This window comes from Microbispora catharanthi (assembly GCF_006334915.2).
GTDB classification, from domain to species: domain Bacteria; phylum Actinomycetota; class Actinomycetes; order Streptosporangiales; family Streptosporangiaceae; genus Microbispora; species Microbispora catharanthi.
The window spans coordinates 228,189-276,004 of the sequence record NZ_VDMA02000011.1; the positions used below are offsets into that span (position 1 = coordinate 228,189).

General features: G+C 72.0%; 45 protein-coding genes and 1 tRNA gene. 24 read left to right on the forward strand and 22 right to left on the reverse strand.

Annotated features, from left to right (window positions below; translation table 11 throughout):
- Window positions 1-104: 104 nt before the first annotated feature.
- Complete coding sequence (locus FH610_RS21935; protein ID WP_139576389.1) at window positions 105-2,633, reverse strand: DNA gyrase/topoisomerase IV subunit A; 2,529 nt, start codon at window positions 2,631-2,633, stop codon at window positions 105-107.
- Between the two features lie 237 nt (window positions 2,634-2,870).
- Entirely contained in the window at window positions 2,871-3,446 is a 576-nt protein-coding gene (locus FH610_RS21940) for a GNAT family N-acetyltransferase (RefSeq protein WP_139576390.1), read from the reverse strand.
- Between the two features lie 114 nt (window positions 3,447-3,560).
- Between FH610_RS21940 and FH610_RS21945 the strand changes: the two genes are divergently transcribed.
- On the forward strand, window positions 3,561-5,654 hold the full coding sequence (locus FH610_RS21945) for a RecQ family ATP-dependent DNA helicase (RefSeq protein WP_139576450.1): 2,094 nt from the start codon (window positions 3,561-3,563) through the stop codon (window positions 5,652-5,654).
- A gap of 217 nt (window positions 5,655-5,871) precedes the next feature.
- Window positions 5,872-6,450, forward strand: coding sequence for a hypothetical protein (locus tag FH610_RS21950; RefSeq protein WP_139576391.1), 579 nt, complete (start codon window positions 5,872-5,874; stop codon window positions 6,448-6,450).
- A gap of 55 nt (window positions 6,451-6,505) precedes the next feature.
- On the opposite strand, the gene FH610_RS21955 is transcribed toward FH610_RS21950, so the two are convergent.
- Complete coding sequence (locus FH610_RS21955) at window positions 6,506-7,399, reverse strand: carbohydrate kinase family protein (protein WP_139576392.1); 894 nt, start codon at window positions 7,397-7,399, stop codon at window positions 6,506-6,508.
- Between the two features lie 277 nt (window positions 7,400-7,676).
- Here FH610_RS21955 and FH610_RS21960 point away from each other — a divergent pair, with 277 nt between their 5' ends.
- From FH610_RS21960 to FH610_RS21990, 7 genes are all read left to right on the forward strand, one after another.
- The gene (locus tag FH610_RS21960) at window positions 7,677-10,328 is read left to right on the forward strand and encodes a bifunctional acetate--CoA ligase family protein/GNAT family N-acetyltransferase (RefSeq protein WP_139576393.1); all 2,652 of its coding nucleotides are present in this window, start codon (window positions 7,677-7,679) and stop codon (window positions 10,326-10,328) included.
- Window positions 10,329-10,429: 101 nt separating this feature from the next.
- On the forward strand, window positions 10,430-11,023 hold the full coding sequence (locus FH610_RS21965; RefSeq protein ID WP_139576394.1) for a DUF5998 family protein: 594 nt from the start codon (window positions 10,430-10,432) through the stop codon (window positions 11,021-11,023).
- Window positions 11,024-11,098: 75 nt separating this feature from the next.
- Complete coding sequence (locus FH610_RS21970) at window positions 11,099-12,241, forward strand: alkaline phosphatase family protein (RefSeq protein WP_240809116.1); 1,143 nt, start codon at window positions 11,099-11,101, stop codon at window positions 12,239-12,241.
- A 160-nt stretch (window positions 12,242-12,401) separates the two neighbouring features.
- Window positions 12,402-12,842 carry a MarR family winged helix-turn-helix transcriptional regulator gene (locus FH610_RS21975; protein WP_139576395.1) on the forward strand — a complete coding sequence of 147 codons (441 nt, stop codon included), beginning with the start codon at window positions 12,402-12,404 and terminating at the stop codon, window positions 12,840-12,842.
- 13 nt (window positions 12,843-12,855) lie between these two features.
- Window positions 12,856-14,256 carry an MFS transporter gene (locus FH610_RS21980; protein ID WP_205825957.1) on the forward strand — a complete coding sequence of 467 codons (1,401 nt, stop codon included), beginning with the start codon at window positions 12,856-12,858 and terminating at the stop codon, window positions 14,254-14,256.
- Between the two features lie 36 nt (window positions 14,257-14,292).
- Window positions 14,293-14,877 (forward strand): hydrolase, encoded by a 585-nt coding sequence (locus FH610_RS21985; protein ID WP_139576396.1) that lies wholly within the window; start codon window positions 14,293-14,295, stop codon window positions 14,875-14,877.
- Window positions 14,878-14,952: 75 nt separating this feature from the next.
- Window positions 14,953-15,765 carry a sulfurtransferase gene (locus tag FH610_RS21990; RefSeq protein WP_139576397.1) on the forward strand — a complete coding sequence of 271 codons (813 nt, stop codon included), beginning with the start codon at window positions 14,953-14,955 and terminating at the stop codon, window positions 15,763-15,765.
- Window positions 15,766-15,846: 81 nt separating this feature from the next.
- Here FH610_RS21990 and FH610_RS21995 read toward each other — a convergent pair whose 3' ends face one another.
- The 4 genes from FH610_RS21995 to FH610_RS22010 are packed head-to-tail and all read right to left on the reverse strand — an operon-like array spanning window position 15,847 to window position 20,449.
- Complete coding sequence (locus FH610_RS21995) at window positions 15,847-18,408, reverse strand: CHAT domain-containing protein (RefSeq protein ID WP_139576398.1); 2,562 nt, start codon at window positions 18,406-18,408, stop codon at window positions 15,847-15,849.
- Window positions 18,405-18,863, reverse strand: coding sequence for a hypothetical protein (locus FH610_RS22000; RefSeq protein ID WP_139576399.1), 459 nt, complete (start codon window positions 18,861-18,863; stop codon window positions 18,405-18,407). The genes FH610_RS21995 and FH610_RS22000 overlap by 4 nt, the downstream gene beginning before the upstream one ends.
- The gene (locus FH610_RS22005; RefSeq protein WP_139576400.1) at window positions 18,860-19,384 is read right to left on the reverse strand and encodes an RNA polymerase sigma factor; all 525 of its coding nucleotides are present in this window, start codon (window positions 19,382-19,384) and stop codon (window positions 18,860-18,862) included. Before FH610_RS22005 ends, FH610_RS22000 begins: the two co-directional genes overlap by 4 nt.
- A 45-nt stretch (window positions 19,385-19,429) precedes the next feature.
- Window positions 19,430-20,449, reverse strand: a complete 1,020-nt coding sequence (locus FH610_RS22010; RefSeq protein WP_139576401.1) for a S8 family peptidase — start codon at window positions 20,447-20,449, stop codon at window positions 19,430-19,432.
- Between the two features lie 192 nt (window positions 20,450-20,641).
- On the opposite strand from FH610_RS22010, the gene FH610_RS22015 reads away from it, so the two are divergent.
- A complete protein-coding gene (locus FH610_RS22015; protein WP_179155579.1) occupies window positions 20,642-21,139 on the forward strand; it encodes a DUF3145 domain-containing protein in 498 nt (165 codons plus the stop codon).
- 133 nt (window positions 21,140-21,272) lie between these two features.
- Entirely contained in the window at window positions 21,273-22,028 is a 756-nt protein-coding gene (locus tag FH610_RS22020; RefSeq protein ID WP_139576402.1) for a hypothetical protein, read from the forward strand.
- A gap of 52 nt (window positions 22,029-22,080) precedes the next feature.
- Here FH610_RS22020 and FH610_RS22025 read toward each other — a convergent pair whose 3' ends face one another.
- The 12 genes from FH610_RS22025 to FH610_RS22080 form a co-directional block, all read right to left on the reverse strand.
- Window positions 22,081-22,998 (reverse strand): aldo/keto reductase, encoded by a 918-nt coding sequence (locus FH610_RS22025; protein WP_139576403.1) that lies wholly within the window; start codon window positions 22,996-22,998, stop codon window positions 22,081-22,083.
- On the reverse strand, window positions 22,995-23,492 hold the full coding sequence (locus FH610_RS22030; protein WP_139576404.1) for a hypothetical protein: 498 nt from the start codon (window positions 23,490-23,492) through the stop codon (window positions 22,995-22,997). The genes FH610_RS22025 and FH610_RS22030 overlap by 4 nt, the downstream gene beginning before the upstream one ends.
- A 131-nt stretch (window positions 23,493-23,623) precedes the next feature.
- Window positions 23,624-25,045, reverse strand: coding sequence for an acyl-CoA carboxylase subunit beta (locus FH610_RS22035; protein WP_139576405.1), 1,422 nt, complete (start codon window positions 25,043-25,045; stop codon window positions 23,624-23,626).
- Window positions 25,046-25,059: 14 nt separating this feature from the next.
- Complete coding sequence (fabF, locus tag FH610_RS22040) at window positions 25,060-26,292, reverse strand: beta-ketoacyl-ACP synthase II (RefSeq protein ID WP_139576406.1); 1,233 nt, start codon at window positions 26,290-26,292, stop codon at window positions 25,060-25,062.
- A 109-nt stretch (window positions 26,293-26,401) separates the two neighbouring features.
- Window positions 26,402-26,641, reverse strand: a complete 240-nt coding sequence (locus FH610_RS22045) for an acyl carrier protein (RefSeq protein WP_139576407.1) — start codon at window positions 26,639-26,641, stop codon at window positions 26,402-26,404.
- Window positions 26,642-26,721: 80 nt separating this feature from the next.
- On the reverse strand, window positions 26,722-27,678 hold the full coding sequence (locus FH610_RS22050) for a beta-ketoacyl-ACP synthase III (protein WP_139576408.1): 957 nt from the start codon (window positions 27,676-27,678) through the stop codon (window positions 26,722-26,724).
- Window positions 27,675-28,571 carry an ACP S-malonyltransferase gene (locus FH610_RS22055; RefSeq protein WP_139576409.1) on the reverse strand — a complete coding sequence of 299 codons (897 nt, stop codon included), beginning with the start codon at window positions 28,569-28,571 and terminating at the stop codon, window positions 27,675-27,677. The genes FH610_RS22050 and FH610_RS22055 overlap by 4 nt, the downstream gene beginning before the upstream one ends.
- A 117-nt stretch (window positions 28,572-28,688) precedes the next feature.
- The gene (locus tag FH610_RS22060) at window positions 28,689-29,858 is read right to left on the reverse strand and encodes a PucR family transcriptional regulator (protein WP_139576453.1); all 1,170 of its coding nucleotides are present in this window, start codon (window positions 29,856-29,858) and stop codon (window positions 28,689-28,691) included.
- Window positions 29,859-30,015: 157 nt separating this feature from the next.
- Window positions 30,016-31,662, reverse strand: a complete 1,647-nt coding sequence (locus FH610_RS22065; protein ID WP_161628051.1) for a DUF2079 domain-containing protein — start codon at window positions 31,660-31,662, stop codon at window positions 30,016-30,018.
- A gap of 157 nt (window positions 31,663-31,819) precedes the next feature.
- A complete protein-coding gene (locus FH610_RS22070; protein ID WP_139576411.1) occupies window positions 31,820-32,263 on the reverse strand; it encodes a DUF350 domain-containing protein in 444 nt (147 codons plus the stop codon).
- A gap of 14 nt (window positions 32,264-32,277) precedes the next feature.
- The gene (locus FH610_RS22075; protein ID WP_139576412.1) at window positions 32,278-33,441 is read right to left on the reverse strand and encodes a glutathionylspermidine synthase family protein; all 1,164 of its coding nucleotides are present in this window, start codon (window positions 33,439-33,441) and stop codon (window positions 32,278-32,280) included.
- A 13-nt stretch (window positions 33,442-33,454) separates the two neighbouring features.
- Window positions 33,455-33,880: a hypothetical protein gene (locus FH610_RS22080; protein ID WP_240809117.1), complete on the reverse strand. Its 426-nt coding sequence runs from the start codon at window positions 33,878-33,880 to the stop codon at window positions 33,455-33,457.
- Between the two features lie 189 nt (window positions 33,881-34,069).
- On the opposite strand from FH610_RS22080, the gene FH610_RS22085 reads away from it, so the two are divergent.
- The 4 genes from FH610_RS22085 to FH610_RS22100 all read left to right on the forward strand — a co-directional run bounded on the left by FH610_RS22085 (window position 34,070) and on the right by FH610_RS22100 (window position 37,140).
- Window positions 34,070-35,086, forward strand: a complete 1,017-nt coding sequence (locus tag FH610_RS22085; RefSeq protein ID WP_205825958.1) for a PHP domain-containing protein — start codon at window positions 34,070-34,072, stop codon at window positions 35,084-35,086.
- Between the two features lie 69 nt (window positions 35,087-35,155).
- Window positions 35,156-35,614: a helix-turn-helix transcriptional regulator gene (locus FH610_RS22090; protein WP_139576414.1), complete on the forward strand. Its 459-nt coding sequence runs from the start codon at window positions 35,156-35,158 to the stop codon at window positions 35,612-35,614.
- 220 nt (window positions 35,615-35,834) lie between these two features.
- Window positions 35,835-36,548, forward strand: coding sequence for a helix-turn-helix transcriptional regulator (locus FH610_RS22095; protein WP_139576415.1), 714 nt, complete (start codon window positions 35,835-35,837; stop codon window positions 36,546-36,548).
- A 196-nt stretch (window positions 36,549-36,744) separates the two neighbouring features.
- A complete protein-coding gene (locus FH610_RS22100; RefSeq protein WP_139576416.1) occupies window positions 36,745-37,140 on the forward strand; it encodes a VOC family protein in 396 nt (131 codons plus the stop codon).
- 331 nt (window positions 37,141-37,471) lie between these two features.
- On the opposite strand, the gene FH610_RS22105 is transcribed toward FH610_RS22100, so the two are convergent.
- Entirely contained in the window at window positions 37,472-39,331 is a 1,860-nt protein-coding gene (locus FH610_RS22105) for a trypsin-like peptidase domain-containing protein (RefSeq protein ID WP_240809118.1), read from the reverse strand.
- Between the two features lie 161 nt (window positions 39,332-39,492).
- Window positions 39,493-42,246: a pyruvate dehydrogenase (acetyl-transferring), homodimeric type gene (aceE, locus tag FH610_RS22110; RefSeq protein ID WP_139576417.1), complete on the reverse strand. Its 2,754-nt coding sequence runs from the start codon at window positions 42,244-42,246 to the stop codon at window positions 39,493-39,495.
- Window positions 42,247-42,810: 564 nt separating this feature from the next.
- Between aceE and FH610_RS22115 the strand changes: the two genes are divergently transcribed.
- The 9 genes from FH610_RS22115 to FH610_RS22160 all read left to right on the forward strand — a co-directional run bounded on the left by FH610_RS22115 (window position 42,811) and on the right by FH610_RS22160 (window position 47,368).
- Complete coding sequence (locus FH610_RS22115; protein WP_139576418.1) at window positions 42,811-43,005, forward strand: DUF1918 domain-containing protein; 195 nt, start codon at window positions 42,811-42,813, stop codon at window positions 43,003-43,005.
- 10 nt (window positions 43,006-43,015) lie between these two features.
- On the forward strand, window positions 43,016-43,423 hold the full coding sequence (locus FH610_RS22120) for a secondary thiamine-phosphate synthase enzyme YjbQ (protein ID WP_139576419.1): 408 nt from the start codon (window positions 43,016-43,018) through the stop codon (window positions 43,421-43,423).
- Window positions 43,424-43,565: 142 nt separating this feature from the next.
- Window positions 43,566-43,994, forward strand: coding sequence for a DUF3052 domain-containing protein (locus FH610_RS22125; protein ID WP_030505660.1), 429 nt, complete (start codon window positions 43,566-43,568; stop codon window positions 43,992-43,994).
- 73 nt (window positions 43,995-44,067) lie between these two features.
- Window positions 44,068-44,523 carry a peroxiredoxin gene (locus FH610_RS22130; RefSeq protein WP_205825959.1) on the forward strand — a complete coding sequence of 152 codons (456 nt, stop codon included), beginning with the start codon at window positions 44,068-44,070 and terminating at the stop codon, window positions 44,521-44,523.
- Between the two features lie 71 nt (window positions 44,524-44,594).
- Window positions 44,595-44,921, forward strand: a complete 327-nt coding sequence (locus FH610_RS22135) for a hypothetical protein (RefSeq protein WP_139576421.1) — start codon at window positions 44,595-44,597, stop codon at window positions 44,919-44,921.
- Window positions 44,918-45,874 carry an ROK family protein gene (locus FH610_RS22140; protein WP_139576422.1) on the forward strand — a complete coding sequence of 319 codons (957 nt, stop codon included), beginning with the start codon at window positions 44,918-44,920 and terminating at the stop codon, window positions 45,872-45,874. Before FH610_RS22135 ends, FH610_RS22140 begins: the two co-directional genes overlap by 4 nt.
- Window positions 45,875-45,889: 15 nt before the next feature.
- A tRNA-Val gene (locus FH610_RS22145) sits at window positions 45,890-45,964 on the forward strand.
- A 454-nt stretch (window positions 45,965-46,418) separates the two neighbouring features.
- On the forward strand, window positions 46,419-46,805 hold the full coding sequence (locus FH610_RS22155) for an AQJ64_40280 family protein (protein ID WP_139576424.1): 387 nt from the start codon (window positions 46,419-46,421) through the stop codon (window positions 46,803-46,805).
- A gap of 380 nt (window positions 46,806-47,185) precedes the next feature.
- A complete protein-coding gene (locus FH610_RS22160; RefSeq protein ID WP_139576425.1) occupies window positions 47,186-47,368 on the forward strand; it encodes a hypothetical protein in 183 nt (60 codons plus the stop codon).
- Between the two features lie 60 nt (window positions 47,369-47,428).
- Here FH610_RS22160 and FH610_RS22165 read toward each other — a convergent pair.
- Window positions 47,429-47,816 (reverse strand): hypothetical protein (locus FH610_RS22165; RefSeq protein WP_205825961.1); only part of this gene is annotated, 388 nt, incomplete at its 5' end.

Below are 47,816 nucleotides of genomic sequence, written 5' to 3' on the forward strand. Positions count from 1 at the left end.
GTGGCTCTTCGCCCCCCCTGTTTCAACGGGGTGGCTCTTCGCCCCCCCTGTTTCAACGGGGTGGCTTCGCCCCCTGTGCCACATGGGCGGCTCTTCGCCGCGTGTCACATGGGAGGCTCTTCGCCTCCCGTGTCGCCCGTGGTGGCCATGCCGCCATCCGTCGCGGCGGTGTCCTCGTCGCCGTCCGCGCCGAGCGCGCCGCCGATCGCGGCGATGGCGTGCACGAGGCGCACACCCGAGCCGTCGCGGCGGCCGAGCTCCTCGGGCAGCGGCACCGGCTTGCCGGTCGAGGAGACCGCCTTGACCGGCGCCGGGCCGGCGTAGGCGTGCAGCAGGACGTCCTCGCCCTTCAGGAAGCGCTGGGCGCGCACGCCACCGGTCGCGCGTCCCTTCGACGGGAAGTCGGCGTAGTCGGAGATCTTGCCCGCGCCCATCTGCGTGCCGGGCAGGGCGGTGGAGGACCCGGCGATCGTCACCACACGCGCCTCCCGGGTGGGATCGACCACGCCGAAGAAGACCACCTTCGCGTCGCCGTCGAGGCGCACACCGGCCATGCCGCCCGCCGGACGTCCCTGGGGCCGTACGACGGAGGCGGGGAAGCGCAGGAGCTGCGCGTCGCTGGTGATGAACACGAGGTCGTGGTCGACGGAGGTCAGCTCGACGGCGCCGACCACCACGTCGCCGTCCCGCAGTCCGATCACCTCGAACTCGTCGCGGTTGACGGGATATTCGGGCACGACCCGCTTGACCACGCCCTGGCTGGTGCCGATCGCGAGCCCCGGCCCGTCCGGGTCGAGCGAGCCCAGCCCGACGACCCTCTCGTCCGGTTCGAGGGCGACGTACTCCGACACCGGATGCCCGCCCGCGAGCGAGGGCGGGTTGGCCGAGGGCGGCAGCGCGGGCAGGTCGAGCACCGAGACACGGATCATCCGGCCACTGGAAGTCACCACGCCCACCTCGCCGCGCACGGTCGAGCGGACCACCGAGACCAGCACGTCGTGTGCCGCCCGGTCGCCCTCGCCGGAGATCGGCGAGGCGTCGGTCGTACGGGCGAGCAGGCCGGTGGACGACAGCAGCACCAGGCAGGGATCGTCGGCCACCTCCAGTGGCACGACGGCGGCCCTGGCGGCCTCCGACGACTCGAGCAGGACCGTGCGGCGCGGCGTGCCGTACGTCTTGGCCACCTCGGCCAGCTCGGACGACACGACCCTGCGCAGCCGGTCCTCCGAGCCGAGGATCTCGTTCAGCTCGGCGATGTCGGCCTGGAGCTGCTCCTTCTCCCGGTCGAGCTCCAGCTTGTCGTAGCGGGTGAGGCGGCGCAGCGGGGTGTCGAGGATGTAGTTCGCCTGGATCTCGCTCAGCTCGAAGGTCTCCCTGAGCCGCGCGCGGGCCTGCGCCGAGTCGTCCGAGCCCCGGATCACCTGGATGACCTGGTCGATGTTGAGCAGCGCGATGATGAGGCCGTCGACGAGGTGGAGCCGTTCCTCGCGCTTGCGCAGCCGGAAGCGCGACCGCCTGCGCACGACGTCGAGCCGGTGGTCCACGTAGACCGACAGCAGTTCGCGCAGGCCGAGCGTGCGCGGCTGGCCGTCGACGAGGGCGACGTTGTTGATGCCGAAGGTCTCCTCCATCGGCGTCAGCCGGTAGAGCTCCTCCAGCACGGCCTCCGGGTTGAAGCCGTTCTTGACCTCGATGACCAGGCGCAGGCCCTTGTGCCGGTCGGTCAGGTCCTTGAGGTCGGCGATGCCGGTGAGCTTCTTCGCGTTCACCAGCTCTTTGATCTTCGTGACCACCCGCTCCGGGCCCACGTTGAACGGCAGCTCGGTGACGACGATGCCCTTGCGGCGCGGCGTGACCTGCTCGATCGTCGCCTTGGCCCGCATCTTGAAGGTGCCGCGGCCGGTCTCGTACGCGTCCCTGACGCCGTTCAGGCCGATGATCGTGCCGCCGGTCGGCAGGTCGGGGCCGGGGACGAAGCGCATGAGCTCGTCGAGCGTCGCGTCCGGCTTCCTGATCAGGTAGCGGGCCGCCGCGACGACCTCGCCGAGGTTGTGCGGTGCCATGTTGGTGGCCATGCCGACCGCGATGCCGGAGGCGCCGTTGACCAGCAGGTTGGGGAACGCCGACGGCACGACCGACGGCTCGGTCTCCTGGCCGTCGTAGTTGGGCTTGAAGTCGACGGTGTCCTCGTCGATCGACTGCACCATGAGCATGGCGGCCGGGGCGAGGCGGGCCTCGGTGTACCGCATCGCGGCGGGCAGGTCGTCGGGAGAGCCGAAGTTGCCGTGCCCGTCCACCAGCGGCAGGCGCATCGAGAACGGCTGCGCGAGCCGTACGAGCGCGTCGTAGATGGCCGAGTCGCCGTGCGGGTGGAGCTTGCCCATCACCTCGCCGACGACGCGGGAGGACTTGACGTGCCCGCGGTCGGGCCGCAGGCCCATCTCGCTCATGGAGTAGAGGATGCGGCGCTGGACGGGCTTGAGTCCGTCGCGCGCGTCGGGCAGCGCGCGCTGGTAGATCACCGAATAGGCGTACTCAAGGAAGCTCGTCCGCATCTCCGCGGAGACGTCGATGTCGACGATCCGCTCCTCGAAGTCCTCGTCCGGCGGGGGTGTCGTCGTGCGTCGGGCCATGTCGTGGTTTCCTGCGTGTCGAGGAGCCGGACCCCGGCCGTCGGGACCGGGGAGGGCGAACGTTGATGGTGAACGTCAGTGGTGAGCGTCGTGGTGGACATCAGTGGTGGACATCAGTGGTGGACATCGAACATTCTGCCGAGAGTTCACCCTGTTCGCGACTCACCACCATACTGCCGGGCCCGCGCCCGCGGTCCCGGCTTCCCCGGCAGGACAGCCCTTGCGGCCCCGAAACGGTCAGTCGCGGGGGCCGGCGCCGGGCCAGGGACCGGGCGTCTCGCCCTCGTCCTCGTCGCCCGGCATGTTCAGCTTCTCGTCGTAGATCCGGAAACCCCGGGCCTTGTAGTTGGCGAGCGCGGCCGGTCCGTCGAGGGAGCAGGTGTGCACCCAGACCCGGCGGGTGGTCTCCCGTCCCGGCCAGCGCTCGGCGAGGTCCCAGGCGCGGGCCGCGGCCTCGCCCAGCAGCCACCCGCCGAGGCCCTGCCCGATCGCGTACGGCAGCAGCCCGAAGTTGACGATCTCGACCGTGCCGCTGTCCTGGGCCACCAGTTCGGCGTACCCGGCGGGGGTGCCGCGCACCCAGGCCACCCAGGTCTCGACGCCCGGCCGGTCGAGCCAGTCCTTCCACTGCTTCCAGGTCCACGGCAGCCGGTTGGTCCACTGCCAGTCGCCGCCCACGGCCGTGTAGAGGAAGCGGCTGAACTCCGGGCTGGGGACCTCGGCGCGGACGACCTGCGCGGGGAGCGCGGGCGGCCGTCCCGGCCGCAGGTCGGCGGGGCTGGTCTGTTCGAGATACCAGGTGGTCACGTCCATAGCGGGATTCATCCAACCACGACGCCCGTCCGGGTCGGTCCGGCCGCTTCGCGGTCGCGGCGGAAACGGTCGGCCGGACCTGGTACCAATGGGCGGGTGAGCGAAGAAGAGGTGATGCTGCGGGAAGAGGCGGAGGCCCGGCTGCGGGCGCTCGCCGGCGAGCAGGCGCGGCTGCGCGACGACCAGTGGGCCGCCATCAAGGCCCTGGTCATGGACCGCAGGCGGGCGCTGGTCGTGCAGCGCACCGGCTGGGGGAAGTCGGCCGTCTACTTCATCGCGACCGCGCTGCTGCGCGAGCTCGGCGAGGGGCCCACGGTCATCGTCTCCCCGCTCCTGGCGCTGATGCGCAACCAGATCGCCGCGGCCGAGCGGGCGGGCATCCACGCCGAGACGATCAACTCGGCCAACCCCGAGGAGTGGGAGAAGGTCTACGGCCAGGTCGCCGAGGGCGCGGTCGACGTGCTGCTGGTCAGTCCCGAGCGGCTGAACAACCCCGACTTCCGCGACAACGTGCTGCCCGAGCTGGCCGGCAGCGCGGGTCTCCTGGTGATCGACGAGGCCCACTGCATCTCCGACTGGGGCCACGACTTCCGGCCCGACTACCGCAGGCTCCGCACCCTGCTGGCCGAGCTGCCGCCGGGCATCCCCGTGCTGGCCACGACGGCCACGGCGAACGCCCGGGTCACCCGCGACGTCGCCGAGCAACTCGCCGTCACGCAGGAGTGGGACGAACTGCCCGGCGGCGAGGTGTTCGTCCTGCGCGGCCCCCTGGAGCGCGAGAGTCTCCACCTGAGCGTCGTACGGCTGGGCGGCGCGGACCAGCGGCTCGCCTGGCTGGCCAGGACGCTGCACGAGCTGCCGGGCTCCGGCATCGTCTACACGCTGACCGTGGCCGCGGCCCAGGAGATCGCCGCGTACCTGCGCGAGCAGGGCCACACCGTCGCCGCGTACACCGGGCAGACCGAGCCTGCCGACCGGCTGGCGGCCGAGGAGGACCTGCTCGGCAACCGGGTCAAGGCGCTGGTGGCGACCTCGGCGCTCGGGATGGGCTTCGACAAGCCCGACCTGGGCTTCGTCGTCCACGTGGGCGCGCCCGCCTCGCCCGTGGCGTACTACCAGCAGGTGGGCCGGGCCGGGCGCGGCGTGGAGCGGGCCGAGGTCATCCTGCTGCCCGGCCCCGAGGACCGGGAGATCTGGGCCTACTTCGCCTCGCTCGCCTTCCCGCCGGAGGGCGTGGTCAGGGCGACGCTGGAGGCGCTGTCCGAGGGGGGAGTGCTGTCCACCGCCGCACTGGAGACGAGGGTCGACCTCAGCCGGAGCCGGCTGGAGATGATGCTCAAGGTGCTCGACGTGGACGGCGCCGTACGCCGGGTCAAAGGCGGCTGGGAGGCCACCGGCGAGCCGTGGAGCTACGACACCGAGCGGTACGCCCGGGTGGCCGCCGAGCGCCGGGCGGAGCAGGAGGCCATGCTCGGGTACCTCGCGACCACCGAATGCCGGGAGCAATACCTGCGCCGCCACCTCGACGACGATTCGGCGACGCCGTGTGGCAGGTGTGACAACTGCACCGGCGCCCACCGTTCCGCCGAGGTGCCGGACGAGGCCGTCCGGGCCGCGCAGCAGCGGCTCGCGCGTCCCGGTGTCGAGATCGAGCCGCGCCGCCAGTGGCCCACCGGCCTGCCGGACCTGAAGGGGCGGATCAAGCCGGAGCTGTCCGCCGAGCCGGGCCGCGCGCTCGGCCGCCTGACCGACATCGGCTGGGGCACCCGGCTGCGCGAACTGTTCGCGGCGGGGGACGGGCCGGTGCCCGACGACGTGTTCGCGGCCGTGGTCGAGGTGCTGAAGTCGTGGGGGTGGGAGCGGCGGCCGGTCGCGGTGGTCGCGGTGCCGTCGGGCACGCGGCCGGCGCTGGTCGGGTCGCTCGCCGAGCGGCTCGCCCAGGTCGGCCGGCTGGAGTATCTCGGGGCGCTCGGTTATCGCGACGGGCCGCCCGCCGCCAGGCACAACAGCGCCCAGCGGGTGACGGCCATCCGGGGGACGCTCGCGATGCCGCGTGACGTCGCCGCGAGGATCGCGGCGGCGGGCGGGCCGGTGCTGCTGGTGGACGACCGCGTGGACAGCGGGTGGACGATGGCGCTGGCCGCCGCCCAGGTCCGTCACGCCGGGGCGCCCGCCGTGCTGCCCTTGGCCCTGGCCGTCACCAGCTGACCACCTCCCGAGCCCAGCCCCGGGGCGGACCGGCGCGCCCCTGACGCACGGGCCCCGACACACGGGCCCTGACGCACGGGCCCCGACACACGGGCCCTCACACACTGGCCCTGACAAACGGGGGCGGCGAGCCGAGGCCGGGCTCCGGGACGGGTCAGGGTGAGGTCAGGGTGTTCACCCCATCCCGGGGCTGCGTGTGATCGCCAAACTTGTCGCCATGAGATCACTTGTTGCGGCTCCGGCCCTGGTCGGCGCATACGGCGTCGCCCGGATCGTCGACGGATTCGACGGCAGCCGGGGGCCCGGCCTGGCCTGGACCCTGGGGCACCTGTTCTTCCTGGCCGCGTTGATCCTCTTCGTGCGGATTTTCGGGCGGCTCCGAACGATGGCCGGCGGCGGCGTGACGGCCACGGCGGGGTACGCCGCCGGCCTCGCCGGGGCGCTGGCGCTGGCCGCGCAGTTCACGATCGACATCGTGGTCGGCCTCCTGTCCGCCGACCACGACGCGATGGGGCCCCGCTTCGACGCCGTCAAGGCGATCCCGGGGGTCGAGCCGGTCGTGTACACCGTCGTGCCGTTGCTGTTCTACGCCGGCATGGTCGCGCTGGTGGCCCGGCTCGCCGCGGGGCGGCGGGTGCCGTGGTGGAGCCCGGCGCTGGTGCTCGTGCAGGCCGCGCTTCCGCTCGCGAGCAAGGACCTGATCCCGCTGGCAGCGGCGCTGCTCCTGCTGGCCTTCGTGCCGCTGCTGCGCCTGCGGCCCGCGCAGCCGGTCGTGCTCGCGCGAAGCTCGTTCTGAACCGGGCCGTCCTGAACCCGGGCCGTCCTGAACCCGGGCCGTCCTGAAATGCGGGTCAGAGACGAGGGCGGGCGCCGAGATTGGAGATGCACTTGGCGGCGAGGGCGTTGCCCGCCGCCAGCGCCTCGGCGGCCGGCTTGCCGTCCAGCCAGACGGGCAGGAATCCGGCGGCGAAGGCGTCACCGGCGCCGGTGCCGTCGACCACCCGATCGACGACCTCGGCGGGCGCCCGGACCGGTTCGGGACGGCTGTTGGAGTACCAGAGCGAGCCCTCGGCGTTGAGCTTGATCACGACCTGCGGGAACCAGGCGGTCAGCACCTTGGCCGCCGCGGCGGCGTCGTCCCTGCCGGTGAGCACCTTGGCCTGATCGGCGTTGGCGAACAGCAGCTTCGCACCGTCGGTCCACTCGAGGAACGGCTCGGCGCCGGTCCGCTCCAGCGGGGCGGAGGAGGCGCAGTCCACGGAGATCGACATGCCGGCGCGCCGGGCCATGTCGAGCGCGGCGATGCCGGCGTCGCGCGACCCCTCGTTGATCAGCGTGTAGCCCGACATGTGCAGGTGGCCGCCGGTGCTGAACAGGTCGCGCGGCAGGTCCTCGGGGGACAGCGCGGCGTTGGCGCCGGGGTCGGACAGCATGGTCCGCTCGCCCTTGTGGGTGACGAGCACGACGCAGGTGCCGGTCGGCCGCTCGGGGTCCATGACGAGCCGGGCGTCCACGCCGTACCCCATGAGCTCCATGTCGCGGTTGCGGCCGGTGATGTCGGCGCCGCGGCGGCCGATGAAGGCGACCTCCGAGCCCTCCACGGCCAGCCAGGAGGCGATGTTGGCGCCGGAGCCGCCACCGTGCATGGTCACGACGGCCGGGGTGTCGCTCGCCCTAGCAAGAGGGAACTTCGCGCGGGCGACCGCGTCCGTCATGAGATCGCCCACCACGACGACCCGCGTCATGATGTCACCACCTTGCCAACTGCTTGTGGAGGTGAGCCATGCCCTAGGAGGGGCGGCGTCCTCTCCGTGCTGTGAGGCTGACGTCCAGAAACCTAACAGCTTCCAGGGGCGTCGTGGGGTGGAGAGCGGACAGACGGGAACAGTCGATGCACAAGCGTTGCCCAACTTGCCACGTCAGGGCTGGTAGATCCCCTATAAGCGGATCCGGAAAGCGGGCCCTCCAGTCGTAAGGAATGTCTCAATACGGGCTAAGCCGGACACCGCTAGCCTCGAATGCGTGCACCCTCAGTACCCCGCCCACTGGGAGGCGGACGTCGTGCTGTCCGACGGCGGCACCGCCCACGTCCGCCCGATCAGGCCGGACGACGCCGACATGCTGCGTTCGTTCTATTCGCGCCTGTCCGCGGAGTCCATCTACTTCCGGTACTTCGGGCCGCGGCCGCGGCTGACCGACAAGGACGTGGTCTGGTTCACCAACGTCGACTACGACAACCGGGTCGCCCTCATCGCCACGATCGGCACCGAGATGGTCGCGGTCGTACGGTACGACCGGGTGCAGCCGCGCGACCACGCCGAGGTGGCCTTCCTCGTGGAGGACGCCCACCAGGGCAGAGGTGTGGCCTCGGTGCTGATGGAGCACCTGCGGGCCGCCGCGCGCGAGCGCGGGATCAAGACGTTCATCGCGGACGTGCTGCCGGGCAACCACCGGATGATGGGCCTGTTCCGCCAGGCCGGCTACACGGCGCAGAGCCAGTTCGAGGACGGCGTCGTGCGCATGACGCTCGACCTGTCCAGCACCGAGACCGCGCTGGAGGTCCGGCTCGCCCGCGAGCACCGCGCCGAGGCGCGCTCGATCGCCCGCCTGCTGACGCCGGAGTCGGTCGCGGTGATCGGCGCGAGCCGCGAACCGGGCGGCATCGGCCAGACGGTCCTGCGTAACCTGCTCGCCGCGGACTTCACCGGCCCCGTCTACCCCGTCCACCGGCACGTACGGGCCGTGGCGGGCGTGCGGGCCTACCGCAGCGTGTCGGCCATCGACGGCGAGGTGGACCTCGCCGTGCTGGCCGTCCCCGCCGAGGGCGTGCTCGAACTGGTCGAGGAGTGCGCGGAGAAGGGCGTGAAGGGCCTGGTCGTGGTCTCCTCCGGATTCGGCGAGACCGGGCCCGAGGGCCGCGCCCGCCAGGAGGAGCTGGTCCGCATCGCCCGGGCGTACGGCATCCGGGTGGTGGGGCCCAACTGCCTGGGCATCGCCAACACCGACCCTGCCGTACGGCTCAACGCGACGCTCGCGGCGACCCTGCCGGGGCGGGGGAGGGTCGGGTTCTTCAGCCAGTCGGGCGCGCTCGGCACCGCGCTGTTGCAGCGGGTGGCGCAGCGCGGCATGGGCATCTCGACGTTCGTCTCGGCCGGCAACCGGGCCGACGTGTCCGGCAACGACCTCCTCCAATACTGGGAGGAGGACCCGGCGACCGACGTGATCCTGCTCTACCTGGAGTCCATCGGGAACCCGCGCAAGTTCACCCGGCTGGCCCGGCGGATCTCGCGGTCCAAGCCGATCGTGGTGGTCAAGTCGCAGGGCGTCCCCGGCGGGCACCGCGCGCCCGTGCTCGCGCTGCCCGACACAGCGCTGAGCTCGCTGTTCGCGCAGGCCGGGGTTATCCGGGTGGACGACCTGGTCCAGCTCTTCGACGTCGCCCAGCTCCTGGCGCACCAGCCGCTGCCGGCCGGGCCGCGGGTGGGCGTGGTCGGCAACTCCGACGCGCTCACGCTGCTCGCGGAGGAGGCGTGCGCCGGCGCCGGCCTGCAGCCGAGCCTCCCGGTGAACCTCGGCGCCCGCGCCGGAGCGGCCGAGTTCGCCGAGGCACTGCGGAGCGTCCTGCCCGAAGTGGACGCCGCCGTCGCGATCTACATGCCGCCGATCCCCGGCGACTGCCGTGAGGTGGCCGAGGCGCTGCTGGAGGTCGCGCGGGAGTCGGGCAAGCCGGTGCTGGCCACCTTCCAGGGCGAGCTGGGCATGCCGGCCGAGCTGCGCGTGGCGGGCGGCCCCGGCGACGACTCCCCCCAGCGCGGGTCGATCCCGTCGTACCCCGCCCCGGAGGAGGCGGTCCGCGCGCTGGCCCACGTCGTGAGGTACGCCCACTGGCGCAGGCAGCCGCCGGGCACGGTCGCGTCCGTCGAGGGGATCGACACCGCCGCGGCGCGCGAGATCGTCGCCGCCGCCCTGGTCGGTGAGGGGGCGGCCGGTGAGGGGGCGGACGGCGAGGAGCGGGAGATCGACGCGACCGCGCTGCTGGCCTGCTACGGCATCGAGGTGTGGCCGGCGCACGTCGCCGCCGACGCCGAGGAGGCCGTCGCCGCCGCCGAGCGGATCGGCTGGCCCGTGGTGGTCAAGTCGGCCGACCCGGAGGACGCGCGCCGCGCCGGCACCGTCCGCATCGGCCTCAGCGAGCCCGCCGTAGTCCGGCAGGCGTACGCCGACCTCGCCGCGCTCCTCGGGCCCGGCACGCCGCTCGCGGTGCAGCGCATGGCGCCGCAGCCCTCGGTGCCCACCGTCGTCGGCGTGACGCAGGACCGCTACTTCGGCGGGGTCGTCACGTTCGGCCTCGGCGAGGTCACCGCCCGGCTGCTGGGCGACCAGGCCTACCGCCTCGCGCCGCTCACCGCCGAGGACGCGGCGGGGCTGGTGCGGTCGGTCCGCGCCGCGCCGCTGTTGTTCGGCGAGTACGGCTACCAGGCGGTGGCGGTGGAGGCGCTGGAGGAACTGCTGGTGCGGGTGGGGCTGCTGGCTGACGCCCTGCCCGAGGTCGCCAGGATGGACCTCGACCAGGTCCTGGCGGGCGCGTCGGGAGTGGCCGTGCTCGGCGCGCGGGCCGTCCTGCGGCCCGTCACCGCGTTGCGTCCCGACGTCGGGCCCCGCCGCCTGAGCTGATCGGTGCCGTCTGAGCTGATCGGGCCGGCGTCACGCCGTGGGCGGAAAACCCGTCCCGTCGGGGTGTGAAACAGGTGTCCCTTACAGGGCAGGATGGACCCATGAGGGAAACCCGAGTCTCCGCCGCGGGCTTGCGCGAGGCCATAGATCGCAGCGGCTACTACCCGGATCTGGTGGCCGACGCCGTCGACTCCGCGCTCGGCAACGAGCCGGTCACGGCGTACGTCGTGCATCACGAGGCCACGTTCGACCCGGCGATGGAGGTGCGCAGGCACGTCACGGTCCTGGTCCTTTCGCCGACCCGGCTGCTGGTCTGCCACACCGACGAGCACCCGCCCGCCGAGGGCATGCCCGCCTCGCACGCCTCCACCACCACCGAGGCGGTGAGGCTCAGCCGCATCCAGTCGGTCGCCGTGACGAGGGTCGTGCCCGACCCCGCGTCGTACGCGCCGGGCGTCCCCCCGACGGAGGTCACGCTGACGATCGGGTGGGGCGCGATCTCCCACGTCGATCTCGAACCGGCGACCTGCGGCGACGAGAACTGCGAGGCCGACCACGGCTACACCGGCGCGATCACGGCCGACGACCTGTCCCTGCGGGTCAGCGAGGCGGCCGACGGCCCGGAGGCCGTCACCCACGTGCTGGCGTTCGCGAAGGCGCTGTCGGAGGCCACCGCCAAGGCGGCGACGGCCTGACCGTCCCCCCTCGAGCCGCCGGGAGGTGACGTGATCGACCCCCAGCCCTCGGGGGCTGTGCCCGGGGAGCCGCCCGTGGCGTCGCCGCCTGTGCCCGTGCCGCCTGTGCCCGTGCCGTACGTGCCCGCGTACGGCACGGCCTCGCTGGCCGATCTGCCGGGCTCGCTGCTCGCCTCCCTCGGGCTGGTGGCCGACAACACGCTGGCGCTGGAACCGGCCCCGCGGGTGTGCCTGTTCCTCGTGGACGGCCTCGGGGCCGAGCTCCTTGCCGCACACCCCGGCGCCGCGCCGTTCCTGTCGGCCCATCTGCGGGGGACGCTCACCGCCGGCTTCCCCTCCTCGACCCCGACCAGCCTGGCCACCCTGGGCACCGGCGCCCCGCCCGGGGAGCACGGCATGGTCGGCATCCAGATGGCCGTCCCGGGGGAGGGGCGGCTGTTCAACTGCCTGCGCTGGAGCGCCCCCGGTCTGTCGATCGACCCGGACGTGTGGCAGCCCGCGCCGACCGTCTACGAACGCATGGCGGCGGCGGGGATCGAGCCCGTCTACGTGGCGCCCGCCTCGTTCGACGGCACAGGACTGACCCGCGCCGTCTATCGGGGCATGCGCTACCGGGCGGCCGAGAGCCCCGGCGAGCGCGTCGAGTCCGTGCGGCAGGCGCTGCGCGAGACCAGGTTCGTCACCGTCTACTACGGCGAGGTCGACCGCGTGGGGCACTTCAGCGGGTGGGGCGGCGGCGAGTGGCTCGAACAGCTCGCCGTCGTGGACCGCATGGCCGAGCGAATCGCCGGGGCGCTGCCGCCGGGTGCGGTCCTGTACGTCACGGCCGACCACGGCATGATCAACGCGGCCGACAAGGTGGACGTGGACCACCGCCCCGACCTGCGGGAGGGCGTGCTCATGCTGGGCGGTGAGGCCCGCGCCCGCCACGTCTACACCTCTCCCGGCGAGGCTTCCGCGGTGCTGGAGACCTGGCGGGAGGCCCTGCGCGGGCGGGCCTGGGTGGTCACCCGCGAGGAGGCCGTCTCCTCGGGCTGGTTCGGCCGCCGCGTCCGCCGCGAGTGGCTCGGCCGCGTCGGCGACGTGGTGGCCGTGCCGTACGGCGAGTGCGTGATCGTGGCCTCGGCCGTGGAGCCGGTGGAGTCGTCCATGATCGGCTACCACGGCTCGCTGACCCCCGCCGAGCAGAACGTCCCGCTTGTGGAGATCCGTCGCTGACGCGCCCGCAGATCTGCCGCTGACGCCTCTGCGTATCTGCCGCTGACGCTTCTGGGAGATCCGCCGCTGATCCGCTTGCCTTCTGATCAACAGCCTGGACTGCTCAGTTTGAGGTGTACAGTCTGAACTGTCTTTCTGGCTGTCTTCCGGGAGGAGTCCCATGAGCGATGCCGTCTCGGAGGCGGCGGCGCAGGCGGCCGGCGACGCCTGGGTGGCGGTCAGCCGGCTCGTCCGCAGGCTGAGAGAGCTGGACGCGGAGGGAGACCTCAGCTCCGGCCAGGTCTCCGTGCTGGTGCGGCTGGCCAAGCACGGCCCGGCGTCGGCCAGTGAGCTGGCCGCGGCCGAGCGGGTCAGGCCGCAGTCCATGGCGGCGATCGTCCAGGCACTGGAACGGGCCGGGCTGGTGGAACGCCACCGCGATCCCGAGGACGGCCGGCGTCAGCTCGTCACGCTGACCGAGCTGGGGCGCGAGCGCCGCCTCGACGACCGGAGGGCGCGCGAGGCGTGGCTGGCACGGGCGCTGCAGGACCACTGCACCGAAGCACAGCTGCGCACGATCATCGAGGCGATGGCGCTGCTGGACGCCGTGGCCCAGTCATGATCAAGGAGCGGGCGTGACCCGGGTTCCGGCCGCCTCCCGGGCCGGGCGCCGATCGGACGCCGGCGGCTTCGACCGCCGGCTGATCGCCCCGATGATCCTGGGCTCGATCCTGAACCCGATCAACTCCTCGATGCTGGCGGTGGCGCTCGTCCCCATCGGCCGCTGGTTCCACGCCTCGCCCGCGCACACCGCGTGGCTGGTGACGGGGCTGTACCTGGCCACCGCGGTCGGGCAGCCGGTCATCGGACGGCTGGTGGACACCTTCGGCCCACGGCCGCTGTACCTGACCGGCACGGCGCTGGTCGGCGTCGCCGGGCTGCTGGGCGTGTCGGCGCCCAGCCTGGGCGTCCTGATCGTGTCCCGGGTCCTGCTCGGGATCGGCACCTCCGCCGCCTACCCCGCCTCGATGTTCCTGCTGCGGGCCGAGGCCGACCGCACCGGCATGCGAAGTCCCAGCGGAATCCTGGCGGCGCTGTCGATCTCCAACCAGGTCATCGCGGTCGTCGGGCCGACCCTGGGCGGTCTGCTCATCGGAGCGGGCGGCTGGCATCTCATCTTCGCCGTCAACGTGCCGCTCTCGGCCGCCTGCCTCGTCCTCGGCGCGCGGCGACTGCCCCGCCGCGTCACGACCTCCTCCGCGGCCGCCCGGCCTGGCGGGGGACTGGACGTGATCGGCATGGCGCTGTTCGCCGGCACGCTCACGGCGTTCATGACGTTCCTGATGAACCCGGCGTGGGGGCTCTGGTGGCTGCTGATGATCGTCGCGATCACCGGGACCTGCTTCGCCGTAAGGGAACTGCGGGTGGCGCAGCCGTTCCTCGACCTGCGGGTGCTGGGCGGCAACCTGCCGTTGCTGGCCACGTACGGCAGGCAGTGGCTGGCCTACACGACCTCCTACGCCTTCATGTACGGGTTCCCCCAGTGGCTGCAGGACGGCCGGTCGCTCACTCCCTCGGCCGCCGGGCTGCTGCTCCTGCCCATGTCGGCGATGGCCATCGCCGTGACCGCCCTCACCGGCCGCCGCGCCGAGGTGCGCGGCAAGCTCGTCGCGGGCGCCGCGGCGCAGATCGCCGGCTGCGCCGCGCTGCTGACGGCCGGCTCCGGCAGCCCGATGTGGCTGCTGGCGCTGATCGGCGCGTTCGTCGGCGTCGCGCAGGGCCTCAACGGGCTGGCCAACCAGAACGCGCTGTACGCCCAGGCCGATCCGGCCCGCATGGGCTCCTCGGCCGGGCTGCTGCGCACATTCGGATATCTCGGCGCGCTGAGCGCCTCGGCCGCCGACGCGGCGTTCTACCGGCACGGCGCCACCACGCTCGGGCTGCACCACCTGAGCCTGCTCCTGCTGGGCGTCTCGGTCCTGTTGCTGCTCGGCATCCTCGCCGACCGGTCGCTCCGCCGCGTCGGCCGCACCTGACCACCCTCTGTCCGCACGTTGAAAAGGGAGATTTCCATGCCCGTGACCACGCTCGATCCCACAACCGCGCTCGTCGTCGTCGACCTGCAGAAGGGTGTGCTGGCCGTCCCCGGCAGCCCGAACTCCGCCGCGGACGTGCTCGCCCGGACGGTCCGGCTGGCCGAGGCCTTCCGCGCGCGCGACCTGCCGGTCGTCCTCGTCCGCGTCACCGCCGCGGCCGACGGCTCCGACGCCGTCCCGGGACGCGCCGACCTGTCACGCCCCGGGCGCGCCCGGCCCGACGGCTGGGACGAGATCGCCGACGACCTGGCCGGACATCCGGGAGACATCGTCGTCACCAAGCGCAACTGGTCGGCGTTCTACGGCACCGACCTCGACCTGCACCTGCGCCGCCGCCGCGTCACCCAGATCGTGCTGACCGGGGTGGCCACGAGCATCGGCGTCGAGTCCACCGCCCGCGCCGCCCACGAGCACGGCTACCACGTCACCCTGGCGACCGACGCCATGACCGACCTCGACCCCGAGGCCCACCGCCACAGCGTCGAGAAGATCTTCCCGCGCCTCGGCGAAACCGGCACCACCGCCGAGATCCTCAACCTGCTCGCCGCGGCCGTGTCCTGAGGCGCGTGGAGCCCCGCCGGCTTGACACAATGGCTGCGGAACCGTCCGACAGGGATCCAAAGGCGAGGGGATGGCATGAGCCCGCTGATCACTCCTGAGGAGCTCGCCGCGATCGGCGACGCCGCGATCCTCGACGTCCGCTGGCGGCTGGGCGGACCGCCCGGCGTCGAGGCGTACCGCGAGGGCCACATCCCCGGCGCGGTCTTCTGCGACCTCAACGCCGATCTCGCCGCCCCCGCCGGGCCCGCCGGACGGCATCCGCTGCCCGCGCCGGAGGCGTTCCAGGAGGCGATGCGCCGCCTCGGGGTGTCCGAGGGCCGGCCGGTGGTCGTCTACGACGAGGCCGACTCGACGGCGGCGGCCAGGGCCTGGTGGGCGCTGCGCTACTTCGGCCACGGCGACGCGCGCGTGCTCGACGGCGGGCTGCGGGCCTGGACCCGGGCCGGGCTCCCGGTGACCAAGGACGAGAGTCCCGTCCCGCCGGGCGACTTCACCGCGCGGCCGGGCGGGATGCCGGTGCTCGACGCCGATCAGGCCGCCGCGCTGGCGTTCGACGGCGTGCTGCTCGACGCCAGGGCGGCCGAGCGCTACCGGGGTGAGGTGGAGCCGATCGACCCGGTCGCCGGGCACATCCCGGGTGCGGTCAGCGCCCCGACCACCGGGAACGTCGAGCCCGGCGGGCGATTCCACAACAGGGAGTTCCTCCGCGAGCGCTTCAACAGCCTCGGGGCGGTCGAGGGCGTGCCCGTCGGCGCGTACTGCGGGTCGGGGGTCACGGCCGCCCACGAGGTGCTCGCACTGGAGATCGCCGGGCTGCCGGCCGCCCTGTACGTCGGCTCGTGGTCCAACTGGGTCGCCGACCCCGGCAGGCCGGTCGCGACCGGCTGACGGGGTGCGTGGCGGCGCGACCGTGGGCACCTCCTGACCGGGATGCGGAGCGCGGCAGGCATCGCCGTCGGTGAGGGTGCGTCAGCGGGCGACGAGGGGCTCGTCGCCGGCGCCGAAGCAGACGAAGCCCGGCACCGCCGTCTTCTCGGACGCCTGGGCCAGCGCCTCGGCGGGGGAGCGGCCCTCGGCCAGCAGCGTGTGGAAGAGCGTCATGAGCGTCGGCGCCTCGTCGTCGCGCACCGGCACCACGCCGGCCACCACGCACGCGGCGTCCCCGTTGCGGGCGGCGCTGTCGAGGAAGGCCCCGGCGAGGCCCAGCGCCGCGCCGTCCACCGGGGCGTGGGCCATCCCGGCGTCGCAGGCCGACAGCACGACGAGACGGGGGATCCGCCGCGCGGTCAGCAGGTCGTACGCCATGAGCGGCCCGTCGTCCAGCGTGATCTGCGACAGCATGGGCCCGCGCGGACTGAACATCCCATGGGCCGCGACGTGGAGCACGTCGGCCCGCTCCAGTGCGCGGAGCGCCTCCGCCCTGGTGGCGCCGACGCGCCGCGCCCGCGCGTGCGCGGTGGCGACCATGTCGGCCTCGGCCGCGGCGTGGTCGAGCCCCGGTCCCGCGAGCGACAGCACCAGAGGGATGCCGGCCGGGCCCGGGCGCGGGGCGAGCCACGCGGCGGCGTCGGCCGCCACCGACACCGGCCGGCCGCGCAGCGAGGGAAGCAGCGGCCAGGGCAGCGTGCACAGTGCTCCGGTGGGCACGACCGTCACCGGCCCGCCGGGCCGGCTCCCCGCTGACGTGAGGATGCCGGGACCGGACAGGAGAGCGCGGTCGAGCGCGGACAGCTCACGGGCCGTCCCCTCGTCCACCACCCCGGGAAGATCGCCCGCGTCACGCGGGGCATCGCGCAGGGTGTCGAGCAGAGCGCGGCGGCGCAGGCCATACCGGATCCGCACGGTCGCCTCCACCGCCGCCTGATAGGAGCCGAGAGCCCGCAGCGCGCATCCCTCTGACCCGGCTGTGACGGCGAACAGGTCGTCGCCGCGCCGCACGAGCTCCACGAGGAGCCCGGATCCGGCGGGCAGGACACCGTGGAGCACCGACATGGGAGCCGCGGCGCCGCGCACGACCGCCCGCCATCGCTCGGCCCATTCGAGCACCGTCCGCGCGTCCCCCGTCCGCCGGGCCCGGTCGAGGGCGATCTCCAGGCCGAACGCGGCGAGATCCTCGGCCGGCCGCGCCGCGTGCACCCGAAGTTCCGCGTCCCGCGCCTCGTCGCGGTCGCGTGGACCGGCGTCGCCGCCCGGGGCGTGCACGGCCTCGATACCCCGTGCCGTGGCCGCCAGGGCCCGATCGAGGTCTCCGTCCAACCGGTGCCGCATCGCCACCGCGTGCCAGCGTACGAGCGGGCGGGTGGCGGTGGCGGCGACGCGATCGAGCTGCGGGCGGGCGGTCGTGATCGCGCCCAGCCGTACGGCCGCCGCCGCGGCGGTGAGCCGCAGCGCCGCCGAGGCTCCGGGCCAGCCGCACGCCGCGAGGTCGTCGGCGCAGGCGACGAGGTCGGCGACCAGGCCCTCGGCCCCCGCCGTGTTCCGCCTGGCGCCGGCCTGGGCCTCCGCCGCCGCGTCCCGTGCGTGCGCGGCCGGCGGGGCGGGGGTCTCCGCGAGGCGGGCGCGCAGGACGACCTCCCTGGCCAGGGGCAGCCAGGCCGTCCTGCCCTGCGCGTCCAGCTCCGCGAGCGCCGTGCGCGCCGTCGTCTCGGCCAGCGGGGCGTCCCCGGCGAGGAGCGCGGCCTGGGCGAGCAGCAGCCGCGCGCCGGGGAGCGCCGCCTGCGCGCCGGCCGCCACCAGTTCGGGGACGGCCTGTTCGAGCAGCGTGCGCGCCTCACCGGGCAGTCGCGCGGCCACCAGCGCCTCGGCGAAGTCCGTGCGCATCACGGCGAGCCGTTCGGGGAAGCCGAACAGCGTGGCCTCGGCCGCGCGGTATCGCGCGAAGGCGGCGGCGACGTCGCCGCGCCGGGCGGCCACGAACGGCAGGTTGCCCTCCGCCAGCATGGCGACGTGGTCCAGGCCTGCGGACCTCGCGACCCGGGCGCACTCGGCCAGGTCGGCCTCGGCCTCGCCGTACTGATCGAGGTAGGTGTGGGCGAGGCCGCGGTTCAGCAGCCCGCCCGCCCGGAAGCGGGGATCGTCGTCCAGCAGGCCGATCGCCCGGTCGCAGTGCCGTACGGCCTCCTCGTGCCGTCCCAGCAGGATCAGGGCGACCGACCGCTGCACGCCGAGCCTCGCGAGGTCCGATCCCGCGAGATCCCGCTCGGCGAGGTCGGCGAGGCGCAGCCCGCCCTCGGGGTCGCCGAGCTGGGCCCTGACCGTGACGAGCGACATCCTGGCCTGCGCCACCCGGCGCGGGAACCCCCGCCCCGCCGCGATCGCCTCCTCAAGCCGCTCTCCGGCGAGTTCGAGGTCGCCCAGCTCGCGAGCCGCCAGCGCCGCCGCGCGCAGCGCCACCGACGCCGCCTCGCCGTACGCGCCGGCGGCCAGGTCCAGTACGGCTCTCGCCTCCGTGAGGGCCAGCCGAGGGTCGGTCGCGGAGAGCCGCACGGCGGCCTCGGCCCTGTCGAGCAGCAGGTCCCCGGGAGAAGTCATGGGTGCACGTGGATCCAGCGGGTGAAGACGGGAGGGTGGCCGGGCCGGTGGCAGACGACGCTGACCCACCCGGGCGGCAGGCCGGCCACCGCGAAGTGGCCGCTGCCGGAGGGCGCGCGGACCTTGGCGATGTGCGGTGTCCGCACCTCGATCCTGGCGTCCGGTCCGGGGGCGGGGGACACCTGACCCGCCACCTCCAGGCGCCCGCCGGTGACGGCCGTCTCGACGTCGATGACCAGGTCGTTCGCGCTGAAGCGTCGGACGCCGGCCTGCGCCGTCCCGGCCTCGGGAGAGGAGCGGGCTCCCGGCGGCACGGGGAGGTCGACCGGCCCGGCGGGCACGCCTCCGGGCACCCGCAGGCCGAAGACCGCCCGGGCGGCGGCCGACACGCCTTCCGGCACCGGATCGGCGCCCGCTCCCATGCGCAGGGCCGCCAGCAGGTATTCCTCTCTCAACGGGTTTCCTCCTCCACGAGAGCGCGCAGGCGGGCCATGCAGCGGGCCCGGGTGGGGCCGATGCTGCCCACCGGCAGGTTGAGACGGACCGCTATCTGGGCGTACCGCGCCTCGGGGTGGAGCACGTAGAGGCGGATGAGCGACCGGCACGGCTCACCGAGCAGGTCGAGCCTGCGCCACACCTGCCTGCCGAATTCGGCGTCCACCACCGCGGCCGTCGGGTCGGGCAGCGCCGTGTCCGGCACGTCCAGGTCGGAGACCACCTCCCCGCGTGCCCTGCGGCTGAGCCGGGCCGCCTCGTGGCGGGTCGTGGTGACGAGCCACGCGCCGATCCGTTCGGGGTCGCGGATCGCGCCCGCGTTCTCCACGAGCCGGAGCCATGCGCCCTGCACGGCGTCGGCCGCGTCGGCGGCGCTCAGCCCGAACGCCCGGGCGACCGCCCACATCCTGCCGTCGAATCGGGCGACCAGGTCCTCCCAGGCGGCCTGGTCGATGATGGCGATGGAGTTGTCTGTCGACATCTGTCACTCTGCGCGATCGGGGAGAAGCTTATGGTGACAGGAACCCTATCGATCTCCGCTCGTCACGACCACCCCGAGATCCGCGATCCGCCGGCCGCCGTCGAGCAGGTGCCGTACGGCCCGGTCCGGCGGGGCCTCCCGGCACAGGCGGGCGAGTACGCCGGTGACGACGGCGGCGGCGAACGAGGTGCCGCTCCAGGTGGCGTAGCCGTGGAAGTCGCCGAAATCGAGGAAGCTGCTGGCCAGGCCGACGCCCGGGGCCCAGACGTCCACCCAGGGGCCGTAGGCGGAGAAACCGGCCCTGGCGTCGCCGTCGAGCGCGCCGACCGCGACCACACCGGGGAGGGCCGCGGGCCAGAAGGGACGCGACGACGCGGTGTTGCCCGCGCACGCGACGACGGCGGGGAAGCCCGCGAGCGCTTCGGCCAGCCCGAGGGGCGGCGCGTCGTCGAAGGTGTGCCCGCCGAAGGAGAGGTTCACCACGTCGGCCCGGCCGCCGCGCAGCGCGGCGAGCGCGCGCAGCAGCGCCGCCTCGTCGCTCACGCCGTCGCTGTCGAGAAAGCGCAGGACGCGCAGCCGGACCCCGGGCGCGTGCCGCAGGATCAGCCCGGCCACGAACGTGCCGTGCCCCGCCTGGCGATCGCGCGCGCCGTCGCCGTCCGCGTCGGGCGTCTCGGCGATGTCGTCGCTGTACCACCGCGCCAGCCAGGGGTGCGGCGCCAGGCCGGTGTCGAGGACCGCCACGGTGACCTCGCCCGGCTCACCCGGCTCGTACGGCGGCGCCGCCGCGGGCAGGGGCGGTCCACCGGGCCCGCCGAAGAACAATGGCTGGCCGGACAGGACGTGGTTGGGGGAAGCGGCGTGCCCGCGGTCGCGGAGCGTGGCCGTCAGGTCGATCACGTCGGTGCCCGGCGGCAGCCGTACGCGATGGACGCGGCCGGCACCCGGAAGGGACTCGGAGGCCAGGGCCCACCGGGCGACGGCGGCGGGGGAGGAGGTCAGGAGTTCGTCCGGCCGGATGAGAACGGGCCGTCCCGGGAGGGGTTCGACGAGCCGGCTGCGCATCGGGGAGCCTTTCCGTGATGGTTACGGAACGCGTCCTTCCCGATTCAGTTGGTCGCCAAGCGCCAATCGGTATGACCCCCCTCTGGTGCCAGGCTGCGACGGACGGTAGTCTCTCCTACAGTCATCCAACCGTGATCATTCCAAGTGTGAGGCCGTTGGGGAAGGCGCACCTCATGCGAATTGGGAGGTCCGGTGGCTGCTGCTCGTGGCGTCCTGTACGTCCACTCGGCTCAGCCTGCGCTGTGCCCGCACATCGAGTGGGCCGTCGCAGGCGTTCTTGGCGTTCCCGTCGACCTGACGTGGACCGCCCAGCCCGCCGCGCCCGGGACCCTGCGGGCCCAGGCCGAGTGGGAGGGGCGTCCCGGCACGGCGGCGGCGATCACGTCCTCACTCATGGGCTGGCAGCGCATCCGCTTCGAGATAACCGAGGACGCCTCGCCGGGCGTGGACGGCTCCCGGCACGCCTACACACCGACGCTGGGCGCCTTCACGGCGGTCGTCGGCGCGAACGGGGACATCCTGATCCCCGAGGACCGGCTACGCAACGTGATGCTGATGGCCGCCCAGGGCCGGGTCGTCCTCGAGGAGGAGCTCGACCGCCTGCTCGGCAAGCAGTGGGACGAGGAGCTGGAGTCGTTCCGGTACGCGGGCGAGGGCGCGCCGGTGCGCTGGCTGCACGCGGCCGTCTGACGCTTTTTATGCGGATGGTGATAACAATCCGCCCTTCCGCCTTGTGAAAGCGACATAGAAAGTCGTCTTTTTCGCAGATATACCGGGACTCATCCACGTCCGCACCCCCCGACGCGGACCCGAGGAGGAGTCCATGAGCGTTCTTGCCCGGCGCCTGGCGATCGGCGTGGCGGCGGCGGCGCTGCTGGCCGGCTCGGCGGCGCCCGCCCACGCGGCCGCCGCCTACGACTACCACCCGAGCGACGCCGACTGGGCCGACTGCCCACGGCTTCCGGCCGGTGCCACGCCCGACACCTGGAGCTGCATCTTCATCATCACCGTGGGCGGCTCGATCAAGCTCGGCTCGATCACCCAGGACATCAGCGAGCCGTTGCGGATCACCGTCGCACAGGGCAAGCTCGCCGACGGCAGCACGGCGGCGGCGTTCGGCAGCGTCGCCGGCGGCCGGATGAAGGTGCCCGGCGGCCTCATCGGCAAGCCGTTCGAAGTGCCCAAGCTCACCGACGTGTACGTGGAGACCCAGGGCACCGGGAAGGTCGAGGCCGGCCCGATCTTCCCGACAAACGTCGGCATCAAGATCCGCATGATTCACTCGCTGCTCGGCAAGAAGTGCTACATCGGGAGCGACGCCGCTCCGATCGTGCTGAACCCCGAGGTCACCTCGCTGGACTTGACGTCCATCGACGGGACGCCGGTCTTCAAGGTCGCGGCCAAGGACACGACGTTCGCCGTGCCGAAGGCGTCGGGCTGCGGCCTCAACTGGGGCCTGGTCAACACGGCCGTGAACCTGCGGGCCGGGCTGCCCTCGCCAAGCGGCAAGAACGCGGCCGACTTCCAGTGGTTCGTCCGCGGCAAGTCCTACCTGGAGCTTCCCCAGCTCACGTCCTGACCTCCTCCGCGTCCGCCCGGCCCCCACCCGTGGAGGCCGGGCGGGCGACGGCTCAGGCGAGCCCGTCCAGCAGGGCGATGTCCTCGGGAGACAGGCACAACCGGGCCGCGGCCATGTTCTCCTCCAGGTGAGCGAGCGAGGAGGTGCCGGGAATGGCCAGGGTGACCGGGGAACGGCCGAGCAGCCAGGCGATCGCCACCTGAGCACGGGTCGCGCCGTGCCGCCCGGCGACCTCGTCGAGCACGGCCAGCCGCTCGGCCGAGGGGGCCATGCCGGGCGGGGCCTGCGACAGGTCCACGTCGTGCCGGAGCATGCCGGCGGCGAGCGGGAAATAGGCGGTGAACGCGATGCCGGCGGCCTCGCACGCGGCCAGGACGTCCGCGCCCGACCGGTCGAACAGATGGAACCGGTTCTGCACCGCCGCCACGGGGGCGATCGCGCGTGCCTCGGCCAGCTGGTCCACGGTCACTCCGCTGAGCCCGAGCGCCCGGATCAGCCCGCGTTCGTGAAGCTCGGCCAGCGCCCCGAAGGACTCGGCGAAGGGCACTGCGCTGGGAAACAGCAGTCCGTCGCCGCCCACGCGCAGGTGGACGAGGTCGAGCCGGGCCCGGCCGAGCCGGACCAGGTTCTCCTCGACCTGTTCGCGCAGCCGCTCCGGCTCCGCGGCGGCCTCGAAACCGTGCCACTCGTCGCGGACCACGCCGACCTTGGTGGCGATGACCAAATCGTCAGGATAAGGGTGCAGGGCCTGCCTGATCAGGTCGTTGGCGACGTGCGGGCCGTAGAAGTCGCTGGTGTCGATGTGGGTGACGCCCAGCTCCACGGCCCGGCGCAGCACGGCGAGTGCGGTGGCGTGGTCCCGCGGCGGGCCCCACACGCCCGGACCCGGCAGCTGCATCGCGCCGTACCCCAGCCGCCGGACGGCCAGGTCGTCCGCGAGCCGAAGGACGTCGCCGATGGAAACGGTCATACAGATCTCCTCATGCCGGCCGCGGTCTGGTCGCCGCGGCTGCGGGAGAGGCGGGCCTGGATCGACGCCGTGGTGATCGCACCCTCGGGATCGCGGTCGAGCTTGTGCCGGCGCACCAGGTCGTGGACGCCCTGACGGGTGATGCCGAGCATCGCCGCGGCGACCGAGACCGGCACCGCGGTCGCGGCCGGGTGCCCCGCGCGCCGGGCGACCGCCCGGCCCAACGGCGTGCCCCACCACGCGGCGGGCGGGTCGAACGGCGCGTCACCCGGATACAGCGCGCTCACCAGCCGGATCGCGAGGAAGGCGGCCGCGCGGTCGTCCTCGCCGCACAGCACGTCGGCCCAGGCCCGGCTCTTCGCCGCCAGAAGCTCGCGCAGTCGCGTGTCCTCGCCGGACAGCTCGTCCGGCTCGAAGAGGATCTCCAGCGCGTCGAGCACCCTGCCGCCGACGATCCGGCACAGGTCTTCGGCCAGTTCGCGGCGCTCGTCCATGCCCGCCTCCCTTCTACTTGACGACAAGCATCAAGTACTTGTCGTCGAGCGTCAAGTATTCGAGTGTCCGCTCTGGGGGAACGCGAAAGCGCCGGCCCCCGGATGCGGGGACCGGCGCCTTCCGTGCGTCGTCAGAGCGGGATGTTGCCGTGGGCGCCCCGGGCCGGAGTGGCCTGGGCGAGCACCCGGGCGATCGCGCCGCGCGTCTTGGCCGGCTCGATCACCTCGTCGATCACGCCGAGGTCGAGGGCGCGCTGGAGGCCGCCCGCCGCCTTCTCGTGCTCCTCGGCGAGCCGGGCCTCGAGCGCGGAGCGCTCCTCCTCCGGGGCGGCGGCGAGCTCGCGCCGCTTGAGGATGCGCACCGCGGCGACCGCACCCATGACCGCCACCTCGATGGACGGCCAGGCGAACACCCGGGTCGCGCCGAGCGAGCGGGAGTTCATCGCGATGTACGCCCCGCCGTACGCCTTGCGGGTGATCAGCGTGACGCGCGGCACGGACGCCTCGGCGAACGCGTGCAGCAGCTTCGCGCCCCGCCGGACGACCCCGTCGTGCTCCTGGCCGACGCCGGGGAGGTAGCCCGGCACGTCCACGAGCACCACCAGCGGCACCCCGAAGGCATCGCACATCCGGACGAACCGGGCGGCCTTCTCGGCCGAGGCGGAGTCGAGGCAGCCGCCGAGCCGCATCGGGTTGTTGGCGATGACGCCGACCGTGCGGCCGCCGAAGCGGCCCAGGGTGGTGACGATGTTCGGCGCCCACTTGGGGTGCAGCTCCACGCCGGGCTCGTCGAGCAGCCCGTTCACCAGCGGATGCACGTCGTAGGCGCGGCGGGGGTTGTCGGGGAGCAGGTCGCTGAAGTCGACCTCGTCCACCTCGCCGCGCACCCGGCCCTGGTGGCCGAGCAGGCAGGCGAGCTGGCGGGCCCGCAGCATCGCCTCGGGCTCGTCCTTGGTGACGACGTGGACGACGCCGCTGCGCTTGCTGTGCGGCTCGGGACCGCCGAGGGCGGCCATGTCGATCTGCTCGCCGGTGACGCTGCGGACGACGTCGGGGCCGGTGACGAAGATGCGGCCCTGGTCGGCCAGGATCACGATGTCGGTCAGGGCCGGGCCGTAGGCGGCGCCGCCGGCCGCCGGGCCGACGACGACGGAGATCTGTGGGACCAGGCCCGAGGCCTTGGTCATGGCGGCGAACACGCGGCCCACGGCGTGCAGCGACTCGACGCCCTCGGCCAGGCGGGCGCCGCCGCAGTGCCAGAGGCCGATGATCGGCACCCGCTCGCGCACGGCCACGTCGTAGGCGTGGACGATGTGCTCACAGCCCTCCGCGCCCATCGCGCCGCCCTGGACCTGGGCGTCGCTGCAGAACGCCACGACCGGCACACCTTCGATGCGCCCGGTCACCGCACGCACGCCGCTCTTGTCCTCGGGGGTGATCGGCCGGATCGAGCCCTCGTCCAGCAGGTGGCCGAGGCGCACCAGGGGGTCACGATGGTCGACGGCGGCGGCTCCGGCGGCATCGGCCACCGTCCTGCTGTCCAGCACTGTCATTCGAGACTCCCTTGTCAAACCGTCGTGAAGGCCACGGCGACGTTGTGTCCGCCGAACCCGAAGGAGTTGTTGATCGCGGCGAGCTGGTCGCCCTCGAGCTTGCGGGGTTCGCCGCGTACGAGGTCGACTTCGATGCCGTCGGCCGGGTCGTCCAGGTTCGCGATGGCCGGCACGATCCGCTCGTGCAGGGCGAGAATGGTGAAGATCGACTCGATGCCGCCGGCGCCGCCGAGGAGGTGGCCGGTCATCGACTTGGTGGCGGTGACGATCGCGTGGTCGCCGATGGCGTCCTTGATCGCACGGGCCTCGATCTCGTCGCCGAGCGGGGTCGACGTGGCGTGGGCGTTGACGTGGACGACGTCCGACGGGGCGAGGTCCGCGTTCCTGAGGGCCCGGAGCATGGCCTCCGTGCCGCCCTTGCCGTCCGGGTCCAGCCCGGTGATGTGGAAGGCGTCGCTGGTGTAACCGGCTCCGGCGGCAACGGCGTAGATGCGGGCGCCGCGAGCCAGGGCGTGCTCCTCCGACTCCAGCACCACGATGCCCGCGCCCTCGCCGAGCACGAAGCCGTCGCGGCCCTTGTCGAACGGGCGGGAGGCCCGCTCGGGCTCGTCGTTGCGGGTCGACATGGCCCGCGCCGCGGCGAACGACGCCACGTTCAGACCGTGGATCGCCGCCTCGGTGCCGCCGGCGACCACCATGTCGGCCCGGCCGGAGCGGATCATGTCGATGCCGTAGCCGATGGACTCGGCGCCGGTGGCGCAGGCGCTGACTGTGGCGTGCGCGCCGGCCTTGGCGCCCAGCTCGATGCTGATCCAACCGGCCGAACCGTTGGGCATGAGCATGGGCACGGTGAACGGCGACAGCCGGTTCCAGCCCTTCTCCCGGTAGAGGTCGTAGGCGGAAAGGATCGTTCCGATTCCGCCGATGCCGCTGCCGACCACCACGCCCAGACGGTCGCCGTCCACCTCGGGGGCGCCCGCGTCCTGCCAGGCCTGCCTGGCGGCGATCAGGGCGAACTGCTCGGCGCGGTCGAGCCTCCTGGCCTCGGGCCGGGGAAGCACCTCGCCGGGGTCGACGGCCGCCACACCGGCGAACTTCACCGGCACGGTGTCGACCCAGTCCTCGGTGAGCGTGCGGATGCCCGACCGCCCCTCGAGGAGCGCCGACCAGGTCGATGCGACGTCTCCACCGAGGGGCGTCGTCGCGCCGAGCCCGGTGACTACGACACGTACCCGGTCCTTACTCACTTGTCTGCACTCCTCTTGGTAATCAGGGCGTGAAAGGGGGCCGGACGCGCCCTGTCGCCTCGCCGGAGGCGGGGGCGGGCACGTCCGCGCAGCCGTCGTACGGCGAAGGTCAGGCCTGGATGAAGCTGATGACGTCCTTGACGGTCTTCAGGTGCTTGAGCTGGTCGTCGGGGATCTCGACGCCGAACTCGTCCTGGGCCGCGACGGCGATCTCGACCATGGAGAGCGAGTCGATGTCCAGGTCGTCCACGAAGCTCTTCTCCGGGGTGACCTCGTCGGCCGAAATGCCGGTGATCTCGTTGATGATCTTGCCGAGGCCCGCGAGGATCTCCTGCTCGGTCAGTGCCATGTCGCGACTACTCCTTGGATTTACTGTCTTCCGGGTTTCCTGGGTTGCCCCAGCTCTGTACGGCAGGCCGTACAAGTTCCTCAGGGGATCTCGATCACCTGGGAGGCGTAGGTGAGGCCGGCGCCGAAGCCCAGCAGCAGGGCCAGGCCGCCCGACTGGACCTCGCCGCGCTCGATCATGCGTGAGAGCGCGAGCGGGATCGACGCGGCGGAGGTGTTGCCGGCGAGCACGATGTCCCTGGCGACGACGGCGTTGTCGGCGCCCAGCTTGCGCGCGATGGCCTCGACGATCCGCAGGTTCGCCTGGTGGGGAACGAAGGCGGCCAGGTCGGCGGGGTCCACGCCCGCACGCTCGCAGGCGAGCTTGGCCACCGGGTGAAGCGCGGTGGTGGCCCAGCGGAACACCGTCTGGCCTTCCTGGTAGAGGAAGGACTGACGGTCCTTGATCATGATTGCCTCGGCCTTGTCGCCGGCGCTGCCCCAGGCCACCGGGCCGATGCCCGGCCGGTCGGAGGGGCCCACGACTGCGGCGCCCGCGCCGTCGGCGAAGATCACGGCGGTCGACCGGTCTTCGCCGTCGACCCACTGGGTGAGCTTCTCGCTGCCCACGACCAGCACGTTGGTCGCCGAGCCCGACCGCACCGCGTCGGACGCGGCGGCCAGCGCGTAGCAGAACCCCGCGCACGCGGCGTTGAGGTCGAAGGCGCCGGGGGCGGTGATGCCGAGCCGGTGGGCGACGCGGCCCGCGGCGTTGGGAATCGGGGCCTCGATCGTGCAGGTCGCCACGATCACCAGGTCGATGTCGTCGCTGGACAGGCCGCTGGCCGCCAGGGCCTTGCCGCCGGCCTGCACCGCGAGGTCGATCTCCGACTCCTGCGGGCCCGCCACGCGGCGTTCCTTGATGCCGACGCGGCTCTGGATCCACTCGTCGTTGGTGTCGAGCCGGGCGGCGAGGTCGTCGTTGGTCACGACCTGGGCGGGCTGGTAGCCGCCGAACGCGAGAATCCTCGCCGCGGGGGCGCCTTGACCGAGCCTCACTTCAGAACCTCCCGTGCGGTGTCCAGGTCGGCAGGCGTCTTGAGCGCCACGGTCTTCACCCCGGGGAGGGCCCGACGGGCCAGGCCCGTCAGCGTGCCGCCGGGCAGCAGCTCGATCACGGCGGTGACGCCGCGCTCGGCCATCGTCGCCATGCAGGCGTCCCACCGGACCGGGTTGGCCACCTGATTGACCAGCCGGTCGAGGAACTCGCCTCCTCCTGCGACGGCCGCGCCGTCGGAGTTGGACAGCAGCGTGACCGACGGGTCCGCGGGGGTGAGGGCCGCGGCCTCGGCGCGCAGATGGTCGACGGCGGGGGCCATGTGGACGGTGTGGAAGGCTCCGGCGACCGCCAGGGGGCGCACCCGCGCCTTCTCCGGCGGCTCGGCCGCGAAGGCCTCCAGCTGCGCCCGCGTGCCGCCCGCGACGATCTGGCCCGCGCCGTTCATGTTGGCGGGGGTCAGTCCGTGCTTGGAGATCGCGGCGAGGACGTCCTCCTCCGCGCCGCCGAGCACGGCGCTCATGCCGGTCTCGGTGACGGCGGCGGCCTTGGCCATCGCCCGGCCGCGCTCGCGCACCAGGGCGAGGGCCTGCTCGGGGGTCAGCACCCCGGCCATCGCGGCGGCGGCGAGCTCGCCCACGCTGTGCCCCGCGACCATGTCCGGCCGGACCCCGAGCGTCTCGAACGACGCCAGGGCGGCCGCCACAAGCAGGGGCTGGGCCACGGCGGTGTCGCGGATCTCGTCGGCGCCGGCGGTCGTCCCGTACGTCACGAGATCGAGCTCCACGATCTCCGACCACGCGGAGATTCGGTCGCGGAACTCGGGTATCTCGAGCCACGGACTGAGGAATCCTGGGGTTTGGGCGCCTTGGCCCGGAGCGACGATGACGAGCACGTACTCAACCCTGCCCTGTAGAGGTTCACCACACTGATGGAGATCCGAACGAACTTTGTGGCCGCCGCGTTGTGGGGTACCTACAGTTTCGGTGTCGAGAAGATTAAGGCACCCGGCTCAGGTTACGGACAGGCGCCCGAGTATGAGACCCACCTGGAGGGTGAATGCGGACCGCCCCTCCGTGGGCTGGTACCCGGTCAGTTCCGTGATCTTACGTAGACGGTACCGCACGGTGTTGGGATGGACGAACAGCAGCCGGGCCGTCGCCTCAAGGGAGGTTCCCTGCTCCAGGTACGTCGCGAGCGTGTCGAGCAGCGGGGTCCCGGCGAGCGGCTTGTAGACGTTCTCCACCAGCTGGGCCCTGGCGTCCTCGTCGCCGTCCAGCGCGCGCTCGGCGAGCAGGTCCTCGGCGAGGACCGGGCGCGGGGCGTCGGGCCAGCCGGCGGCGGCACGCAGGCCGGCGATGGCGGCGCGGGCCGAGCTGGCCGCCGCGTGCAGGTCGGGCACCTCCGGCCCGATCACGACGGGCCCGGGGCCGAAGCGCGCCACCACGCCGCGGGCCGCGTCCTTGACGCCGTCCGCGCCGCCCACGATGACGATGAGCCGGTCGCCCTGCACCCCGGCGAGCAGCTCGTGGCCGAGGCGCCGCCCCTTGTCGCGCAGCCCGTCGATGACGCTCTGCGGGTCCTCGTCGGGGGCGTACCCGGCGAAGACGACGACGGGCGCGGAGGTCCAGCCGAGCGCGGCGGCCCACGAGTGCAGCCCGTCGTCGACCTGGCCGCGCACCAGCGCGTCCACGATCAGCGCCTCAAGCCGCGCGTCCCACGAGCCGCGCGCCTCGGCCTCCCTGGCGTACACCTGGGCGGCGGCGAAGGCGACGTCGCGCGTGTAGCGCAGCATCGCGTGCCGCAGCAACTCCGCGCCGCCGGGCGCGGCCAGCTCCTCGACCTGGGCCTCGACGACCTCGACGACGATGCGGACGAGGTCGACCGTCTGCTGGAGCGACACGCTGCGCTTGAGCTCGCGCGGCGCGGTGCCGAAGAACTCGATACTCGGCGTCGGCCGCCCCTCGCCCGCGTGGCCGAACCACTCGACGAACGCCGCGATGCCGGCCTGCGCCACCAGGCCGACCCACGACCTGTCCTCCGCCGACAGCGCGCGATACCAGGCCAGCCGCTCCTCCATCCGGGCCATCGCGGCCGTCCCGAGGCTGCCCATGGCCCGGTCGAGCCGTCGCGCCGTGTCCTCCCGGATCTTGTCGCTCATCGGCACACCGTCTCCGGCCATCCGGACGACGTCGTCGCTCTGCCCGTCCGTACGCACCTGTCCGCCGTTCCACGCGCCCCGCTCGCTCACGCCCTCTAGCGTGCCAGGTCATCCCGGTGATCGTGCCGTACGGGGGTGTGGACTGTGTCGTCGCAGGTCGGAACGGCGGCCCGCGGCCTCAGGCGCCGATGCGGTGGAGGACGACGATGTCCTCCCGGTCGAGGCGAAGCTCGTAGCCCTCGTTGAGATAGCTGTTCACCACGCCGCGCAGGTCGTTGTTGACCGAGGCCACGATCCAGGGCGTGCCCCGCTTCTGGTAGTCCCACCACAGCACGGTCGTCCGGCCGGACAGCCGCGCGCCGAAGTCGTCGGTCGCCTCCACCACCACGCCGTCGGGGACCATGCTCATGGCCTGCTCCCTGGCCTCCGTACGCGGATCGGGGTGGTAGAAGTCCGGGCTCATCAGGTTGTCGAACGGCCGGTAGGGGACCGTGGTGACCGCGACCGCGAAGACCGCGGCGGCGTAGGCCAGCCGCAGGCCGTGCCCGGGGCGCGGCACCCCGCGCCGCTCCAGCCACCGGATGAGCCGGGCCGCGCCGTCCACCCCGGCCATCAGCAGGATCACCACCACGAACGCGTCGTAGTGCCAGCCGGTCGACCACCAGTTGTCGGAGTCGGCCAGCAGCCGCTCCAGGATGAGCGGCAGCGCCGCCAGGACCAGCGGGGACAGCAGGCACAGGAACAGCGCCGGCCACAGCAGCAGGCCCCAGGTGTCCCACTTCGAATGGTCGTCGAAGAGCATGGCCACGAACGCGTGCGGCCGCGTGACGGCGCTCCACAGCATCTGCGGCAGGTCCTCGCCGAGCTTCGAGTAACGCGTGTAGTAGGCCGGGTTGCCGCCCGCCAGGGGGATCACGAACTTGCGCACCACCTCGAACACGGCCACCCCGGTGAACGCCAGCCCGGCGCCGAGCCTGCGCTGCCCGGTGAAGAACAGCCAGACGCCGATGCCCGCCACCATGAGGCCCAGGTCCTCCTTGGTGAGCAGCAGGCCGAGCACCGCGAGCAGGCCGGGCAGGCGCCGCCCGGCGTGCAGCCGCTCGATGGCGATCGCGCTCAGCAGCGGCACGAAGGCGACCTCGTGGAACTCCACCGCCGTCGCCTGCGCGATCGGCCAGGAGATGGCGTACGCCACGGAGACGAGGTAGGCGTGCGGCGTGCCCAGCACGCGGCGGGTGAACATCCACACGAACGGGATGGCCAGGGCGAACAGCACGGCCTGCGCCACGAGCAGCGTCTCGGGCCCGTCGTGCAGCCAGTAGAGGGGAGCCAGCACGGCCAGGATCGGCGAGAAGTGGTCGGCGAGCTGCATGTAGTCCATGCCGAAGCCGCCGGTGACCCCGCGCAGCGGCACCGTGGGCGCGGAAAAGTGCGAGTATCCGCGCACCGCCTGGTCGAAGATGACCAGGTCGTAGGTGGCCACCTGGAAGTGGGCGAACCTGAGCAGCGAGAGGGTCCAGTTCAGGGCCGACGACAGCGCGCAGAGCACGGACACCGCGATCAGGTGCCGGTTGGACCTCAGGAACCGCGCGGCGGGGTGCGGGGCCGCCGCGCCGTCCGGCCGTTCCTCCGGTTCGACGGCGGCCGTGGCGCCGGCGATGTCTCCAGGCTCCGCCTCGCCGGCTGCCCGGGTGCCTGCGGTGTCTCCGGGCTCCGCGACGGCCGTTCCGTCCACGGCGGCTGCCTCCAGGGTGTCGTCGGGGTCGCTGCCTCTCCGGGGCGGCTCCTCCGCCGGTTGCCCGGACGTCGCGGTCCCCGTGATCACGAGGAGGAGAGTAGGCCCTCCGGGCGGGAACGGTCTATACGGGCGTATCCCCGGAAACGCCTCGATAGGACGTACGACGCTCCCACCTGGGCCTCCTCACGCACGCCCATGAATCTTTCACGGGCGTCGTCCCGGGGCGTCCCCCGGCGTCGGCGGGTCAGATGACGGCGACGGCCGTGATGAGGCCGATGAAGAAGTGCGTCACGCCGAGGAGGACTGCGGCGGGCTGCAGCGTGGTCTCCCGGACCAGCTCACGCACCGATATGCCGGCGACCTTGTCGAAGGCCACCATGCCGAGCGTCTGCACGGCGATGCCCACCAGGCCGAACACGAGCGTCGCGAGCAGGCCCTCGCGCAGCGCGCCGCCGGACGACCAGATGGAGGCCGCCACGACGAGTCCGACGCCGGCGACGCTGGAGGCGGCCAGCACCGTGGCGTTGGGATTGCGGTCGGTACGGATGATCTTGCTGAGTCGCCCGGGCGTCGCCAGGTCGATGACGTAGAACCCGGCGACGAGCAGCAGCACGCCCAGGATGGCGTACGCGAGGATCGCCAGGGCGCCGTGCGTGAGCACGTCGACGATGGAGGTTGTGGTGTTCACGGGGGCCTTCGCTTTCAGCCGTGGATGCGATGGGGGACGAAAGAGGACGTGTCGTCGGTGACGAGGCCGGAGGTCTCCCGGATGCCGAGCCCGGCCGACTCCTCGTCGACCACCCACGCCCCGAGCACCGGACGCCAGCCGTCGAAGTCCGGCAACGGCAGGAACTCCTGGTAGACGAAGCCCTCCCTGCCGTAGTCGCCCTCGGTCTCCACCTCGACGCCCGGCGCGGCGATCCGCATCGAGGCGCCCTCGCGGCCGAGCAGCGGCTTGCGCACGTATCCGGGGCCGCCGGCCAGTTCGCGAGGACCGTCGAGGTAGGCGGGCAGCAGGTTCGGGTGGCCCGGGTACAGCTCCCACAGGATCGCCAGCAGAGCCTTGTTGGACAGCAGCATCTTCCACAGCGGCTCGATCCACGTCATCGAGATCTGCTGCGCGAGCGCGTGCGGCGCGAACGGCTCCGCGACGATCCACTCCCAGGGATACAGCTTGCACAGCGTGCGGACGACCCGGTGCTCCATGTCGACGAACCGGTGGTTGAGCGCGTCCCAGCCGATGTCCTCCATGGCGATCGCCGCCGTGACCAGCCCGGCCTGCTCGGCGGTCTCCTGGAGGTAGCCGATGGTCATCGCCTCCTCGCCCGTCTCGTCGGCGCTGGTCCACGCGAAGTGGGCCGGGCCCGTCTGGAGCGTGAGGGACTTCCAACGGTCGACAAGGCGCTCGTGGATGGAGTTCCACTGGTCGTCTTCGGGATACACGTCCTTCAGCCAGAACCACTGCACGACGGAGCTCTCGACCAGGCTGGTCGGCGTGTCGGCGTTGTACTCCAGCAGCTTGGCCGGTCCCGTGCCGTCGTAACGCAGGTCGAACCTGCCGAAGACGTGCGGGTCGCGCCGCCGCCACGATTCCGCGACGGCCGCACGGCAGTGCGGTGGGATGCCGAGGTCGGCGAACCGGCCGGAGGCCACGATGTGGTCGGCCGCGGCCAGGCACATCCGGTGCAGCTCCTCGACCTGCTCCTCCAGGGCGAGGACCTCGTCCATGGTGAAGACGTAGTGGACGCTCTCGTCCCAGTAGGGCCGGGTGAGGCCCTCGGGGTGGGCGGAGCGGTGGAACGCGAGCCCCTGCGACTCGATGAGGGCGGCCCAGTTCTCCCTGGGCGCCGAGGTCAGCCTGCGCACGTGCCGGCCCCGCTCAGCCGCCGCCGCCGGAGTGGAAGCCGAAGCCGCCCCGCTGCACGACCCGCCCCGACCGGGTCGTGATCTGGGCGTCGGCCGGCCGGACCGTCGTGCCGCGGTAGACCCGGCCGCCCACGTGGCTGCCGCCGTAGTACCAGCGGTACGCGCCGTGCGAGCCGTAGTAGTGGCTGCCACCGCCGCCGTCGTCGTCGCAGTAGTCGTCGTCGACGACCACGTACGACCCGTCCGGATTGAGCGTCGAGGTGTCCACGCAGTCGGCGCCGACCTCCTCGTAGTCGTCCTGCGCCGCGCAGAAGCCGACGACGAGGACGGACAGCACACCCAGGGTGCCGAGTTTGATCGCCGTGGAGGACTTGACGCCGCTCGACGGCGGCGGCGTCTGCGGCCGCGGCGTGCCCATCGCCATGGGATGGGTGGGCATGGAGGAGCCACCGGGTGGCGTCGTCTTCGGTGGGGGGCTCTCCCCGGGTTCTGCCAATCGGGCTCCTGCTGTCGAGATCGGCACACATTATCGTCTCGCTGGACGAACGGGACAGGCAGGCGCGGGGTTCCTGATCGGTCTGTTATGTCCGCCCGGCTGAGATGCCGTACGCCGGGTAGCGTCCCGGGTGTGGATCCCGTCGAGGCACTGAAGCGCATCGCCTTCCTGCTGGAACGGGCCGGCGAGCCGACCTACCGCGTGCGCGCCTTCCGAGGCGCCGCCGCCGCGATCGAGGACCTGCCCCGGGAGGAGTTGGTACGGCTCGCGCGCACCGGCGGCCTGACCGACATGCGGGGCATCGGCAAGGTCACGGCCCTGGCCGTCACCGAGGCGCTGGACGGCGCCGTGCCGACCTACCTGCGGCGGCTCGAGGACACCAAGGACGTCGACCTCGACGAGGCCGCGCAGGCGCTGCGGTCGGCGCTGCGCGGCGACTTCCACAGCCACTCCGACTGGTCGGACGGCGGATCGCCCATCGAGGAGATGGCCGACGCCGCCCGCGCGCTCGGTCACGAGTACCTGGCGCTGACCGACCACTCGCCCCGGCTGACCGTCGCGCACGGACTGTCCGCCGACCGGTTGCGGCGGCAGCTCGACGTGGTCGCCGAACTCAACGAGCGGTACGCGGGGGACGGCGGCCCGCCGTTCCGGATCCTGACCGGCATCGAGGTGGACATCACCACCGACGGCTCGCTCGACCAGGAGCCGGAGCTGCTCGAACGGCTCGACGTCGTGGTGGCGAGCGTCCACTCGCTGCTGCGGATGGAGGCCGCGGACATGACCCGGCGGATGGTCACGGCGGTGGCCGACCCCCACGTGGACGTCCTCGGGCACTGCACCGGCCGGGTCGTGCGCGGACGAGGGCGGCCGGAGTCCCGGTTCGACGCCGAGATCGTCTTCGAGGCGTGCCGGAGGTTCGGGGTCGCGGTGGAGATCAACTCGAGGCCCGACCGGCTCGACCCGCCCAAGCGCCTGATGCGGCTGGCGTACGAGATGGGCTGCGAGTTCGCGATCGACTCCGACGCCCACGCGCCCGGCCAGCTCGACTGGCAGCGCTTCGGGTGTGAGCGCGCGGCCCTGTGCGGGATACCGCCCGAGCGCATCCGCAACACCCGCCCCTGGGGGACTGCTGCGGACTTGGGGTGATAGTGCTGTGGCGTCCGAGTGAGGTGTGTTGGGCGGGTTTCGCCGGACTGATCGACGTAGCGTCGAATCATGAAACGCCGCGACGCGCTGGTGAAGGAGCTGGAATCCGCCGGATGCCTGTCGGCCCGCGAGCTCGCCTCGCGCCTCGGGGTCAGCAAGAGCACCGTCGTGCGCGACGTCGCGAAGCTCCGGGAGGCCGGTGTCCCGATCCGGCTCGACCAGGGCGGGTACGCGCTGGCGGGCCCCGACTCCGTGAAACGCGCCATCGACAGGGCGCTGCACGGGCGGCACGTGCTGCGCCTGGAGTATGTGAACAGCAAGGGCGTGCCCACCGTCAGGGACGTCGAGCCCAGCATCTGCCTGGGTGGCCGGGGCGGGCACTGGTATCTGGTGGCCTGGTGCCGGTTACGCGACGACGTGCGCGTCTTCCGGCTCGACCGGATCTCCTGGGCCGAGGTCATGGACGAGCGCTTCCCCGAGCCGGGCCGCGACCGCCTGGCCGAGCTCGCCGAGGCCGTCGGCGGCTGAGTCGCCGCCCCGCAGCGCTGGAAGGCGGCGCGTGTACGACCGGAAGCGTGGGCGGCACGGCCGGGGCCGGGCGCGGCTGGTGCGGCGGAGTCGTGAGGACCCGCGAATCCGTGAGCCGGGTGGACGGGCGCAGCTCGGGTGCCCGTTCTGACGTGCGCCGATGCGCGGGAGTCGAACGCGTCAGCGAGAAATGTCGGTGGGGTGGCCTACCCTCTGCGGCGTGAACCGTACCGACCGGCTCTACGCGATCGTCGAGGACCTGCGGGCGATCTCCCCGCGCTGCCGGTCCGCGCGTGAGCTCGCCCTGCGCTTCGAGGTCAGCTCGCGGACCATCGAGCGGGACATCTCCGCGCTGCAGCAGGCCGGCGTGCCCATCTACGCGGAGGTCGGGCGCAGGGGAGGGTACGCGCTGGACAAGAGCATGTCCCTGCCCCCGCTCAACTTCACCCCCGCCGAGGCCGTGGCGGTGGCGATCGCCCTCAGCCGCACAGAACAGCAGCCCTTCGCCGACGAGGCGCGCAGCGCGCTGCGCAAGCTCGTCGCCGCCATGCCCGGCCCCGAGGGGGAGCGGGCCCGGCAACTGGCCGCCCGCGTGCAGATCCTCACCGACGACAAGCCGGAGTCCCGATACACCGGGTCGATCGGCAGGGTCATCGAGGAGGCCCTGCTCAAGGGGGTCGTCCTACGCATCCACTACAGCGACGCCCAGGGTGTGCTGACGACAAGGGAGGTGGAGCCCGGGGCGTTCGTCGGCGGGCGGAGCGGGTGGTGGTATCTGGTGGCCTGGTGCCGGCTGCGCGACGCCGTCCGCGTCTTCCGGCTCGACCGGATCGCCGAGGCCGTCCTCACCGAGGATCCGGTGCCCGGCCGGCCTCTGGAGGCGTTCGACGCCGGCGTGCCGGACATGATCGCACGTACGCCGGTGCTCGACTGACGTTGATTCGAAAGAATGTTCGCGATTTTCTGGAAACGCCGACAGGGGGGTGTCGCCGAAGGGCGGGAGGCTCTACTCACACGACGGACCGGCCATGGTCCACCGAGCACCTTCCCCGCTCGTCACGCCGTCTGCCGGTGCCGTCGCGTAGGAGAGCGAGCGCCTGCATACAAGGCAACAGAGAAAGAGGCCGACGATGACCACTCCCGCCGCCCCCGCCGTCAACACGGTCGCCTGGTTCGAGATCGCGAGCGACGACCCCGAGGGGGTCCAGCGCTTCTACGGCGACCTGTTCGGCTGGCGGTTCCGGACCGACGAGGACTCGGCCGCCATGGGTATCGACTACCGGCTCATCAGCTACGCCGGTGACGAGGAGATGCGCGGCGGCGTGTTCGGCACCCGTGGCGACATGCCCGGCCACGCCGTCTTCACCGTGCTGGTGCGGGATGTGGCCGAGACCTGCCGGAAGGTGGAGGCGCTGGGCGGCAAGGTGCTCAGCCAGGTCGTGGGCAACGAGAGCGGTCCCGACTTCGCCTACCTCCACGACCCGTCCGGCAACCTCTTCGGCGTCTTCGCTCCGGCCGGTGCCTGACCGGCCGGAGCGTACCCAGGCCGTCCGAACGCCTGCCGGGATCCCCCGTGCTTCCCCTGCGGCGCCTTTCCCCCCGGGCCCTTCCCCTCCGGGCCGTCAGGGCGCTCGGACGGCCGTTCCCCGCCCCCGCCGGTCGGGTGGGGTCCGCCGGCCGCCCGTTCGAGGTGCCGATACGGGCGGCCGGCGGCGGCGCGTCGCCACGCATGCGGTGGCGGTGCCTGCCAGGTGGCCGGCGGTGCGTCGCCTCGTGTGCGGCGGCGGAGACACCGCGGCCGGATGCGCGATACCACGCGTGCCGCGGCGGTGGCGGGCGGCCGGCGGCGGGGCCTCGTCACGCCTCCGGCGGGCGGTGCTGCAACTGGCGGCGCAGTTCGGCGATCTCCCGCTCCAGGTCGGCGACGTCCGGGGCGTTGGAGTCGGCCGGGCCCTGGCCCGGGGTGGCCTGCGGCCGCTGCTGTCCGTAGGGCGAGGGAGCGGGACGCACGTACTGCGTCGCGCCGTCGGGTCGCTGGGGATCGTAGCCCCCGCCCGGCAGTTGGGAATCGTAGTCGCGCGGGCGCGGAGCCTCGTAGCCCCCGGCCGTCCGCCCGGGCTGGTGGCCGTTGGCCGGCGGCAGGCTCTGCGGCTGCCAGCCCTGTGGCAGCACCTGGCCGTTCACCGGCTGCCGGTCATAGCCGCCGCCGACCTGCGCCGGGTAGCCGCCGCCGTTGATCCCGGGGTAGGGCCCGCCGTACGCCGGCGAGGGCGACTGGTCCTGCGGGGAGGAGGGGGCCTTCTTGCGCCTGCGCATGAGGACCAGCAGCAGGAGACCGCCGCCGACCACGATCAGGACACCGGCGCCGATGGCGATCCACAGCCACATCGGCTGCGGGGTCTCGTCCTTGCCGGACGAGATCGCCTGCTGGGAGTCGGTGATGTACTTCGCGACGTACGGGTGGCTCGGGAACAGCGCCTGCACCTCGCGGAACTTCGGCAGCGCGTCCTTGTAGTGCCGCTGGAAGAAGTCGTCGAGCGCCTCGTTGTACTTCGTCGTCGTCAGCGACGCGGCGGGCTTGACGTTCTTCTCGTTGAGCTTCTCCTTGATGATCGAGACCGGGAGCACGAAGCTCTCGTTCTCCGACGCCTCGCCGTTCTCGCTCACGGTGCCGGCGATCAGCATGCCGACGACCTTGCCCGCACGGCTGAAGACCGGACCGCCGGAGTTGCCGTGGTAGGAGGGCGCCTGTGTCTGGATGTACGGCACGCCTTCCTGCGTCGTCCGCTTGGCGTTGTACGGCCCCTCGGTGAGCGCGGGGTCGAGCTTGGACTCGACGCTGAACCACGGCGTGTTGGTCACCAGGCCGGGGAAGCCGCTGATGTAGAGCGTGTCGCCGGTCTGCACGTCGGCGTCGTCGCCGAGCGGCACGGTCGGCAGGTTCTGCTGGCCGTTGACCTTGAGCAGCGCGAAGTCCTTGCCCGGGTAGCTCTCACCGACCGACACCAGCTCGGCCGGGACCTCCTTGGCCGTCTTGTCGACACCGCCGCCGGGCAGGCTCTGCAGGACCGACAGGCTCTTCTGCAGGCCGCGGATCTCCAGGTGGGTGCTGTTGAAGGTGACGTAGATCTGCTGGACGAGCTCGATCATCTCCTTGTCGGCCTCGAAGTTCCGCAGGGCGTTGATCATGTCCTTCGCGTCCTGCTTGTTGAACTTCTCCAGCGCCTGCTGCGCGAAGGTCTGCGACAGCTCCTCGTCGCTCATCTGCACGCAGTGCGCGCCGGTGACCATGTAGCCGTCGGGGGTCACCCACCAGCCCGTGCACATGCCGCCGACCTGGGCCTTGACCGTGCGCTCCGGGCCGACGGGCTGGAGGTACCGGTCGACGTCGGCCGCCACACGCTGGAAGAGGAACTTGGCGATGCTCCGCTCGTCGGAGGGGATCTTGCCGGCGAGCACGGCCTGGGTGGCCTCGGTGGTCAGCTGGTCCCAGGCCGCCTGCTTGGCCTGGCTGCTCGGGACGACGACCTCGCCCGAGTAGGTGATGCTCGTGAGCTGCACGGCCGGGTGGGTGCGAGCGGCCAGCCGGGTGCCGACGGGGACCTCGTCCCCGGTGTCCGCCGAAGCGGGAGCGGCCACGACGAGCAGGGCGAAGGCCGCCATCGCGGCCATCCCCCCGGTCAGTCTGCCGAAGTATTTCCTGAAATTTCCATCCACGGCAGCAAGCGTGATGGAACGGTCTTGTTTCTTGCTTGGAGGTGGCTTGGGACCGGACGGTACCGCACTGCAAGACCGCGTTCGCGCCGCTCAGGTGCGGTGCGGGCGCCGGAGACGACGGCGGCCCCCGCCGGAGCGGGGGCCGCCGGACGATCCGCGGATCAGACGCCCATCGACTGGGTGTCGTTGGTCTCCGGGGTCTGCTGAGCCGACACCTCGGTCACCCCGTTCTTGAGGTGGTAACGGGCGACGGCCTCCTGCAGCGTCTCGGCCTTGACCTCGCCGCGCCGCACGAGCTGGGTCAGCACCGCCAGCGTGATCGAGGCCGCGTCCACATGGAAGTGGCGGCGCAGCGCCGAACGCGTGTCGGACAGGCCGAAGCCGTCGGTGCCGAGCGAGGTCCAGTCACCGGGCACCCACTGGGCGATCTGGTCCGGGACGGCGCGCATGTAGTCGCTGACGCCCACGAAGGGCCCCGGCACACCCGTCAGCTTGCTGGTCACGTACGGCACGCGCTGCTCGGCGTCGGGGTTGAGCAGGTTGTGCTCCTCGACGTCCAGGGCGTCCCTGCGCAGCTCGCTCCAGGAGGTGGCCGACCAGACCGAGGCCGACACGCCCCAGTCCTCCGCCAGCATCCGCTGTGCCTCCAGTGCCCACGGGCCGGCGACGCCGGACACCAGGATGTTCGCCTTCGGCCCGTCGCCCGCCGCCGGGGCGTAGAGGTAGAGGCCCTTGAGGATGCCCTCCACGTCCACGTTCTCCGGCTCGGCCGGCTGCGGGTAGGGCTCGTTGTAGACGGTCAGATAGTAGAAGACGTCCTCGGGCTGCTCCCCGTACATCCTCCGCAGACCGTCCTTGACGATGTGCGCGATCTCGAACGCCCACGCCGGGTCGTACGAAACGGCGGCGGGGTTGGTCGAGGCGATCAGCGGGGTGTGGCCGTCCTCGTGCTGCAGGCCCTCGCCGTTCAGCGTGGTGCGGCCGGCCGTCGCGCCGAGCAGGAAGCCCCGGCCCATCTGGTCGCCGAGCTGCCACATCTGGTCGGCGGTCCGCTGGAACCCGAACATCGAGTAGAAGATGTAGACCGGGATCATGTGCTCGCCGTGGGTGGCATACGAGGTGCCGACCGCGAGCACCGAGCCCATCGAGCCGGCCTCGCTGATGCCCTCGTGCAGGATCTGACCCTCGGTCGACTCCTTGTACGACAGCAGCAGCTCGCGGTCGACCGCCTCGTACGTCTGCCCGTGAGGCGAGTAGATCTTGGCGGTCGGGAACATCGCGTCCACACCGAACGTGCGGGCCTCGTCCGGGATGATCGGCACGAACCTGGCGCCGATCTCCTTGTCCCGCATGAGGTCCTTGAGCAGGCGGACGAACGCCATGGTGGTGGCGACGTTCTGCTTGCCGGAGCCCTTGCGCAGGCCCGAGTAGACGGGGTCGCCGGGGAGCTTGAGCGGCTTCGCGCGTACCACCCGCTTGGGCAGGTAGCCGCCGAGCGCCGCCCGGCGCTCCTTCATGTAGGCGATCTCGTCGTTGTCCTCGCCGGGGTGGAAGTACGGCGGGAGGTCGGCCTCGAGGTCCTTGTCCGGGATGGGCAGGTAGAGCCGGTCGCGGAACTCCTTGAGCTCGGCCTTGCTCATCTTCTTCATCTGGTGCGTGGCGTTGCGCGCCTCGAAGTCCTTGCCGAGCGTCCAGCCCTTGATCGTCTGGGCCAGGATGACGGTCGGCTGGCCGACGTGCTCGCGGGCCGCTTTGAACGCGGCGTACACCTTGCGGTAGTCGTGGCCGCCGCGCGACAGCTTGCGGATGTCGTCGTCCGACATGTGCTCGACCATCTTGCGCAGGCGCGGGTCGCCGCCGAAGAAGTTCTCCCGGATGTACGCGCCCGACTCGACCGAGTAGGTCTGGAACTGTCCGTCGGGCGTGGTGTTCATCTGGTTGACCAGCACGCCGTCGACGTCGGCCGCGAGCAGCGGGTCCCAGTCACGGCCCCAGACGACCTTGATCACGTTCCAGCCGGCGCCGCGGAAGTACGACTCCAGCTCCTGGATGATCTTGCCGTTGCCGCGCACCGGGCCGTCGAGCCGCTGCAGGTTGCAGTTGATCACGAAGGTGAGGTTGTCGAGCTCCTCGCGGGCCGCGACGCCGATCGCGCCGAGCGACTCGGGCTCGTCCATCTCGCCGTCGCCCAGGAAGCACCAGACGTGGCTGCGGCTGGTGTCCTTGATCTTGCGGCTGAGCAGGTAGCGGTTGAACCGCGCCTGGTAGATCGCACCGATCGGGCCGAGGCCCATGGAGACCGTGGGGAACTCCCAGAAGTCCGACATCAGCCGGGGGTGCGGGTAGGAGGGCAGGCCCTTGATCCCGTGGGACAGCTCCTGACGGAACGCGTCGAGCTGGGGCGCGTCGAGACGGCCCTCCAGGAAGGCCCGGGCGTAGATGCCCGGCGCCGCGTGGCCCTGGATGAAGATCTGGTCACCCGACTCGCCGTGGTCCTTGCCGCGGAAGAAGTGGTTGAAGCCCACCTCGTACAGCGACGCCGCGGACGCGTAGGTGGCGATGTGGCCGCCGACGTTGGTCCGCGCGTTGGCACGGGTCACCATCACCGCCGCGTTCCAGCGGATGTAGGCCCGGATGCGGCGCTCGACGTACTCGTCTCCCGGGAACCAGGGCTCGCGCTCCGGGGGGATGGTGTTGATGTAGTCCGTGCTGCGCAGGCCGGGCACACCGACCTGGTGTTCGCGGGCGCGCTCGAGCAGCCGGAGCATCAGGTAGCGGGCCCGGGTTCGGCCCTCGGTCTTGATGACGTTGTCGAGCGATTCGAGCCATTCGTTGGTCTCGCTCGGATCGACATCAGGCAACTGGCTGGGTAGGCCGTCACTGATGATCGAAAAACGCTGGCGTCCGGAAGCCACTGGGTCTCGCCTTCCGAGAATGGACTTTGTCTCGTCGGATCTGTTACGTCTGTGTTGCCTGCTGCGATGCGGTCAGCGCTTGATCGCGGCGTTGCGGTCTTCTTCCATCCTGTCTCGTCCCACCGGAAAGTGCATCTCTACTTCCCGGTAACCGAACCGTCCGCGCTGGCTGCGGGGCAGGTGTTGGCCTAGACCACCGATGGTAGGACGATTTTTACCTACCATCCATTCCCGGCCGCCGCCGGGGGCGCCGCAAGGTCGCCGGCGTCACATCGTGCCTGGTCGGAACCTCCGTACCCGGCCTGACCGCGCCCTACCCGGAACACCGGGCGAAGTCGCCGCGCAGTCGCGGTCGTAGCCGTCCCGCCATTGTCTTGGGGACCCTCCGCCTCGCCTGTCTCCACGTCTCCGGCACGTTTCCGAGGGTGCGCGGGCGGGGCCGGGGGCGGCGTGCCGGCCAAGTAACGTTTTGGTATGAGTTGTCCCTTCCTCTGAGGAGAGGGGGGTTTCTCCTCTTTCCAGGTGGCGATAGCCGTACCAGGCTCTGGAGAGAGGGGGATCGAGATGCACGCAACGGTAGGGGACCGGCTGGTGGTGCACGGTGCCGTCGTGGGCGACCACGAGAAGCACGGTGTGATCGTCGAGGTCCGCGGTCCAGAGGGCGGCCCGCCGTTCCTGGTGAGGTACGAGGACGGGCACGAAGCGCTCGTCTTCCCCGGTCCGGACGCTGTCGTTCTTCCAGCTCAGCGCGAATCGTAATATCGCGGATGTGAAATCGACGGTGATCGAGGTGCGGACCGGCGGGCGCGAGCGCGTGCATGACATAACGAAGGAGTGCGCCGATTTCGTGCGCGAGTGCGGGGGAGACGGGCTGCTGCACGTCTTCGTCCCGCACGCGACGGCGGGCGTGGCGCTGCTGGAGCTCGGCTCCGGCAGCGACGAGGACCTGCTGGCCGCTCTGGGGGATCTGCTGCCGGCGGACGACCGGTGGCGGCATGCGCACGGCTCCCGTGGGCACGGAAGGTCGCATGTCATGCCCGCCTTCATTCCGCCGTACGCGACCGTTCCCGTCCTCAAGGGCAGGCTGGCGCTGGGGACCTGGCAGTCGGTCGCCCTGATCGACCTCAACGTCGACAACCCTGACAGGCGTGTTCGTTTGTCGTTTTTGACCGATTAAGAGATAACGGTGCGGGTCACCCGCCGTGGCGACCGTTGACGACGGCGGGTCGCAGCGTGTGGACTGTGCCGAAGCATGGCTCTCAACGAGCCGGGACAACCGCAAGACATGGGCGGGGTCACCCCAAGCAGGAGGGATAAACGTGAGCGCGACCGCGGGTCAGGCGCAGGACGAACGCGGCCTGGCCGAACGACTCGGCCTCAAAGCCGGTCAGGTGGTGCAGGAGGTCGGCTGGGACGAGGACTGCGACGAGGCGCTGCGCCAGTCCATCGAGGAGCTGACCGGCAACGAGCTGGTGGACGAGGACTACGAGGACGTCGTCGACGTGGTGCTGCTCTGGTGGCGTGACGGCGACGGCGACCTCTTCGACGCGCTGAGCGACGCGATGACCGCTCTCGCCGACGGAGGCCAGATCTGGCTGCTGACCCCCAAGGCGGGGCGCGAGGGCCACGTGGAGCCCAGCGACATCGGTGAGGACGCGGCGACCGCCGGGCTGTCGCAGACGAGCAGCGTGAGCGCCGCCAGGGACTGGTCGGGCACGAGGCTCGTCGCCCCGAAGGCTCGCCGCTGAGTATTGCCCTGCCGTACGGCCCGGGGATGCCGTACGGCAGGATGATGGGCGGACACCTGGGGAAGGACTGCTCATGGCGATAGAGGTCGGGCAGCAGGCTCCGGATTTCGCACTCAAGGACCAGCACGGCGTTCCCGTGCGCCTCTCCGACCTGCGGGGCAAGACGGTCATGCTCGTCTTCTATCCCCTGTCCTTCAGCCCCGTCTGCCACGGCGAGCTCGCGGCCATCCGCGACGAGCTCGCCGGCTCCCTGTCTCCGCATGTCCAGGTGCTGGCGGTGTCGGTCGACTCGATGTTCAGCCAGCGCGCCTGGGCCGACCAGGAGGGCTTCTCTTTTCCTCTGTTGTCGGATTTCTGGCCCCATGGTGAGGTCGCCCGGGCGTACGGTGTCCTCGATGAGGACAGGGGACTCGCGCTCCGGGGCACGTTCATCATCGACGGCGAAGGCGTCGTGCGCTGGAAGGTCGTCAACCCGATCGGTTCCGCACGCGATCTCGACGAGTACCGGAAGGCGCTCGCGGAAATCTGATCGTTTCATTGCCCGCCCCCGGGCACTGACATATTCGACTCCGACTCCGACTCGCCCCATTGGAGGCCACGATGCCCTGCTACAGGTGCGGGGCCCGGCAGACCGATCCCGTCCGCGGCGCCAGCCCATGGAAGCGCGCGGTGCGCCGCGAGGCGCAGGTCCTCGTCTGCCCGGACTGCCAGCGTGTGCATGACCTCGATCTCGACACGTGCGCCTCGTGCGGCTCGATCGCGCTGATCTGCCGCCTGGGGGAGATCGAGTGCCGCTCCTGCGGCGAGGTGCGGCTCGCCCGTGCCGATGAGCCGCTCGTCACGGCCGGCTCGACGGGTGCCGGTCACATGCCCGGCCTCGCCGCGGAGGTGGAGGCGGCCCTCGACCGCGTCCTGGGCCGCTCGTGACGTACGTCGTCGCCCTGGATGTGGGGGGCACCTCCATGAAGGGCGGCCTCGTCACCCGCGGCGGCGAAGTCACCGTCCTCGCCGGGCGCCCCACGGGCCGCGAACACGGTCCGGACGCGGTGGTGGAGGCCGTGCGCGCCTACGTCGGCGAGATCGCCGATCTCGGCCGCTCCCGGTACGGCGTCGAGCCCGCCGGGGTGGGCCTGGCCGTCCCGGGCATCGTCACCGCGTCCACCGCCGTCTACTCGGCCAACATCGGCTGGCGCGACGTGCCCGCCGAGGCGTTCACGCCGCCCGGCGTCCCGGCGCGGCTCGGCCACGACGTCCGCACGGGCGGCCTGGCCGAGAGCGTCTTCGGCGCGGGCCGCGACGTCGCCGACTTCCTCTTCCTGCCCATCGGCACCGGCATCGCGGGAGCGGTGGTGCTCCGCGGCGAGCCGTACGGCGGCGCGCACGGCTGGGGCGGCGAGATCGGGCACGCGTCCGTCTGGCCGGCGGGGGAGAAGTGCGCCTGCGGGCAGATCGGCTGCCTGGAGACCTACGCCTCCGCCTCGGCCGTGGCCCGCCGCTTCGCGGCGCGCTCCGGCCGTACGTCGACCGCGAAGGACGTCGTCGAGCTCGCGGTCGCGGGAGACCCGGTGGCCGCCGAGGTGTTCGGCGAGGCGATCGAGGCCCTGGCCATCGCCCTCGCGTCGTACGTGCTCGTGCTCGACCCGGCCCTGATCGTCATCGGCGGCGGCCTGGCGGAGGCCGGTGCGGCCCTGTTCGAGCCGTTGCGGGAACGGCTGGCCGGCCGGTTGACCTTCCGGGAGCCCCCGCCCGTGCGCCCGGCCGCCCTGGGCCCCCGGGCGGGCATGCTGGGGGCGGCCCTCCTCGGCTGGCAGGCGGCGGGAGACAACGACGCGGGCGCCGACTGGTCACTCGATGTGCTGAGAGGCGGGTCGGTGTCGTAAGGTGTAGTCCGGTCCGGGCGGTTAGCTCAGCGGTAGAGCACTCGCCTTACAAGCGAGGGGTCACTGGTTCGAACCCAGTACCGCCCACCAGCAATAACAAGCCCCGTAGCGATCACGCCACGGGGCTTCGTGCCATCAACGTGCCATTAGCTTTGGATCTTGGCTGTTTTGATCTTGCGATTCGCCGCGTCGGCGATGCCCTTGTCCGCCTCCGTCGTGCGGTGCTGGTAGATCATCGCGGCGCGCACGCTGTCATGGCCCATCCGTGCCATCAGGCCGCGGAGGGAAGCGCCGGCACTGGCTGCGATCGTGTTCCCGGTGTTCCTCGGCTTGGGAGCGCTTGGCGATGACGGCTTGGCCGTGCCCGCCGGGTCCGTCTTCGACGCGCTTCTCCTTCGCTCTCCGACGGGTGGCGGAGCGCGGGTATCGATCGCGCCGGGGACGTCCAGGGCTGCACGTTCCGCTCGCCGGCGCTGAGCGGACGGGGCATGGGCAGGAATGCGAAAATGGCCGTACCTGACAGAAGATCGGAGCCGGGATGGACATGCGCGCAGAGGTGGAGTGGGTCGACTCACGGGAGAGGCTGCCGGGGAACGGAATGCCCGTGGCCGCCGCGATCACGGGCCGTTTCGTGTCCGACGATGCGGACGAACTCGATCCGAACGCCGGGCAGGAATTCTGGCTGGTGAGGCCGATGTACTTCACCACCCGTCACTTCGCTGAGGACGGGCGTGAGTACCATGACTGCTTCGTCGACTCTGACGGTGTCGTCCGCCTGCCCTACGGCCGGGACGGTGACGACCCGCAGGACTGTGACGACCCGATCACCCACTGGGCCGAGCTGCCCACTCTGCCGGGCACGACCGTGCATTACCTGGTGGGCGAGGAGGCGGAGACCGCTCGCGCGAACGCCTTGGGCGAGGGGACATAACGGCGGTCATGGCGCGCTCGCGATCCCATGAGCCATGCCAGCATGGCATCGGCGCCACCATTCCCGAACGCGCCGACCAGGTCCGCAACCGGCTGCGCAAAGGCCGCCGAGGCAGGCGGCCACTCGCCTTCGACCGAGGCGTCCACAGCTACGAAACGTGGTCGAACGCTGATTCAACAAGCTCAAGCAGTGGCGTGGCATCGCCACCCGCCTGGCGGCAACTGCACCGTCAAGGGAACGAGGTTGGCGGCTGCACGGTCGCCCGGCATATGCGCGAACTCGGCCTGCACGGCGCATTCGCCTGAAGCTACTTGACCATCCAGGGCTCGGCTCGGGCCGTCCCTCTCGCTGAGGTCCGCGCGAGTCTGGACCTCGGTCGGTTGAGCGAGTTCATCCACACCTGGTGGCTGATCGCGTGCGATTCGGTCAAAGATCCGCAGGGCCGCGGAGACGTCTACGAGCGGTCTGCCCACGTCCAGGAACTGGTCGACGCCGGCGGGCCGATTCCTCGGGGCGACAAGACATGGCGCCAACTGCTGGCGGAGCGCGGGGTCGAGCAGTAGGTGTACTCGATCGTCGAGCCCGATCCTGTCCTCACGGGTGCGTCTCAACACATCGAGTGATTATGGGGTGGCAGGGCTTTCATTCACGTCGGGGTTCGTCTGCACGCCGATGCGCCCGAGGGTGGCGTGGGAACGTCCGGCCTGGAACTGGGCCTTCCGCAGGAGATCTTCGATCAATCGGGTGCGGTGGAGAACTTCAGCGAGCCGGGCCCCCGGGTCCGGGTCGCCGGTTCTGTCACGCAAGACATATCTAGTGGGCAGTGCTTTGACCTCGGTACGCACATGGGCGGCTACGGTGACGGCGGCCTCGATCATCTCGCTTAGGGCGCGTATCGGGTTGTGATCAATCCTTGGGATTTGCCGTTGTGGCCGGGTCTGATCCGGTAGGTCCTCGTGTGTGACGCGGGCCCAGTTGACGGACGAAGAGTGGGAGTTCATCAAGCCGTAC

Bases quoted from the DNA above. Each gene is read 5' to 3' on its own strand.
- FH610_RS21975 (WP_139576395.1), top strand. From the start codon at position 12,402: ATGAGCGATGCCGTCTCGGAGGCGGCGGCGCAGGCGGCCGGCGACGCC.
- FH610_RS22060 (WP_139576453.1), bottom strand. From the start codon at position 29,858: ATGGCCGGAGACGGTGTGCCGATGAGCGACAAGATCCGGGAGGACACG.
- FH610_RS22155 (WP_139576424.1), top strand. From the start codon at position 46,419: ATGCGCGCAGAGGTGGAGTGGGTCGACTCACGGGAGAGGCTGCCGGGG.
- FH610_RS21985 (WP_139576396.1), top strand. From the start codon at position 14,293: ATGCCCGTGACCACGCTCGATCCCACAACCGCGCTCGTCGTCGTCGAC.
- FH610_RS21955 (WP_139576392.1), bottom strand. From the start codon at position 7,399: ATGACGCGGGTCGTCGTGGTGGGCGATCTCATGACGGACGCGGTCGCC.
- FH610_RS21935 (WP_139576389.1), bottom strand. From the start codon at position 2,633: ATGGCCCGACGCACGACGACACCCCCGCCGGACGAGGACTTCGAGGAG.
- FH610_RS22035 (WP_139576405.1), bottom strand. From the start codon at position 25,045: ATGACAGTGCTGGACAGCAGGACGGTGGCCGATGCCGCCGGAGCCGCC.
- FH610_RS21990 (WP_139576397.1), top strand. From the start codon at position 14,953: ATGAGCCCGCTGATCACTCCTGAGGAGCTCGCCGCGATCGGCGACGCC.
- FH610_RS22030 (WP_139576404.1), bottom strand. From the start codon at position 23,492: ATGGACGAGCGCCGCGAACTGGCCGAAGACCTGTGCCGGATCGTCGGC.
- FH610_RS21940 (WP_139576390.1), bottom strand. From the start codon at position 3,446: ATGGACGTGACCACCTGGTATCTCGAACAGACCAGCCCCGCCGACCTG.
- FH610_RS22135 (WP_139576421.1), top strand. From the start codon at position 44,595: ATGCCCTGCTACAGGTGCGGGGCCCGGCAGACCGATCCCGTCCGCGGC.
- FH610_RS22080 (WP_240809117.1), bottom strand. From the start codon at position 33,880: ATGCCCACCCATCCCATGGCGATGGGCACGCCGCGGCCGCAGACGCCG.
- FH610_RS22090 (WP_139576414.1), top strand. From the start codon at position 35,156: ATGAAACGCCGCGACGCGCTGGTGAAGGAGCTGGAATCCGCCGGATGC.
- FH610_RS22100 (WP_139576416.1), top strand. From the start codon at position 36,745: ATGACCACTCCCGCCGCCCCCGCCGTCAACACGGTCGCCTGGTTCGAG.
- FH610_RS22045 (WP_139576407.1), bottom strand. From the start codon at position 26,641: ATGGCACTGACCGAGCAGGAGATCCTCGCGGGCCTCGGCAAGATCATC.
- FH610_RS22010 (WP_139576401.1), bottom strand. From the start codon at position 20,449: ATGCGCAGCCGGCTCGTCGAACCCCTCCCGGGACGGCCCGTTCTCATC.
- FH610_RS22005 (WP_139576400.1), bottom strand. From the start codon at position 19,384: ATGTCGACAGACAACTCCATCGCCATCATCGACCAGGCCGCCTGGGAG.
- FH610_RS22020 (WP_139576402.1), top strand. From the start codon at position 21,273: ATGAGCGTTCTTGCCCGGCGCCTGGCGATCGGCGTGGCGGCGGCGGCG.
- FH610_RS22115 (WP_139576418.1), top strand. From the start codon at position 42,811: ATGCACGCAACGGTAGGGGACCGGCTGGTGGTGCACGGTGCCGTCGTG.
- FH610_RS21945 (WP_139576450.1), top strand. From the start codon at position 3,561: ATGCTGCGGGAAGAGGCGGAGGCCCGGCTGCGGGCGCTCGCCGGCGAG.
- FH610_RS21965 (WP_139576394.1), top strand. From the start codon at position 10,430: ATGAGGGAAACCCGAGTCTCCGCCGCGGGCTTGCGCGAGGCCATAGAT.
- FH610_RS21995 (WP_139576398.1), bottom strand. From the start codon at position 18,408: ATGACTTCTCCCGGGGACCTGCTGCTCGACAGGGCCGAGGCCGCCGTG.
- FH610_RS22025 (WP_139576403.1), bottom strand. From the start codon at position 22,998: ATGACCGTTTCCATCGGCGACGTCCTTCGGCTCGCGGACGACCTGGCC.
- FH610_RS21950 (WP_139576391.1), top strand. From the start codon at position 5,872: ATGAGATCACTTGTTGCGGCTCCGGCCCTGGTCGGCGCATACGGCGTC.
- FH610_RS22130 (WP_205825959.1), top strand. From the start codon at position 44,068: ATGGCGATAGAGGTCGGGCAGCAGGCTCCGGATTTCGCACTCAAGGAC.